The following is a 57671-nucleotide window of genomic DNA, read 5'->3' on the forward strand; positions in this document are numbered from 1 at the left end:
TGTAGAGGCGGAGTTTGACCGGATCTCCGCTAGCACTGCCGCCAGCGCTCGTGCTTGCTTCCGTCGAAGGAGCCGCGCTTGCGTTCTTGTTGCCCGAATCACCGTTGTTGTTGGAGTTTCCGCAGCCTGCGAGAACTCCTGTAAGCAGTAAACTAATCGCCAATCCTGATGCCCATCTCTTTTTCATTTCTAAATACCCCTCTCTGAAATGCAAGGTTATAGGATGTTGATAGTTTTCATTATAGTGAGCGGCAATCCGGTAAGGATGAAACTATCTTTACCTAAATTGCAACAAATTCGACTTTCTTGCTAACGCTTTCATGACGGTTACCCTTTTACGCCGCCTAATGCGATACCCTCGATAACGCTTTTTTGACCGATGATGAAGATGATAAGGAGCGGCAGGATCGCCGATACGGCAGCCGCCATGATTAGCGAGTAGAACTCGCCGCTGAGCGACGTGAACTTCTGCATAGCCAGCGGAATCGTGAACAACCGGTCCGTGCGAAGGAAGATCAGCGGGTTCTGGTAATCGTTCCAGGTCCAGATAAAACGAAGAATCGCGTAGGTCGCAACGGCCGGCTTCACAAGCGGGAAGGCGATGCTCCAGTAGATCCGGAAATGGTTGGCCCCGTCTATTTTAGCAGATTCGATAAACTCCTGGTGAATCCCCATAAAGAACTGACGCAGCATAAAAGTTCCCAATACGCTGAAGCTGCTAAGGATAATCAAGCCCCAATGGCTGTCGAACAAGCCGATTTGACGGTACAGGATAAATTGAGGAATCAGAATCGCCTGGCTTGGCACCATGTAAGTCGCAAGCACGATCAGGAATACGAAGTTGCTGCCCTTGAACTTGATCTTCGAGAAGCCGTAGGCGGCAAGCGATGAGAACAACGCCGAAATACAGGTCGTGATGACTGCGATTTTGATGGAATTCAAATAATATTTCCAGAAGGGATAGTCCCCTACCCATACTTCCTTATAGTTCTCGATGGCGTGCCAGTGGCGCGGAATCCATTCGATCGGATAAACAAAGACGTCCTTCTCGATCTTGAACGAGGTAACCAGCATCCAGATGAACGGAAGCAGGAACAAGATGCTGACGGCAAACATAAGGACGGTAAGAACGCCTTTGCGCCAGTTGAAAGCTGTGTTAGATGTCTCCATGAGGTTTGTCTCCTTCCGTTAGTAATTAACCCATTTTTTCTGCGCAAACCATTGTCCGAACGTAATAAGTAGGACGAAGATAAAGAGCATAACAGCGATCGATGAAGCATAACCGACTTTCAGATTCACGAAGGCCGTATCGTACAAATACCATACCATCAGCGATGTGGAGCCGATTGGTCCGCCTTGCGTCATAACCGCGATAATGTCGAATACTTTAAAGGTCGAGATGATGCCGGTTACAAGCAGGAAGAAGGAGGTTGGCGACAGCAGCGGGAACGTAATTCGCGCGAACTTGATCCAGCCGTTCGCCCCGTCGATATCGGCGGCTTCGTACAAATCCTTAGGAATCGACTGCAGACCCGCGATGTAAATAATCATGTTGAAGCCAATCGATGTCCATACGACAATCATCATGATGGAGGCTAGCGCGAAATGCGGATCCGCAATCCACTTCGGCGGGTTGCTGACTCCGAGCGTATGCAGAATCTGATTGATCGGGCCGTAAGATGGCTGGAACAAGACCTGCCACACGATCGCTACGGCAACGATGCTGGAAATGTAAGGCATGAAGTAAGCGACCTTGAAGTAGCTTTTCAAGTAAACATGGCGGTCAATGATAACGGCGAGCACCATGGAAATGAGCATATAGATTGGTACGGCTAGCAGGAAGACAAAGTTATTGCGAACCGAACGGATGAACTGATCGTCATGGAACAGCTTCTTGAAATTGCCGAAGCCCACCCAATCAATCCCTTTCCAGCCCTGAACAAAGTTCCAGTCGGCGAAGCTGAGCACGATTGTCGCAACAATCGGAAGAAGAACGAGAATACATACGCCAATGAGCATCGGGCTCACGAACAGCCATCCGGCCAGTGTCTCTCCGCTTTGCAGCGAGCGTACTTTTTTCGGCTTCTCCAGCTTACCCATCACTTGCGGTGAAGTCTCCATCTTAAGCACCTCGAATTTCTTAGTATAGTAGGAAGTAGTGAAGTTGTTTTTATTATAGAGAATGTAAAAGCGCGACCTATGCCGTTATTTTTACTTTTTTCTTGTTAGAATTGACTTCTTGGCTGGAGACTCGCTGAACGTTGCGTTTTCGGAGGCGGCCGGGGATCAGGGGGAGGCTTGGAGATTCTAACGAAACGTGGTAACGTTATTCGGTGGAAAACAGCGATTTTGCTGATCTAACGAAACTGCATATCGCTATTGATGCGTTTCGAGGCTAAACACAGGGCAAAGGCTGGGAATAACGATGCGTAGTTTCGTTAGAAATAGAAAGTCTCCTATACGGGACGAATAGCGATACGTAGTTTCGTTAGCAAAAGAGGCTGCCCCATGATGGGGCAGCCTCTGGCTGTTTTATAGGGGAAACTCTTAATATCCCGATAGATGATCTAGCTTCGGTCCTTCACAATCGGCATACTGCCTTTATAACCGCAAACGGGACAAGTAACGATATGTTCGTTGAGTACTCCCGTTTTTAAGGCAAACGCGAAATCCTTTTTGGATAACTTAAATGAACTACGGCATGCCGGGCAGACAAAATGCGTGGTTTTGGTAAGGAAATCGATGTACTTGTAGACTAACAAAAAGGTCAAAACCAGCGGGACAGCGATTTGAATCAGGATGATAACCGGATTATCTTGATTCATTCTATTTCCCTTCCTCTATTGAATATTAACTTCAGAATACCACAGGTTAGTCTGTCCCGCCTTTCTAAACAAAGAGGAGCTGTCCTTATGACAGCCCCTCCCTCTCTCCCGTTTCTATTACGGCAACTGCCCGAACCGGCGACCCGTCGCCGCCCGCAATCCGAAGCGGAAACCCGTAAAACATAAAGTCACTATCAACGGGAAGACGATCCAGTCCCTGCAGTCCCGTATAAGTTATGATATTAATCCCGAGCAATGCCCGCTCCAATTCTTCCGTCAATTCACCGCCAACAAACGGGGGCCGCAGAGAGGCAAGGCGTTCAAAACAATCCAATCCTGCCGGCTCACAGAAAAATAACCCTCGCTTTTCCGGCCACGCAGTATCATCAATCCGCACTAAACGCGAGGCTCCAAAAAAGCGTTCCAACGGCAGCTCATCCAAGGTGGCGCCACCAGCATGCATATGAGATGGAGCATCCACGTGTGTTCCGGAGTGGCTGCCCATGGAGAGATGCCGCAATTCCCAGGTGTGACTCTCATAAGTATGTGCAATCTTGACACGGACCTCCGGATCGCCGGGATATACGGGCATTCCATCTTCTATTGGGATAGATAAATCAATGACTTTCACCGTTGCTGATTGCTCCTTTTAGCTGATTTTAACGATCGGTATCCATAACTCTACATCTATTTCCTCGGTAAATACCTGTTTCTCCAAGCCCACCTCTATGTCTGGCCCTACCTGAATCATTGGCCCCTCAGCTTGCTCGTAGCCGGAGGAAGGAAACCATTCTCCGTAAATACGGTGCCACTTTTCCTTCTCCCAAGGAACCTTTACCTCAAAAATAACCCAAGTCATAGCCGGCACAATCAAATGAGACAAGTTCTCTGGGCATTGTTCAGTGGAAGCAACCGCCATGTAATAATCAAACTCACGTTGTATGCGTACCCCTTCCGAGAAACTCACATGCACGATCCCGAATGGTTCAACATTATTTAACGACCTAAGCCGGGTATACGTTCTCTCGCTTGTGGACTTCCATACCTGCTCTACGCCTGGGTGTTCTCCATGATCAATTGCCACAACCCGGTTACTTACTCCAATTAGCTGCAATGCTTCCTTTTGCTCGATTCGGTATCTCATTGGCTCACTGCCTCCTATCGATATTCGGAAGGTCATTGGAGGATATGAGGTTAATGAGCGGTTAGTCATTCTCGCTTCCGTTGGCGTGATGCCATGTAGATTGTGAAAGGCCCTCGTAAAAGAGTCCGGCGAATGGTAACCGTATTTTACAGCGATGTCGATTACTTTAACGGTTTTGTCCTGCAAATCCAGCGCCGCATGCGTCAGACGTCTGCGACGGATATATTCTTGAAGCGGTATACCTGCCAAATAAACAAACATTCGCTTAAAGTGATACACGGAACAAAAAGCACGCTTTGCGATCTCTTGCTCATCAATCTCGTTTTCAAGATTTTGTTCGATATAGTCCAACGCTCCGTTTAAATGCTCCAGCATATTTCGCTATGACCTCCCTTCCTCTTTAGAATAACAGGAGTATGTTGCTAGCATCCGACAGTTCCAGTTCAACTTCTGCAGGATGGGCTTCAGAAAAAAGACATGTACACATCCTTGCCTTGGATTAACGTAAATCCAAGTTGATTATATAAAGCACGAGCTGGTGCATTATCTTCATCTGTTTCGAGCTGCAGCCGTGCTGCATTTTTGGATGCGGCTAAATCAATAGCGTATTGTAAAAGTCTCTTGCCTACACCTTTTTTTCTATGCTTGGATGATGTATATAAAGCTTCAATACGCAATACTGGATAGCCTTTGCTGATTGAAAAACTCCATGAAAGGACGATGAAACCAAGGAATTCATGTTCTTGCGTTGCCACAAAACAAAAGGCAGAGTCGTCATGAAGAAGCCTGATCAGGATTTGATCACATTGTTCGAGCAATTCCGGTGAGGGTTCGATTTCATCTATCCCGTTAGAGGAGGAATTCAAGTAACCGGCTAATAAAAATTTCACATCTGGAATATGAGATCTATCCAATGATAAAACTTCTAATTTCAAATCAGACCTCCTCCAATCTCCATTAATTGATCCTTTATTTTAACAGCCAGTTAACAGCATCTAATAGATTTTCAGCCACATAGTCGGGGGCAGCCTCAAGCCATTCTCCAAAAAATTGGTTGGATTGAAATTTCGATAAATCCTTTTCACCGGAGCCTGTTGTCACTAATACTTTCACGCATCCTGCTCTATGGGCAGCAATCATGTCTGTCCACCTATCGCCGATTACAGCGCAATTCCCCAGCTCTAAACCGTATTCTCGCGCCGCCTTAATAATTAATCCGGGTGAAGGTTTTCGGCATGAACACCCTTCTACATGTTGATGCGGGCATATGTATACGTCATCAAAACCAAATGAATAAAGTTCGTTCCGAAAATCCGTAATCGAACCCTCTCCACGCGATATTCCAGGTTGATTCGTAAACGAGTATATTCGTACTCCGGCGTTTTTGAGCGTATCCAGAGACTCTTTTGTATAAGAGAATAATTGAAATGCACCTGGATAGGTTACTTCATCCGTACCTCCAATCGTCCCGTCTCTATCTATGAAAACAGCTTGTAATTTATTGAATAACGGCAAACTACTACCTCCTCATTCACTTGGTGTTCTATTACGTAGTATTCGGAAAGCGGAAAACTAATCCTGCCTTCCAGGTAAGAATAGCTGACGGATTTTCACTTTAACGAGTCAACAATCAAAATGTTTCCATATTCCTGCAACTAAAGTTACTCACTTTTCGTTAAGAGACTTGTAGCAAAATACCAATTATTTCTGTGTGCATATTCAGTTTCCCATAAAGGCAGAAGCCGGCCATCGGTTTCTTCTTTATGTTTATATATAGTAAATTTAACGGTTAGGGTTTATTTTTCCCTCTCCAATACCGTTAACAAAAGAGAGCAAGAAACATTTTCCAAGGAAAGGGAAGGGAATTAGTGAAGGAAAACATCAGAGGAATTCTGTCGTTCAAGCTGGTCCGCAGCTGGCTCGCAGCCGTACTTGCCATGACGCTTGTCATGACTAGTCTTGATGGAGTCGCGCAGGCGGCGACGACGGATACCGTGACAGGCATCGAGTGGAGCTACGCGGAGTCGGATTACAATCCAAGCACATCATCGCTGGAAATGTACGTCGAAGACGGCACTGTTGACCTTACCGTGCTTGCATCCATTTCGGGCGCAACATCCAAAAAAGACGTAACGACCGACGTAACTTGGAAATCATCCAACAGCTCTATAGTCAAAGTTGATAAAGGCGTGTTAAGCGGTATTGGAAAAGGTACAGCCACCATCACCGCTACCTATAAAGGGTTCTCCTTATCGATCAAAGCGACTTCGGATTACGTATACAACCAGGTTACCATTATGCAAAACGGACAAGCAGCTCCCGCTGCCTTAACCGATGTACTTCTTGGGCAATCGCTTGTCTTTACGCTTGACGGAGACGGCGAGAACGTTACCGACGATGCGACATGGACAACCTCCAGCTCCTCCGTGGCTACCGTCGATGACGGCCGCATCACGCTGGTTGGTGCCGGCACGGTTACGATCACGGCGAAATACAAAGGCAAGTCGGACTCTATTAAGCTGACGATCTCGTCGCCTTACAAATCCATCGCAATTACTCCGGAAGCGGCTAACGATCTGTTGGAGCTTGAAATTGGCGGCGATGATTACAAGCTGGAAGCAGACGCCGTACTGAAATCCGGTGAAGCCTCGGATGTAACAAGCGACGCCAAATGGACAAGCGCTAACACCAAGGTCCTTACGGTTAACAAAGGCGTCCTCACTGCCGTCAGCGCAGGCAAAACAACAGTCACGGTCTCTTATCTGGGAGTATCCGATACGCTGACGGTTGTCGTCCGTACGCCTTACCAGTCCATCAAGATTGCTCCGGAGAAGGAATTCCATATTCAATTGCAGGACGCTCCTCTCCAGATCAAAGCAGAGGTGCTCAGCAATTCGAACGTCACTTCGGACATTACAACGGTAGGCACATGGACGTCTTCCGATATTACTATCGCTACCGTGGATCAAGGCAAAGTCATCCCGAAAGCGGTTGGCACGACCAAGATTACCGTGGCCTACCGAGGCGTTAGCCGCAGTATCGATGTGACGGTATACCCGAGCATTACTAAGCTGAAAGCTGAAAAAACGTCAATCGACGGCTATAAAGGGATCGAAGGCGAGCTTCCGAAAGTAACGGCAACCACATTCGACGGCTCCAGCGTTGATGTCTCGAAGCTGGTGAAATGGACCGTTGCGGACGATGAAATTGCCGAGCTTAAGGATGGCGTCTGGACAGCCAAGCAGCTTGGCGAGACGACCTTCACGGGAACCGTGCAGGATCTGAAGGCCACGGTAAAGCTTGTTGTGCATTTGAAGCCTATCAAGCTCTTAGCCGAAGCTAAAGACATGAGTATTATTTTGGGCAAAGAAACGAATCTTCCAAACGTTAAGGTCGTTTACGAGGATGGTACGGAAGCCGATATTTCCGAAGCAATCGAATGGAATACGACATCCGACAATATCGTTTTGCTGGAAAAGACGTTAAAAGGTCTTGAAGCGTCAAACGTAACCTTAACAGGCAGTTATCTGAGCAAATCCGTCTCGGTTCGCATTAAGATCGAAGACGAAATCGTAAAGATGGTTGTGGAGCCAACGAAGCTTGAGCTGAATCCGGGACGATCCAAGGCTGTTAAAGTCACGGGATATTACAAGGACGGCAAAAAGGTTTCCATCGGTACCAAAATGAACTGGGTTACTGCGAACGAAAATGTTGCCACGGTAAACGGTTCATCCTCCGTTAAGGCGATTGATGTCGGTACAACCAAAGTAACGGGCAAATACCAAGGTAAAACGGTTGAAGTACCGGTCACGGTTACGCCAAAGCTGAAATCGCTGCAGCTCTCCAGTAAATCCGCGCAGATGTCGGCGGGCGACACTCTGACGATCAGCGTGCAAGCCATCTACTATACCGGAAACCCGGTGAACGCGACGAGCAGCGCAACATGGACTTCCTCCAACACGTCCATCGCAACCGTTAAGGACGGCAAAATTACAGCCGTACGCAAAGGCAGCGCAACAATCAAAGCTTCCTTCGGCGGTAAAACAGCCTCCATTCGCGTCTCCGTAAAGTAACCGCGTTTCTTTAAATCGAAAAAACCTGCTTACAGCTTTTGAAGCTGCTGAGCAGGTTTTTTTATAAGTGAATATGGGTTACCCTTTGGCATGCTGCGAGAAATAGTCGGCTAATACACTCAAGCTTTCCTCTCTTAATACGCCTCCAAGGACCTCGGGTTTATGATGCGAATGTTCAAAGACGATCTCCGAGCATTGACTTCCCTTCTCATTCAAAAGACCGCATAAATCCATATCGCTAGCCGCGTATACCAGACGCCCGAGCTGCGTCCATACCATAGCCCCGCTGCACATAAAACAAGGCTCGCAGCTGGAATACATGGTGTATTCCCGCAAATCGGTTATTTGCGTTTCTGCGCAAAATCTCCGCAGCAAGCCTGCTTCCGCATGGAACGTTGGATCCGCCGCCGAATAAATCTGGTTCTCGTTGGAATATACGATTTCTCCGTCTTTGACTAGTACCGCTCCAAAAGGTTCATTGCCATTCTCTACGGCTAGCTTGGAAAGCTTGATCGCTTCTCTCATAAAAATCTCGTCTTGGGTCATATTTATTTCTCCTTCTCCTTTATGTAAAAAACTATTGAATCTCAACAACGGTTACATAAGATACTTCTTGAATTAGTGGAAGCATTTTTTCGATTTCGAAGTTTGTCGGCAGCTTTACGGTAATGTCCAGTGCAAGCTCAGAAGAGTCTTCAAGCTTTTCCGTATGAAAATGTAAAATCGAGATATTTCTCTCTTTGAGAAACTCTAAAATATAGTTCAGAGCATCCGGCTCGTTGCGCAAACGGAGCGATAATTGCTCCGTCCTTGGCGCTGCCAGCCAATTAATCTTGCTATGCAGCAGCTTTTGCGCAGCAAGAATAAGAAGCGTTGTGCCGATTCCCACAATGTAAAGGTTTGCGCCAATCGCCATGCCTATGCCCGCAGTTAACCATATACCTGCAGCCGTAGTCAACCCTTTAATCGTTTGACGTTGCATAAAGATCATACCGGCTCCCAGAAAGCCCACTCCGCTGACCACTTGAGCCGCAATACGCGACGGATCCAGCGCAATATCGCCTTTTCCAATCATGTCTTGAAAACCGTATTTAGAGATTAACATCATCAGCGCCGCTCCGGCTGCTACTACGAAATGCGTTCGGATGCCTGCCTCCTTCATCCTGCTCTTTCGTTCATATCCGATAAGTGCCCCACACACGCCCGCCAAAACAATTCGCAATAAAAATCCGTATTCCATGATGTTTCCTCCTTTTCTAGCAGCATTACTGTTATTGAAACGAATTCAACCACCTTTAAGAAAAGTTCCTTAGTACCTGCAACTATAACAAAAAGCGACCGTGCGTGTCAGCACAGTCGCTTTTTTGCTCATTGAATTATCCGTTCAACAATCCTGCCGCTACCAGCAAACGCTTCAGAAGCGTTGCCGCTTCGGCGCGGGTTACGCTGCCTGCCGGTGCAAAGGAACCGTCCAGCATGCCTTTTAATAAACCTGCACCAGTCGCTTTGCCTACGGCATCGGATGCCCAATTGGAGATTTCTCCGGCATCCTTATAGTTCAAGTCTGCTGCAACAAGCTTGCTGCTTGTCGCCAGCTCCATGGCCTTGACGGCCATCATGGCCATTTCTTCGCGGGATACCATATTATTCGGACGGAAGGTTCCGTCCGAATAGCCATTAATGATGCCTGCACCCGATGCGAGCTTCACCGTCTCCTCATACCAGCTGCCAGACGGAACATCCTTGAAGGCACGTGCCTCACCAATCTGGCGAATGCCTAACGCGCGAACCAGCATTGCGGCGAACTCGGCGCGGGTTACCGCGCGTTCCGGTTCAAACCTGCCTGCGGATACGCCATTCAGAATGCCTTTTCCGGCTAGGAGAGCAATATCCGCTTTAGCCCAGTGACCGTCCGTATCCGTAAAGGTACGTTCAAGCTTTGCTGCGGTATAAACACTGTTGCCCATGCTTTTAATGGTCACAACGGTCTTGCCGTCCTTCACCGTGATAAGGGCAGGTACCGAACTAAACATACCCGTTGCCGGATCGTAGACCAATACGGTTAATTGGCCTGCTTCTTGCACGCCTTCTACCGTAATGGCTCTTTCCAAATAAACGCCGCCAAAGCTAGTAATAACAACCGTTTGCGCGCCGGTTTGAACCGTGATGCTGAAGTCGAGCGCAGAGCCAACCGTCATTACGCCTTGATCTGCCGCATCCTTATTCAGCTGGGCTGTCAGATCTGCCGCAGGCGATTGAATAGAGAACGTCCATATCGCGTTTGCTGTATCCGTAATACCGTTAGCCTTCAAAATCTGGGCTAGCTGCTTCATCGGGAACGTGTAGCTTCCCTGCTGTCTCTTCACAACCAAGACCGTATCCGGCTTGGAACCGGCCAGCTCCAGTAATGCTTTTACCGTAAAAGCCGCTTTGCCAGCTGCCGCTGAGGCACTAATATCGAACGTTACGACGGAATGTCCGTCGTTTACTTTGTTTTTCAAGGCAAGGTCATTGTCTTCCGGCTTCGACACTGCCGTAATGACATCCGTTCCGTTACTGCCTGCATGGCCAGTGTTACCCGGATTTGTACCTGTGCCGCTGTCTTCCTCGCCTGTCACTTGAAGCGTAAATACTCGCTTGGCGCCGTCATAAGTGACGGAGATTTGGGCATACCCTGGACGTGCCGCCACTAACTGCCCGTTTTCCAGGTAAGCAATATTGCCATTATTTGTCGTTATAATCGCTTCTCCTGTCACGTCTTCCCCGCTGCGGTTATAGACGTGAACCGCTTCCGAGGCCCTTTTCTCCATCTCGAATGGTCCGATGCGGTCATTTCCTACCGTGAACCGGAACGGCTTCATTAAGCTTGCGAAGCCCTCGTTCTGCTCCTCAAACGCAAAGCCCGGATTTGAATCGTTCAAAACGGAGATTCGTTCGCCGCGAACGATGATGTTATCCGCGATAACGGAGCCTTTTACGTTAGGAGTAACCTCTACCCCGTTTGTACCTGTACCGTCGATAACCGTATTTTCGATGGAGACGCCGCTCACGTTAAAATCGCCATGAACAAGGAGTCCGGCATACGTGCTGTCGAGCGCCGTGTTATTCCGGATATATACGGTACCATTCAGATCCTTCTCGCTTGCAAATACCCAGATCGCGCCAAGATTCACTCCGTAGCCGGTATCGAAGCTGCCCGTGCGGATCAGCGTATTGCGTTCAACCACCGTTGTACCGCTGAACGGCACAGGATTGAAACGTGTCGATACGGCTACGCCCGCACCGTTAGTAATGGTGTCTTTCGCGATATTGTCGGTCAGCTTGTTGTCTTTGCCGCCGAAAATAACCATATTATCCGCCAGCCAAGGAAGAGATACGGTGTTAAAGCGAGCCGTATTATTTACGCTGGCTACGCCTTCCGCAGACCACATCGCAATGCCGTCGTCACCCGGATAACGGATGTCGCTTTGCTCCAGCATGCTATTGCTCGTTCCAACGCAGAAGTTAATGCCGTCCGCCATCAGATTGCGCATTCGGAGACCAACCATATGCAAGCTGTCCGTGTAGCCGGCGCCTCCTTTCAGACGCGTCAGCCAGAGACCCGTCTTGGCATGCTCAATCCATACGTTCTGGATAACGGAGCCTGGGCCGAATTCGCCTTCGAAGCCATGCGTGCTTGCTTCGTCATCGCGCACATTCAAGTCGCCGTCAACGAGCAGATCATACACCTCGGTATGTCCGCCATCGCCGATAAATCTAGCTCCAAGAAGCGTGGTATACCACATGCCCGCACCGCGGATCGTCACGTCGCTGACATGCAGCAGGCTGCTGCGAAGCTCAAAGGTACCCGCCGGGAACCAGACGCCTTTGCCTGCGGCTTTGGCTGCTGCCATAGCATCGTTAAAGGCTGCCGTATCGTCCGCGCCATCATTGGCAGTAGCGCCGTAATCCGCAACTGACAGGAAGCCGTCCGGCATCGTCAAAGGATCCGCAACCTGCTCCATGTCGGCCAAATCGATCACGTAGTAATCCGCCGTGCTGTCCGCGTCTTTTTCCAACCGGATCGTTGCTCCCGCGGGAACATCCCCGATCAGCGCATGAATCTCGTCAAAGAAACGGTGAGCGCTGCCCTGCTTCGGATCATTGGACCACGGATAGCTGCCGTATTCCCAAGCATATTTCGAAGTCAGGTTCAGCTTTTGCTTAAATTCGCCGTTTACGTAAAGACCTAGCGTTTCCTGCAGGCCGCTTCCGTCAGCGCTGTCCGGAATCGCATAACGCAAGACAATCGAGTTGGCCGGCTGGGCTAGAGTAAACTCTACATAATCGCCGTTCTCGTTAAGCGAAACCGCCTGTCTGCCCGATGCTTCGGAGGCCATGTCGCGGTATACTCGGGATGGTCCAATCAGCGCGGCATTGGTAGCCGCATGCTCAGCTTCGTAAGTGACGTAAGGAACGGTCGCTCCGCGATAAGCCAGATTCACCGCATGATTAATGGAAAGCGAATCAATGGAATAGCCGCCGCTGCCTGATGCTCCCTGTACCGTAACCGTATTTACGCCTGCGCGAAGATCAAGCGACAACTCGGCGTTCTTCCAGCTCGAACCCGCAGGGAGGTTTACGTCAGCAGACGGAATACCGTTAACCGTTACTTTCAGGGTACCGGATTGACTTCCCAGGTAACGGATGGAAGCCTCGTAAGCACCTGCTTCTTCCGCGTTAACAACAAAGCGGATCAGGTCGTCTTTATTTCTCAAGCCCGCTATATAACCCGTGCCTGTATAGCCTTCCGATAAAGCTGCCGTGGAGATGCTTTGACTGTGGAAGGCGTTCTCCGCTTCGTAAACAACCTTGTCATGTACCGGAGTAAAGCTCCACACGGCAGGAGAAGCCGCTTCGCCGTACTTCAACCCGCTGCCTTCTACAAGCAAGGCTCCGTTCTTATCTTCCGCATTAATCAGGCCAAAATGCCCCAGGCGTTCTTCCAAAACCCACTGCTCGGCATCCGTTACGGCCGCACTGTCCTTGAGAGAAAGGTCCAGCGACAGCAGCTTGCCCGTTGCACGGTTCTTAACCAATTTGCGGCCGTTGTAGTCCTGCAGCAGCCATTCCGCGCTTGTATTACCAGCACCGGAGCTTGCCGTTACAACCGCTGTGCCGTTTGATTCCGCGAGATTTTTGCCGCCGGCCGTTATGGTGATGTAACGGGTATCGTTAAAAATCGGAGTGCCGGTTACTTCGTTCCGTTCATCGCCCATAACCGGCGTTGTATAGTCAACGGGCGCGTTGTCAAAGCTCCATTGCAGCGTCCCGTAGGATGCCGGGAACAAGCCGCGTTCCGCGTAGCCCGCACTATTTTGCACATTGATGTATTCATCGTCAAAGCTGCCGTATAAGCTGCGGATCAAATAGGTCGTGCCTTGCGGCTCGATGGACCAATCCGCCTTTGCCGCAGCTGCTTCCAATGCTCCGCTCGTGATGTACCGGTAATTATCGTCTACCGAGACGTAATGACCGGTTACGCGATTGCGGATGCGGTACGATCCGTTATCTTCTTCAAGCAGCCAATGCGAATAGCCGTTATCTGCCTCCACATTGCCGTACAATACGACACCGCCGTGATTCTCGTAAAGGAATTGGCCGGTTGCCGCATTTTTGATCCGGACGGGAACGGCTGGCAAAGGCGCTTCCGGCACTTCAACCGCTTCCGCCGCGAACTGCCCTTCATCATTGCCGGCAACAAGCTTGCTTACTTTCGCATATCCCGCATCGTCTCCGCTCGCCTCATAGACGAAGTGGCCGGCCCAAGCGCTTTTTATATTCACGTAGCCTTCATTAGCGCTCTCCTGCAGATACCACTTGGCGCTGCCCCATTGCGGGTAGATGCTTTCCGCTACCAGCTTAAAGCCCGGCGCGTCCTGCTCGACCGAACCGCCGACGCCTTCCATCGAAACGTAATGGCCGGTTGCGAGGTTTTTGAGCCTTACCGATCCAACCCCGTCGCCCGCATCTTCCGGGAACCAGATCGACGAGGTATCGGATTCAGGAACGTCGGCAAATTTCAATTTGCCTAGATCCGCGCCGGCTTCCGTCACTTCGTACAGATAACCGCCGGTCAGCTTGCTCTTGATCCGAAGATTGCTTGGTGCGGCTTCCGGCACATTGATAAAGCGCCAGCGCGGGCTGCCCCAGTTCGGATTAATAATGCCGTACTCGGCATATTTGGTCAGGTTCTGCAAGTTGATGTATTTTTGCGAGCCCTCTGCGTCGTTTGCGTCCAGAACGCTATGAATAAGCCTGGAGCCGCCGCCTTTATCCTCGATGACCCAAACGGCGCTTCTCCAGTCATCCTCCACGTCGGATACTTTGATATGGCCGTCCGTTACATTTTGCAGATTGATATAATGGTTGGTCGCTCGGTTCTTGATCCGCTTGCGGCCCTGGAACCGCTCAACAACCCATTGATCGCGCTGATCGTCCTCGCGAATATTGCCGTATTTCAAATTGCCCTGGGAATCTTCGTACAGATACATGGATTGCCATTCATTCATCATTCGCACAAACTGCGGAGACCCGTCCGTTGCCGCCGATGGATCGGCTAGCAGCCATTGCGCCGGATTCGTATCCGGATCCACCGTGCCTGCCTGGGCAGATCCCGTTGCATCCGCATTATGCAGATAGACACTAGCCCCGCTTGCGCTTTGAATCGTCTTATAATCGTCGTAGATTTTGGAGGAGGCAAGCGTCCACTCATAAGAAGCCTCGATAGCTTCCGGCTTATCCGCCGTCAGAGGATCCGTCGGCTGAGCCGACCCGCCTCGGATATAATGGCCGGTTGCCACGTTGCGGATAAGCGTCTTGCCGTCGAAGTCCTCCATAATCCATTGATAGAGGTAGCTGCCGGCATTCGAGCTGTCCAATGCTCCGTATTGCACAACGCCGTTGTTCTCGTACAAATAAGAAGCTCCCGCAGGATCGTCGGAATAGCTTGCTATCCGGACGGGCTGAACATCCGCCGCCATATCGATCCGCCATTGCGCGCTTCCCCATGCCGGCTGAGCCCAGTCATTGGCACGGACATTGGTATCATCCGGGAACTGGGTATTCAGCACGTAATTTAACGGAGTTTCTCCTTGTGCCGCAAATACGTTAGTAAAAGTAACGAAGCCAGCGCTTGATGCTGCCGCCATCGTCCATTCGCTTTTCGTGCCGTCTTGCGCGATTGCTTTAAGCTGCATCCAGCCTTCATCGCCTTGCGTAATGTAATGCCCGGTCGCGCGGTTCCTCAAGCGGATGACCGAGCTTCCGTCCTCTTTAGCTTCAACCGTTTCCATATACCAATGGGTTACGGGATCGGTAATACCGCCGGCAGCGCCAAATTTGACAAAGCCGTCTTTATCCTCGTACAAATATTGCCCGGCCTTGAACTGGTTAACGATTCGTACCGGAACGCCTGCCGGATCAACCGGCTCCAGCGCCCATTGCGGGCTTTCGAACGTGATATTGATATCGCCGCTCACTTCCGCGAATCCTAGCTGGTCCTCTTGGTGAATAACCAGGTTCGCGGACGGGTCGCCGGCATTCTTAATAATGACATAACCGGCCCGGCTGGAATCCGCGAGGATCCATTGATCAGCAGTTGTGCTCGTTGCAATGCTCCGGCTGTAGAGAGGATCACGCCGCTGATTCGTATCCTCCATCGTGATGTAATGGCCGGTCGCGCGGTTCTTGATCCGCTTCACCCCGCCGCTGTCTTCAATCAGCCAATGGGAGCTCTCGTTGTCCATCGCCGTAAAGCCGTAACGGACGACGCCGTCCGAGCCCTCATACAAATAATTGCTTTTCCATTTGTTCTTGATCCGCACATAGCTGTCTGACCCGCTGCCAACCGCGGCAGCCGCTTCGTTGCTGCCATTGTCCGCCGCATATACCGGAAACGCCGTCAACAGCAGCAGCAGCAGCGCCATCAATGCGGACAGCATCGCCTTGCTTCGTGCCATTCGTACTCCCCCTTAAGTCTCGTCAAGGATTAGTTGCATCTCCCATCTTAGAATGTAAGGGTTTACAGGACGAGGTGTATTATTGGGAATATTAGGTGTTATATTATGATGCTTGCCAGCCGATAGGCAGCTTATCTCCTCTTGCCGAACACGGCAAGGGTCAGAACGGAACCGCCGAGTAGCAATATCGCAATCAGGATAAAAGAAACCTGCATTCCGGATAGTAACGACTCGCTGCTGTTCAGCACCGCTCCAACCAAGGCAACGCCAAGAACCGATCCCAGTTGGCGGCTTGCGTTAATCGCCCCGGAAACCGCGCCGGTCTGTTCCCTCGCTACGGAGGCCATCACCGCCGCCATCAGCGAAGGAATGACAAGAGAAACTCCACAGCCTATTAACAGCAAGCCAATAAAAGTCCATGCATAGCTTGTGCCGGAATGGGTCCATGCCGGAATCAGCGTTCCTGCTGCTCCAAGGCCGAATCCTGCCGCCATAGGCTTCCGGGCTCCAATCCGGCTGACGATCCGCCCGGTCAGAATCGGATTAAAGGCCAGCGGCAGCATCATCGGGAGGAGGGACAGGCCGGCCGCATGAGCCGATAATCCTTTGCTTTGCTGGAAGTATAAAGGCCATGCAAACAGCACCCCGGACAATCCTACGTTAATGACCATTCCGGCAATCAGCCCCGTGGAAACGGTACTGTTCTTGAACAAGCTTAAAGGAAACAGCGGAGCCTGCCCTTTGGCTTCAATAACGACAAACAGGATGATACACAAGGCCGCCAAACCAACCGTTCCCAAAATGACGGGAGAGTCCCAGCCGTAGTCCTGTCCCTCCATTAAGCTGAAGGATAACGCGGCTATGGCTGCCAAAGCGGTTATCTGTCCGCCAGCGTCAAAGCTTTTTTGCGCGGATCGAGGAGTCTCTTCTGCCTGCATGCAAGTCAGAAGCAGACTTATTGCGGCAATCGGTACATTGAGCAGAAAAATGCTCCGCCAGCCAAAAGAATCCACGAGTATTCCTCCAACCACAGGCCCTGCCGCCATCGCGGCTCCCGTAACCGCCGTCCATATACCTAGTGCCTTGGCCCGTTCTCCAGGCACGGGGTAGGCATGGGACAATAAGGTTAACGAGGCCGGCAGCAGAGCCGCTCCTCCGATCCCAAGAACAGCCCGCAAAGCGATAAGCGCACTTGTAGTCGATACGATTGCCGATGCAGCCGAAGCGGCAAAGAACAGGATGAGACCGCCGATATAAACCCGTTTCGCCCCCAATCGGTCTGCGAATACTCCCATGGACAGCAAACACCCTGCAAATACGATCGTATAAGCATTCACGACCCATTGAAGATCAATGAGCCCTCCCCCAAGATCCTCGTGGATGGCCGGAAGAGCAACGCTTACGACGGTCATATCCAGCAGCACCATAAAATAGCCAAGCGATAGTCCGAGCAGCAGAAGCCGGCTTCTGCCTGATACTTGTTGCAAAGCTTTCTCCATTATCTTTTCCCCTACCTTACTCTTCATGTCGAATTCCCATAGAGTGTATAATGAATCCGATAAGAGATTAAGAGGAGAGCTTATCCTAGGAGTTTTTCTCCTATGATAGGATTTGAATAAGCAGTTCATAACGGGAAGAAGGAAGAAGGTTCCGAAGCATGGATGACTCGGTAAGATTAAAAGAGCTTGCGCAGTTTCTGAAGACGCGGAGAGCCCGCCTGTCTCCGGAGCAAGCCGGATTGCCGGCCAGCGGGCGAAGGCGGACACCCGGGCTAAGACGTGGGGAAGTAGCTATGCTGTCAGGCGTAAGCGTGGACTGGTATACATGGCTGGAGCAGGCCCGGCCGATACAGGTGTCCGCTCAAGTACTGGATTGCATCAGCCGCGCGCTCCAGCTGGATGCCGACGAACGGAAGCATTTGTTCCTGCTGGCGATTCAGCAGGTTCCGGCTGACCCGTCCTTGGACGAGAACGGGATCGGCGGCAATTTGCAAAGCTTCCTGGATAAGCAAGGCACAAGTCCGGCCTTTATAACCGATCAACGACTGATTATCCGAGCATGGAATAAAGCCGCAGATCTCCTATACGGCCCCTTCGAATCCATGTCGGAACGGGAACGCAACACCATATGGCGTTCTTTCCATTTGCCCGGCGTCCGGGAGCTCCTGAAGGAGAATTGGGAGAAGCATGCGCGGCACAGGCTTGCCCAATTCCGTGCCGGTTACGCCAAATTCCCGGGCGACGCCTGGTGGCTGGAGATGATTGACGAGCTGCAGCGAACAAGCGACGAATTCCGGGAATGGTGGCCGCAGCATGACGTGCTGAACGGACCGGAAGGAAAAAAAATCAATTATCATCCGAAAGCCGGAACTCTCGAGTTTAACCAGCTTTCCTTTATCGTATCGGACTCCCCCCACTTTACCGTCACCGTTAACCTCCCGGCTGATGAACAGACCGTCTCCAAGATGGAGCAGCTATTACTCGATTCCGATGCTAATGCCCCATCTTAAACAAGAATGCATCCGGCGAGGTTGGCTCCACGCTGCCGCCGGATGGTTCGATCGTAAGCGCAAGCTGGCTTGCGTTCACCAATGCTCCGGCTTTCACATAAAGATGCGCATGCTTCTTCTCCGACTGCTCGAGCAAACCCAGATTGACGCGGTTGCCGCCTTCCAGCGCCCATGCCTGGATGTCGTAATCGCGGCTCGACAACATGCCGTCCAGCAGCACCAGCATTTCGCCGGAGTCGCTGTTAAACCAGATATACCCTTCCCCAAGTTCGTTGTTAAACGGATGGACTTTATAGCCGGCCGTCTCGGGCGCATTTATAAAGTCCAATGCTTCCGGCTCGTGCGCGGCGACGTAATCATTGCGTTGATCAACCGGCTGCCGGATGCTTCCGTAGAGCGAGGCAGCACAGACGACTACGATGACACCGGAGACTAGCGCAGCCGTCCATTTGCTGCGGGACGTCCAGCCGGTCCGAAGCCGTTTCATTATACCGCGCCGACGAACATGCGATCTCAAGCTCCTGCGGATCCGGTCCGGCGGAAGCGCGTCTTCCGCGGCTTCGGAGACTCCTTCATGTGCGGCGGCAGGCGCAAGAATAGACTGCCATTCCGATGCTTTTTCCCGGCAGGCGGAGCATTGCTTCAAATGATCAGCCATCTCGGCGTAAAGCACGCCAGGCAGCTTCCCGAGCAGCCAGTCAATCCATTGTTCTTCGCTAAATCCGACTCTGCATTCTTCCGGCCTTCCGCTCATCTCCGTCCCTCCTCTACTCCGGTATTCCGGTCGCTATCCCTTCGCTCCAGATGCTTCCGCATATTGTTTAATCCGTATCTCACCCAGGACTTCACGGTGCCAAGCGGAACGTTCCAGGCATCTGACAACTCCTTCTGCGTATGCGGGCTGTAATAGCTGTATGCGACAGCATCCCTTTGATTGCGAGGCAGCTTCTTAAGCGCTTCGCTTAATTCCTCCAGCTCCAAATGCCGCAGGGCAATCTCCTCCGAGCTTCTGCTGCTAGCGGCGTCTTGCCCAAGCTGCTTTCCCTTCTCGGCGATCCGTTTGGCTCTGCGCAGACGGTCCAGACAGCGGCTCCTGGTCATCACCGCCAGCCACGCCTCTATCGATCCGCGCCCGGGATTATAATCCTTCCCCCGCCTCAGTACTTCAAGAAACACATCGTGGCAAACATCCTCCGCCTCCATCCGTTCTCCCAGCATACGCAGCGCAACTTGCATGACAAGCGGTGCATATCGGGCATAAAACCGGTCAAAGGCATCAACCTCGCCTTCGCACATACCGCGAAGAACCTCGCTCATATCCTCCAAGCGGCTCATCGCCATTCCTCCCCCGCTAACCGGATCAACCTCATCTACCTAACGTTGTACCAGAATTTTCGCCGGAGGGAAAATAAATTTTTTTTCAGGTTCGTAAATCCAATCTCCGTTCTCAATCGTACCGATTACGTACGCTTCAAGGCGATGAAGTCCAAATTTCCAAGCTACAGGAGGGGATCGCATGCTTCAAGCATGCCGCAAAAAAAGCGCTAAATATTTGCTTGCGCTAGGAATGACATTAGGGGCCGTCTCATTGGGAGCAGGCGCAATGCCGGTCTCGGCAGCAGCGGCGGTAGAGCTGTACACGCCGTATCTTCAATTGTCCGCACCGCCGGGGGATTCGATTGCTTATTCGGTGGATATTATCAACCACGGCTCGTCTACCCAGACGGTGGATCTTGGTTTCGACGAGAAGGGCAACAAGTGGGATTACGAGCTCACGGCAGGAGGGCGTACCGTCAGCAGGATCGCGGTTAAGCCCGGTGAATCCCAGACGGTAAACCTGCAGCTCGATGTTCCGCTCGAAATTAACAAAGGCGTATACCAGTTTCAAATGAATGCGGACGGAAGCGTACTTCCCCTTGCGGTTCAGGTCTCCGAGCAAGGTACCTTCCGGACCGAGCTAACGACGGATCAACCCAATATGCAGGGGCATTCGGATTCTACGTTTACCTTCAGCGCAACGCTTCGCAACCGCACGGCCGAAAAACAAACCTACGCGCTTGCCGCCCAAGCCGCTGCCGGCTGGGATGTGACGTTCAGCGACGGAAGCAACAGCGTAACCTCGGTCGAGGTTGACGCCAACGGCCAGAAGACGATTACGATTAGCGCAAAACCGCCTCAATCGGTTCAGGCCGGTACTTATGACATCCCTATATCGGCTTCCAACAACTCTACAAACGGCAGCACAACGGTAGAAGCCGTGGTAACCGGCACTTACGACCTGGCATTAAGCACTCCTAACGATCTATTAAGCACAAAGGTGACCGCCGGCTCCACGCGCAAGCTTGACCTTGTCGTCACGAACAAAGGATCGGCGGAGCTTAAGCAAGTGGCCATGACCGCGGAAAGCCCAACCGACTGGGAGGTCACCTTCGAGCCTTCGACCATTGCTTCCATCAAGCCGGGAGAAACCGCCCATGTTCAAGCCACCATAAAAGCGGATAAAAAAGCACTCGCAGGCGACTACGTGGTGAACGTGAATGCTGCTGCCCCGGAAAAATCCGCCGACGCGCAATTCCGCGTCGCGGTGAAATCCTCGGTCCTCTGGGGCTGGATCGGCATTGTCATTATTCTGGCTGTTATCGCGGCGATCTACGGCTTATTCCGTAAATTCGGGAGGCGGTAACGATGGAGTCATTCGCCCAGGCACCGATTATCGAAATGTCCCGGCTGACGAAAAAATACGGCGAGCAAACTGCCGTGAGCCAGCTGGATCTGACGATTCACAGAGGGGAAGTATACGGGCTTCTCGGCCCCAATGGCGCGGGCAAAACAACAACCATTCTGATGATGCTGGGGCTGACGGAGCCAAGCTCCGGCAAGGTCAGGGTATGCGGGCTTGATCCGGCAAGGCAGCCGCTTGAGGTAAAACGAAGAGTCGGCTACATGCCGGATGATGTAGGCTTTTATGAAGACCGCACGGCGCTTGACAATTTGCTTCTAACGGCGAGACTAAACGGCATTCCTATCCAGGATGCCAGGATTCAGGCACTGGAGCTGCTTGAGCGGGTTGGCCTTCAGCATACGCTGACCAAGAGGGTTGGCGCTTTCTCGAGAGGGATGCGGCAAAGGCTTGGCATTGCCGACGTGCTGATCAAGAAGCCGGAAATTATTATTCTCGACGAGCCAACGCTTGGCATTGACCCGGAAGGGGTACGCGAGCTGCTGGAGCTGATTGAACAATTAAGCCGGAACGAAGGACTCACCGTCCTGCTGTCCTCCCATCATCTTCATCAGGTTCAGCAAATATGCGACCGGGTAGGCTTGTTCGTTCAAGGCAAGCTGATTGCTTCGGGCAACATCGAATCCCTGGCAAAACAGCTGGACGATGACGGCAGCGTCACGGTCGAGCTGTCCGCAGCCCCGTGGTCCAAAGAACTGGATGAACGCCTCTCCGTGCTGGATGGTCTTCTTACCTACAAAGGTCCTGATGTTTCGGATCATGCTTATAGCAGCGTTCTGCCATTGGACGCCGTAATCACGGGCACGCGCGATCTAACCTCGGAGGCGGCCCGAACCGTGCTGGACTGCGGGGCATCCTTGTTCGGCATTCGCCGCAAGCAATACGGTCTCGATGATATTTATCACCGTTATTTCGAAGGAGGGGGACAGCTTGAACGCAGCAACGGCATTCAATAACGGCTTTTGGAAAAAGCTTACCAGCCGATTAATAAACAGCCGCCCGGATCAAACGCCTGAAAGCGGAAGCCGCAACTACTCTCCCTTCTGGGTGCTGGTCCAGAAGGAATTTGGCGATCATCTGCGGAGCTGGCGCTTTACCATTCTGATCGGCATTATTACGCTGGCTTGCATTGGCTCCATCTATGCCGCAGTGACCGCTATTCAAGCGGGCGTCAAATCGCAGCAGACCGATACCTCCTTTTTGTTCCTGCAAATGTTCACCGCTTCGGACGGCTCGCTGCCGACTTTCGTCACCTTTGTCTCGTTTCTGGGGCCGTTGATTGGTATCGCTCTCGGCTTTGATGCCGTCAATACGGAGCGCAGCAAAGGAACGCTAAGCAGGCTGCTCTCGCAGCCTTTATACCGGGATGATTTTATTCTGGCGAAATTCACGGCATCGCTGCTGTTGATCTCTGTGGTTCTGTTCTCTCTTGGGCTGCTTGTCATGGGACTTGGCCTGTTTGTTATCGGTTACCCGCCAACACCGGAGGAAGTGCTTCGCGTCCTTTGCTTCCTCGTCGTAGCCGTTGTGTATGTCGGGTTCTGGCTGAGCCTTTCGATTATCTTCTCGATCCGTTTCAGACAGACGGCTACATCCGCGTTATCGGGTATTGCGCTTTGGATCTTCTTCTCGGTGTTCTACAGCATGATTATCGGACTGATTGACAAAGCGACTGCGCCTGCCGATTCGGCCGGTATCGGAGAGCAGATTAGCCATTTTAACTGGATGCTTCTGCTTAACCGGATCTCGCCTTCGTATTTGTTCTCGGAGGCAACCAGCACGCTGCTAATGCCTGGCGTAAGGTCGCTTGGCCCGCTGACAACCGAGCAGGTTGTCGGGGCGATAGCAAGTCCTCTGCCCCTAACGCAAAGCATTCTGCTGTCCTGGCCGCAGCTTATTTGTATGATTGCCGAGACGGCAATCTGCTTTGCTATCTCTTATGTGCTGTTTATGCGCCAGGAAATCCGTTCGCGGGCATAACGAGACCGCATAAACATAAAAAAGCTTTCCTACGCTCTATTAATAGAAGCGTTGGGAAAGCTTTTTTTCCTTATTCGCTGGGATACTGCTCCAAAATCTCGCCCGTCTGTGAACGCGCAAGGATAACGGTATCCGGCCCCTCTTCTTGCTCCGATAAATAGAACCAGAACCTTTCGCCAGCCCCGTACTCGATGATTCGGCAAGGACCATCCAAACTTATGTTCCTTGGGCTCCGCTGAAGTAGAACCGCCAGTAAAATGCCAGCCGAATATAGTCTTCTTCAATCGCGCGATTCCGAAATACTGCGGATTGGTACCCCATTCATAAAATGCGATGGCGTTCTTCTTCCCCAGCTTTTCAATATGAGCAATCCTTGCCATCGGCTGGTCCAGGGAAAGCGCGGCTTTTTCCATCCCTTGTTCACCGCTTTAATTTATTCTAAACCTTCACCGATCTGGCTTGTTCCCTATAGTCAATGGGGGCAAAGCCCGTAACGTTTTTGAATACCCGGTTAAAATGGCGGATATTCCCGAAGCCCGTACTCTCGGCAATCATCGTTACCTTTTCGTTGGAGGAGACCAGTCGCCTTTTCGCTTCGGAAACTCTAAGCTCCGTCCAGTACTCGACTAACGAGCTCCCGGTCCGCTGCTTGAACAACGTCGACAGGTAGGCCGGGTTCAGATAAACCTTCTCCGCGACTTGCGTCAGCGATAAAGGCTCGTGATAATGCTGGTTCACGTACCGTATGACCTTTTCGATGGGATCTTGGTCGAAGTTTTTCTGCCCGTTCGAGATACATGCGGCCAGCTTCTCCAGATAAGCGCAGCAGCACTCGATCAGCTCCGTGCGGGAAGTGAGGGAACAAATCTCCAGCAGCACCGCCTGAATCGTGCGATCGCCCAGCCAGCTTTGCGTTAGCTCCAGCTTCTCCGCTTCCTCATACCCGTGAATCAGGAGCTTGCAAATCTGCTGGTGAATCACTTCCGGACTTCTCGCCTGCGAGCAGAGGGCCGTTACGAACGAAGCCGCGTATTGTCTTGTCCGCTCCGGCTTGCCTTCCTGAATCGACGACTCGAGAAGCTCAAGCGGAAGCTCAAGCAGCGAGCTCCAAGCCATCTCCTCTTCGCCTTCCTTCATCCTCGAATAGCTGATCACGCGGTCGCCGCCCACGATTAAACGGTGCAGCTGGGCAATCTTCGCCTCCTGGAACGATTGCGGAATTTCCTTGATTCCTCCCACGGTTCTGCCCAGTCCAATCGTTACGGTTAATCTCGACAGGGAGATCATGCGCTTGCGAATGGTTTCCGACAACGCAAGCAGCGGCTCTCCTGTCCCTGGCTGACCGGGCAGATTAACAAGCGCGACAACCTCAGTCTCGGATAGAATAAACGAGAAACCTTTGGCACGCTGGTCCAAAAGCTCTTGGACGATCTGTTGAATATACAGCTGGAACAAGCTTGGGTCCGCTTTCTCGTACCGCTCCTTGTCGAGCAGATCTTTATCCAGCTTGATAATCATGCAGGCAAAACACGGCTCCTGGAAAGTAACGCCGATTCTCGCCAGCAAGGCCAGATCCGTCTCGTTCACGTAGCCCTTCAGCAGCCCTGCCACCAGATGCTCGCTCACATGCTGGCGGATGATCCGCGCATCGGCCGGCTCCGACGTATACAGCTCGGTTACCTGCTGCCGGGACCTGGCAAGCTCCGTCTCCAGCTTCCCCAGCGTCCTGAACAGCTCCTCCCGCTCCACGGGCTTCATCAGATAATCCCTGACTCCATGGCGGAGCGATTGCTGCAAATACGTAAATTCGTCAAAGCCGCTAAGAACGATAACAAGCAGCTTCGGAAACCGCTCCTTCGCGATTTGAATCAGCTGCAGCCCGTCCATCCGGGGCATCCGGATATCCGTTAATAACACGTCGGGCTTGAGGCTCTCCACCATTTCCAGAGCTTCGTACCCGTCCTTCGCTTCGCCCGCAACCTCCCAGCTGCCGGAAGAGGACTCAATGATTTTACGAAGTCCCCTGCGGAATATCGCCTCATCGTCGACAATCAGAATGTTTGGCATGTGCCAGTCTCCTCCCTATCCCGTCATGGAAAAAGCGATTGGCATCGTTAAGATGACCTTTAACCCTTGGAACGGCATGCTCTCCAGCTGCAGGCCGTATTGCTCGCCGTAATGAAGACGAATTCTGCGGTGAACGTTCATGAGGCCATTGCCGGAGGTGCCTCCCAGGTCATGGATTTTATCCAATCGCTTGCGCATCGCGCTTAGCTGCTCGCTGGTCATGCCTATGCCGTCGTCTTCAATGACGATCGTCAGCAACCCCTGATCCTGATAGCAGGACAATTGAATCCTTCCTTCGCCAATCCCTTTATCGAGCCCGTGATTAATGGCATTTTCTACGATTGGCTGAATCATAAGCGGAATAACCGGACAGCCGTGCAACGATTCATCCACCTCAAGGCGAAAATCAATCCGGTCGTCGTAACGCATCTTCTGAATCGTCATATACCCTTTTACATGATCCAGCTCATCGCGCAGCGTTACGGTTTCCTTGCGCCCGCTTAACGAATACCGAAGCAGGCGGCTTAAATTATTCGTCATCGTAACCACTTCCCTATTGCCCTCCACCTCGGCGTACATGGAGATCGAACCAAGCGTGTTGTATAGAAAATGCGGATTAATCTTGCTCTGGAGCGCGGCGATCTCGGCATCCTTTTCCCTGATTTCCGTCTCGTACAGCCGGTATCCGAGCTCGCTTAGATGAGACACCATCATGTTAAAGGCATTGCCCAGCTGGCCAACCTCGTCCCATTGCCGGACGGGGAATGATACCTTCAGATCGCCTCTCTCCACCTTGCGCATAAGCGACCGAAGCATCCGGAGCGGACTCGTAATTCTGAACGCGATAAAAACTGACAGCAACACGGCAAGTCCGATACAAATGCCGCCGATCAATATAATCGAGTTGCGGACCACGAAACTGTCCTTCATCAGCACCGATACCGGTACGACGCCAACGGTGGTCCAGCCCGTTACCTCCGAGCTGACATGGGCGACAAGCAGGCTTTTTCCGTCCACCTTATGATGGGAGACGCCCTCGTCCGACAAGCCTTCGATAACCGGATAAATCGCCGTTTTCTCCTTGCGCAGCACCAGATCTCCGGCACTGTCCGTCATATACAGCGATTCCTTGCTCCCCAGACTGACCTGAGACAGCAGCTTGCGCACTTCCGCGGGATCGATGTCAATCACGATATAACCAAGCGTATCTCCGCTGTCGAAGCTCCTCAGCTCGCGGGCAATCGAGAACACCTGATAAGCCGTCCCGCTTGTCGACTTAACTTCATGGGTCGTTATAAAAGTCGGCTGGCCGAAGCGGCCCTTAGCCTTCTCCAGCCATTCGGTGTTGCCGCCAAGCTGATACGTCGTCATGTATTGGCTTTCCGGCAGCACGACATAAGAGGCGCCATGCTCGCCGAACAAGGAAATGCCCATAATATCGACGCGTCCGTTCAGAAATACTTTGGAGACAAAGTTGTTCAAATCGTCGATTTCCTGCAGGGACAAGGCTTCGCCGGGCTTCCTGGACGTTGCGAGAAAATCCAGAATCTCCTGATATTGATACGGCATCAGCGACAGCCGGTTCAGCTCATTCATATACGTATCGATATTCAGCGTCACCTGCTTCAGCATCTGAAGCTGATACTTACCGACCTGCTCCTCCATCTTGGAGGCAAAGATCGAGAAGGATAACGCACCGATCACTCCCAGCGGTACTACGATAAGAAGCACGTAAACGAGAATAAGCTTGCGGGCAAGCGCCAGATTTTTGAACCATTGCTGTATGCGCCCATAGATTATCATCATCGCTCACCCCGCTTACTTCGACAGCTCAAGATTGATTTGCTTTTCGGTTGCCTGGAGTGCCTGCTCCGGTGTCTGCTGACCGTAGATCATCCGTTCGAACTGCCGGATAATGACTTCGATAAAGCTATGCTGCTTCGTATGCTTCGGCCAGAAGGCGACGGAATTGGCGGCGGCCGCATAATCGCTGCGGTAATCCAGCGATAGGAACGCATCCGAATCCATCACCGCGCTGGCGCTTGGAACATGACCCGCTTCCGCCCATTTGGCGCCATGCTCGGCCAGCCATTTCATGAACAGCATCGCCGCATCCCGCTTTTCCTGCGACATATCATGCTGCGACGGAATCGCCAGCGTATGGGAATCCGCCCAGGCTGCGGGCTTATCATAGATCGTTGGCAGCGGCACAACGCCAAAGTTCAGGGCATCGTTTTTCTCAAGCGCGCCGGTTGCCCATACGCCCGTAATGAGAACTGCTGCTTTACCCTCATTAAATAGCTTGAAGGAATCCGGTATATTAGGGGGTATAAGCTTGCTCTTATACAGTTCCTCTACATAGTTCAGCGCCTTCAGGGCAGCCGGGTTGTTAAGCACGGCCTTTGTGCCTTGCGCGTTATAGAACTTCCCGCCGCCTTGAATCTGGTTATACAGACTCCACCACAACCATACGGCGTCGATCCGGGTGCTTGGCTGGGCAAGCGGAGCGACATCGTTTGGGATGGACTGCTTGATTTGCTGTAAGAAATGGTTAAAGCCGGCTTCCCCGCCTTGAAGCACCGGCTTGCCCTGCGCGTCAAGAACACCGGCTTGCTCCAGAAATGTCTTGTTGTAATACATGACAAGCATATGGGTATCCAGCGGTACGGCATAAGGCTTACCTTGGAAAGAGACCGCCTTCATCCCGGCTTTGTTATATACGTTCCAATCCAGACCCGCTTCTTGCGCCGGGCCGGATAAATCTTCAATGTAACCGTTCTGTACGAATTGAGGCAGGGAGCTTGCGTGAATAATGGCCACATCCGGCGCATTGCCGGATAATATGGCCGTCCGCAGCCGCGAATAATAGTCGTCCAGCCTGGAATTCATCTGGACGACTTGAATGTCTTCGTGCTCTTTATTAAACTGATCGACCATCTCGGTCATAAACAAGTTATCTCCCCCGCTAAAGGGAGTCCAATAATTAAGTTGGATAGCGGATGCTTTAGGCTCGGCGGATGCCGAGGCGTCGTTATGGTTTTGGCTGCAGCCAGTCAAGGTAAGGCTTGCCGCGATGATGATGCTTAAGCCTGCTGTAAGATAAGAACGAAAGGACAAGCCTCTCATGACCAGCGCCTCCTAAAAAGAATGGTGTGATGCAAGTTATGTTAGTAGAATTGCTGATCAATTCTTGCTTCGTAAGCGTAATCGCTATTGCACGGAACTTCTCAAGATGTCCATATAATCGATATGCACTTCTGCTGTCGCATTCTCAAGTATAATGGCGTTCTTGCCCGCCTTCAATTGCAAGATGACCGATTGAATCTGGTAATTGTTGCGTTTTCCGTTTGGAAAAACAACCCTTTTCGCTTTGCTGCCGCTGTCTACGCGAACTTGAAGCTCCGCGTTATCGCCGGAGGTGTTAGCGCCAGCTAGCCTAATCTCATAAGCTCCGCTTACCGGCACTTGAATGTTGGCAAAACGCAAACCCTCTCCTTCACCCGGCGTAATCACGGCTTTGCCTCCCGCTGACGAGAACAAATTCTCCTCCGCTTCGCCTTGCGCTCCCGCAGCTGCATACTCCGCTTCATATCTCGGGAGCTCAATGGCCTCAATCCTGCCTTGCCCTCCGGCAATCGAGATATGAACCTCATTCATGCCTGCCGCAAGCGAAACGTCGGCATAAGCGTAACCCGTCCCATCCGTTTCGGGAAGCACAACATCAACGGTTTGTTCACCATTAACGCTAACGCTTGCTTGAAGCTTTTCGCCCGTATCATTCCGATAATGAATAAGAAGAGGTGCCGTAGTATGAATAGTAGAAGGAATCAGGTCAAAGCTTACGTCCGCAGAGGCAGCCGCCGCCTTGAAGACCCCCATGCCCGCAGGAACCTCAATGGCTGTATCCAAACTTAACGGCTTTCCGATCTGCAAATTTCCCGCTTCATCCCATGCCAGCTTCTGCGCGCGAGCCTTCCGGTTGCCCCAGCCGTCCGTCGGAGCGGTTGTCGCGTGATAAACGATCCATTGCTCCGTACCGTCGGGTGAAGTTACGAAGGAATTATGTCCCGGACCGTAAACGCCGGCGTCCTCGTCCATCTTCAGGATCGGCTCCTGCGCTTTTGTCCAGTTCGAAGCCACCAGCGGATCCGCGCCCTCCTTCAGCGACAGCATGCCAAGCGCGTAAAACGGTGTCCAGCTGCCAGCCCCCGAATACACGATGTGAACCTGGCCATTATGATGGAGAATCGAATGTCCTTCATTAATATAAGGAGGGCCTCCGGCTTTCTCCCATTCCAGGTCGGGCTCGGATAAAAGGACGCGGGGGCCGCTGATGGTCAGCGGATCGCTCATCGGGGCGATGTACGTATTTTGCTGCAGGTTAATATCGCCTTCCCAGCCGGACCATACAAAATAAAGCTTGTCGTTCAGCTCCATCGCAAGTCCGTCGATCGCCCATTTATCGGTATCATCCTTCACCTGGCCTTTAAACGTATAGCTCCCCATCGGGTCATCGGTGTCCGCTTCCAGGACAAACATCCGGTGGTTCTCGTTCTGACCGTCGTCAGCGGCGAAATAGATGTACCATTTCCCCTGAATGAACTGGATTTCCGGTGCCCACAGCTCAGCCGAATAATTGGTTCCGATGTCCGGGTACCAGACCACCTTCCGCTCAGCCTGCTTGAAATCGATGGTGCGGGATTTCATGACCATGACATCCGCGCCGTTATGCGTAAACGTCATGTAATAGTAGCCATCCTTGTATACAACGGCGGGGTCGGGCGTATCGATCTCCGCCAGCGTATTTTTGAACGTGCCGCCATGGCCTTTGTAATCGGCTGCCATCCGGCCTGCATCGTTTGCATTATCTTTCATTGCCCACACTCCTATACCGGCCGCCGCAACCAGCAGCACCGCTGCCGTGAGGACAGCCCATCGTTTTGAATTCATTTCACACCTGCTTGCGTGATCGCTTTAACAAAGGAACGTTGACCGACAATAAAGATGATGAATACCGGCAGCGTCGCAATAACCGTCATCGACATCAGCTTGCCGTATGCCTGCGTATAGCTGCCTTGCGCCATCATCGCAATGCCGGCCGTAATCGTGCGCATCTCCGGCGAGGTTGTGGAATAAAGCGGCCATACGAAATCATTGTAAATGCCCATAAACGTAAAGATCGCGAGCGTAACCATAATGGATACCGAAGCAGGAAGCAGAATGCGGGAATAAATCTGCCATTTGTTTGCGCCGTCGATCCGCGCGGCCTCTTCGATCTCTTTCGGAAACGCCGTGAAGAACTGGAACAACAGGAATACGCCAAATGCGCCGGACGAATAAGGAAGGATAAGCGCCGCATACGTATTGATCCAGCCAAGCGCGTTAAATTCCATATACATCGGCAGGAACGTCAGGACGCCCGGAATCATCATGGAGCCGATAAACATGGGGAACATGAGCTTTTTAAACGGCAAATCCTGCAGACGGGCAAGCGCGTATGCCGCCATTGACGAGAAAAGCAGCACAATCGCCGTACCCGCGGCGCCAACGAACAAGGAGTTCGAAATCCAGCGCGTAATCGGAACGTTCATCAGATTGCCTTTTAACCCGTCCAGGTAATTCTCGAACGTTGGTTTCTTCGGAATCAGACTCATCTGACCGGCAAGAGCCTCAAAATCGTTCTTGAAGGAAGTCGACAACATCCAGATGAGCGGAAGCAGGAAAATAACCGCTATGATGACTGCAACGAGAACAAGTAATGTTTTTTTCATGCTTCTACTCCTTCCTTCCGTAAGCGATTTTGTACTGGACAGCCGACACGATAATAATGATAAGCGCCATCAGGATCGCCATCGCCGAAGCCGAACCAACCTGCTTGCCCTTAAACGCTTCGTCCAGCACGTTCATAAGCAGAACCTTGGTGCTGTCGCCGGGTCCGCCCCGCGTGAGGAGGAACGGCTGCGCATACACGTTAAACGAAGCAATCGTCGAAGTAATAATGATAAACAGCATAACCGGACGGATCGACGGCAGGGTGATGCTGACGAACCTTTTCCAGGCATTCGCGCCGTCAATCGAAGCCGCCTCGTAATAATCCTCCGGCACTTCATTCAGCGCATTGGTGAAAATAATCATATTAAAGCCAATCGTCCACCACAGCGTGGTCAATACGAGCGACACCCACACCCATGGCAGATCCGTCAGCCATGCAACCGGATCGATATGAAGCTTGGCCAGTAACCCGTTCAGGAAGCCCGCGTTCGTATCGAACATCATCAGCCAGATCACGGCCATTACCGAACCGGATATCGCGTATGGCATGAAGTAAAACGTACGGAACAGCCCGCGGATCCGCTTCGGCAGCTGATTCAGCAGCAAAGCGAGCGCAAGGCCAAGAACAACCAGCAGCGGAACCGAATACAGAACGAATTGCACCGTATTCCATAGACCGGTCGTAAATTGCTCGAACAAATAAGAGCCGGGCGTAAAGATTTTAACGTAGTTATCGAAGCCTACGAATTTATGCGTATCCGACAGCAGCTCGAAATTATGGAACGAGATGTAAATGCCGTATAAAATCGGGATCAGCAGAAAAGCGCAAAAGCTGAGCAGGTACGGCAGTACGAACAAGGTTGACGTTAAGCGGGATTGCAAAGAGCTCTTGACCATTACAGCTCCTCCATTCGGATTAAAGGTATAAACAGAGGGACGAAGAAGCTGGTTGTCAGCCTCTTCGTCCTGCCGTTGCTTATTTTTTCATCGCTTGTCTGGACTTCGTTACGGCATCGTCCATCGCTTTTTGAGCGTCCTTCTTGCCAAGCAGCGCGCTGCTCAGTTCGCCCCAGATCGGATCGGAGATCGTTCCCCAGTTCAGCACGTTTGGCGCGAATTGAACGTAATCGAACGATTTCGCCACGTTGCTTTGCATGTCGAGAGCTTTGAATTCCGCGCTTTCCAGCATTGGCTTGGAAGCCAGCGCTTGGCCGGAAGCCGCCCAATCCATCGAGTTGGTCGATACGTATTTCAGGAAGTCGCCGATGCCTTTCACGACGTTTGCGTCTGTTACGCCTTTAGGCAGTACGAAGTTATGGGAGCCTGCGTACACCGCTTGTTTTGCCTTGCCGATTTGCGGAACCGGAGCTACGCCGTAGTTGATGCCCGCTTCGTCGAATTGGCCTTTCATCCAAGGACCGTTAAATTGAATCGCGTTTTTGCCTTGCAGGAACAGCGTATTTTCTCCGTCCTGTTGAACGTTGCCCGGCGATACGCCTTTGTCTACGAGGCCGCGCATCCATTGCACCATTTCAACCGCTTCAGGCGAGTTGTAGGCTACATCCGTACCGTTCCACAGGTCGCCGCCATTTTGCCATACCAGCGTCGGGAAAATAAATTGCTGCGGCCAGAGCGTTGGAACCACATAGCCGTACACGCCCTTCGATTTGTCCGTCAGCTTCTCCACGTCGGCTTCGAATTCGGCACGGTTGGTTGGCGGAGCCGCAATCCCTGCTTTTTCGAACAAATCTTTATTGTAGTACATCACAAGCGGATGGATGTCGAGCGGAATGCCGTACCATTTGCCGTCGATTGTCTCGTAGTTCACCGGAGCTTCTACATAGTCCGCTTTATTAATCGAAGCTGCACCCGCCAGATCGTCCATCGGCTGAAGCTGGCCTTTGTTCACGTAAGTCGGAATTTGGTCAACGTGCATGATCGCCAGGTCCGGACGGTCTTTGCCCGCGCTCATTGCTACGTCAAGCAGCTTGTAGTATTCGCCGTTCGGCTGAATGACGAGCTTCACTTTGTACGTTTCTTGGGAAGAGTTGTATTTCTCTACAATCTTCTTCATGAACTCGCCGTCGGCACCGGAGAACGGTGTCCAGAACAGGATATCGGCTTTCTCCGCTTTCGCGTCTCCGCTATTTCCCGCAGCCGCGTTTGTGCCGCTGTTTGCCTGGTTGCTTGTTCCCGCGTCTTTGCCTCCGTTGTTGCTATTGCTGCTGTTGCTTCCGCAGCCTGCTGCCGCTACAAGGCTAAGTGCGATAAGCGAAGTACCCAAAAGCTTCATCGATTTCTTCATGTTCGCTTCCCCCTAGAATGTGTGTCGTTCTTTCTGATACTCATTCTAGCTGGCCGGGGATCACGCGCCCATGTCGCTTTTTTAGAAGGAATGGACATATTTTTAGATCGTTGCGAAAAAAATGTCCCCTCGCCTGAACGCAAAACCCCGGACAGCTGGGAGAATTTTCTCGTTCTGTCCGGGGTTTGTCAGTAAGCGGCGGATTCGCCGGTCTTTACGATGTGCGGCATCGTTAAGACCGCGAGCGCCCCGCTTTTGCGGGTCCTTTACGATGCGCCGCATCGTTAAGCCCGTTCTATAGTGGCTTTTTGGCCGGAAATCCGGCCTTTTCGCGGACCTTTACGATGTGCGTCATCGTTAAGCGTGCGAGCGCCTCGCTTTTGCGGGACCTTAACGATGCGCCGCATCGTTAAGCCCGCTCAATAGGGCCTTTTTGGCCGGAAATCCGGCCTTTTCGCGGACCTTAACGATGTGCGGCATCGTTAAGCGCGCGAACGCCCCGCTTTTATGGGACCTTAACGATGCGCCGCATCGTTAAGCCCGTTCAATAATGGCTTTTTGGCCGGAAATCCGGCCTTTTCGCGGACCTTAACGATGTGCGGCATCGTTAAGCACGCGAGCGCCTTGCTTTTGCGGGACCTTAACGATGCGCCGCATCGTTAAGCCAGCTCAATTGTGCCTTTTGGCCGGAATCTCGGCCATTTCGCGGACCTTAACGATGTACGGCATCGTTAAGCACGCGAGCACCTCGCTTTTGCGGGACCTTAACGATGCGCCGCATCGTTAAGCCCGTTCAATTGTGCCTTTTTGGCCAGAAATCCGGCCTTTTCGCAAATCTTTACGATGTGCGGCATCGTTAAGCACGCGAGCCCCTCGCTTTTGCGAGACCTTAACGATGCGCCGCATCGTTAAGCACGCTCAATAATGGCTTGTTGGCCGGAAATCCGGCCATTTCGCGGACCTTTACGATGTGCGGCATCGTTAAGCACGCGAGCACCTCGCTTTTGCGGGACCTTAACGATGTGCGGCATCGTTAAGCCCGTTCAATAATGGCTTGTTGGCCGGAAATCCGGCCATTTCGCGGACCTTAACGATGTGCGGCATCGTTAAGCACGCGAGCACCTCGCTTTTGCGAGACCTTAACGATGCGCCGCATCGTTAAGCCAGCTCAATTGTGCCTTTTGGCCGGAATCTCGGCCATTTCCTACGGAAACGGCCGATCACATCATCCAGCTGCCGCCGATGCCTGATTACTTGCCTTCGTTGATCGCTTTGATCAGCTCAAGCGGCACCTTCGGTTTGCGGTCGTACGTCAGCAGACCGTTAATCTCCTGCTCCACGTCCGTGAGCTGTGTATAGCAATAGCCTTGGACTACGCCGGAGAAGATAAGCGGCTGAATCACGTTGCGCAGGCGTTCAACAAAGTCCTCGTCGTTCGATGCGCCGGAGTAGCCCCAGCCTTCCCAATCGCTCTTCTTGTAGGCAATGCCGCCGAACTCGGTGACGATGATCGGTTGTCCGTCGTATTCGTAGCCCGCTACGCTAAGGCGGCGGTTAGCCGGCATAGCCGATACGGCTTTTTCCACGCTGCCGTAACGGTCTTCGAGCACTTCGCGTCTCCACTCGTAGTCATGGATGTTGTACAGGTCGGTTGCAACCATTTCCCAACCGTCATTGGAGATGACAAGGCGGGTCGGGTCAATCGACTTGGTCAGGTGGTACATCGCAAGCGCATGCTGCTGCTGACGAACGTCGACCTGAATGTTAGGCACACCCCAGCTTTCGTTCAGCGGTACCCATACCGCGATGCATGGATGGTTGAAGTCGCGGTCGATCGCTTCCTGCCATTCCTTCGTAATGCGGCGGACGTATTCTTCGGAATAGTCGCAAGCGTTCGCCATTTCGCCCCATACGATCAGCCCCAGCTTATCGCACCAGTACAGGAAGCGCGGGTCTTCGACCTTCTGATGCTTGCGCGCGCCGTTGAAGCCCATCTCCTTCATCAGCACCACATCCTGCTTGATCGCCTCATCCGATGGAGGCGTCAGGTTGCCGTCCGGGAAATAGCCTTGATCCAGAACAAGCTTGCTGTAGTAAGGACGGTTATTCAGATTAAACTTGCCGTTCTCGAGCGAGATTTTCCGCATGCCGAAGTAGCTTGTCACCCGGTCGACTTCCGTACCGTCAACGGACACCACGAATTCCGCGTCGTACAGATTTGGACGCTCCGGCCACCAGAACCGGTCCATGCCATGGTCGTTCAAGCCGCTTAGCTTAATCTTCCGGCTTTCTTCTCCCGCACGCACTTGATACGTATCTTCCGACACAACCTCTCCGGCAAAAGAAATCTTTACCGACAAGCTGACGTTCTTCGCGCCTTGCTCCAATCCGGCTACAAACGAACGAATCTGAATCTCATTGGTATCGATATCCGCCACGTATTTCACTTTGCGAAGATGAACCGGCGATACCGCCTCCATCCACACGGACTGCCAGATGCCCGTCGTACGGGTATACCAGATCGAACGGGATTTCTCTTCCCAGAACTGTTTGCCGCGCGGCAGGAATACATCCGTGCCGTGATCGACTGCTTTTACCACAAGCGTGTTGTCGCCGTCCGAACGCAAAGCATCCGTAACGTCAGCCTGGAAAGGCGTATGACCGCCTTCATGGGAAGCTACCAATTGGCCGTTCACCCATACATAGGCTTCGTAATCTACGGCGCCGAAATGAAGCACAACCCGTTTCCCTTGGAAGGACTTCGGAATCTCCAGCTTTCTGCGGTACCATACCACATCATGGAAATTCGGATCGCCAATGCCGCTTAATTCGCTCTCGAAGCTGAACGGCACCTGGATTCTTTTCGAAAAGCTCTTGCTGCCCGAATGCCAGCCCTCTTCCCCGCCTACGCGCGCATCGTCAAATTCAAATTCCCATTCCCCGTTCAGGCATTCCCATGCGTTACGGTTGAATTGAGGTCTAGGGTATTCGGCTCTTGGCAAGTTTGTCATCTGTTACGCCTCCATTAGTTAACCAGTTAGTTGTTATATTAACAAAACCATATGAATCTGTTGCCTATTTTATCGTCTGCCCTATTAACCGTCAACTAAAAAGTTGTTTTATTAACAATTAGGTTATATAATAGCCAAGACAACGGAAAGCGAGGAAACCGGCGTGCATATACAAGTCAGCACCAAATATATGACGATGCTCGAATGTTTTTCATCGGAGACGAGGGTGAAGATGATCGAGCTGCTTAATAACGGACCGATGAGTATCAAAGAGCTCGCGGAAACGTTAGGTTTGTCGTCGGCAATCGTAACGAAGCATATTCAGAAGATGGAGGAAGGCGGCCTGATCAAGACCGAAAGCCTGTCGGGAACCCGGGGGAGCCCCAAAATGTGCTCACTTGCTATCGACTCGCTTACCCTGCAGCTCCGCACTTCTTCTTCGGAAAAAGCATTGAATGAAGAAACCAAATATACGGTGGAAATCCCGATTGGCCAATATTCGGACTATGCGGTTAAGCCAACCTGCGGCCTTGCATCGGAGAGCAAGATTCTTGGGCTTGTGGATGATCCGAGGTACTTCTCCGATCCGGAACGAATGAATGCGTCGCATCTGTGGTTCGGCAGCGGTTATGTCGAATACCGGGTTCCGAATTACCTGCATGCCGGACAAGCGGCTTCCCAGCTGGACATCTCGCTTGAGCTCTGTTCGGAAGCCCCTTCGTACAACGAAAATTGGCCTTCCGATATCAGCTTTTACATCAATGACATTGAGGTTGGCGTATGGACTTGCCCAGGGGACTTCGGCAGCAAACGCGGGGCTCTGACGCCTTCCTGGTGGCAGCTTGGCACGCAAAACGGCCTGCTCAAAAGCTTGTCCGTTCAGGCGACCGGTACGTTCCTCGATGGCGTCAAGCTGTCCGAGGTCACTCTTGAGGATGTCGGGCTGAAGCTTGGCGAGGATTTCCGTTTCAAGCTCGCTTCTCTCGAGACGGCCCGCCATTGCGGCGGAATCAGCCTGTTCGGCAGACACTTCGGCAACTACAAGCAGGATATTATGGTCAATGTCTATTACAAGGATAAGATCAGAACTGAATAGTTGAAAAAAGCCGATCATAGGGAAATCCCGGTTAAACAGGGACTACCGATGATTGGCTTTTTTATGCTGATGATTTAAATAGACTAGCGCAGAAGAACCGGGAATTCCGCATTCCGCAGCCTTGCGCAGCCATAAGGAACCAGTTCAATTTCTTCGAGCGGTTCCTTGCTGGCAACCGGACTTACCGGGGGCGTTCCCGCGGAGTTCATCTCCATCGTCCACTGCGGAATTCTACGTGCGTGTACCCTCATGCGCAGCGGTGGATTGTCTGCGGCAAACGGCTGCCTCCGGATTTCCTCTTCCCGCACTCTTCCCTTATCGGCAAGTGTCAACCGGGTAAGCTCCACGCCATTTCAGCGGTTTCAACACCTTGTTCATCGTGAATCCCCCTAGGTCGTGATCTTTATCGCTTCGTCATTTCTCAAAGCTTTACCTCTGCAAAATCACGACATATGCTTCTATATTTTATATCTAATTAGATATAAGAGACTGCAAGATACGTTTGCTATACTACTTTTGAAAACGCTTACCAAAGCGTTGATCATAATAGGGTAAGGAGATGAATGAGGTTGAAAAAATGGAAAAACCTGCTTGTCGGAGCGGCCGCAGCCGTTATGCTGATGCCGCTTCACGTGAGCGCGTACAGCAATCCAATTACGATTTCAGATTCCTGGCATTGGGCGAACAACGATTTCTATGGCGAAGGCGACCCGTATATTTTGAAATTTAACGGCACCTATTATCTTTACGTCAGTACCGTCGACGATCAGAGCGGCGTTAAAGTATGGTCCTCGACGAATCTCGTAGACTGGAGCTATCGCGGCTTGTGCACGACGGAAGCAGTTACCAAAGCGGCGTACGCGCCTGAAGTCGTCTATTGGAACGGCATGTTCTATATGTACACCTCCCCCGGCGGAGGCGGTCATTACGTGCTGCAGAGTACGAGTCCAACAGGTCCGTTTACGGTTGCAACGGGCAATCTGGGCATGGGAATCGACGGCAACGTCTTTATTGACGATGACGGCAAATGGTATTTCTACTCGACCGGCTCCAATACGATTAACGCACGGCCGATGACAAGCCCTACGTCCTTTGGCGCCGCTGTCGGCACCGGCTTATCGATGGCAGGCTGGACCGAGGGCTCCACAACCTTCAAACGCAACGGAAAATATTATATGACCTACACGGGCAATCATGTGTGGAGCACCGGATACCGGGTCAATTACGCAACCAGCGCAAGCCCAACGACCGGCTTCGCGCCGGCGGATAACCAAAACCCGGTTCTGATTGACACGGAAGGCTCGAATGTCGGGCTTGGCCATAACAGCGTGATCAAAGGTCCTGACCTGGATTCGGATTTCATGGTCTACCACAGTCATGCATCGGATGGCAATCTGACCTACCCGGGCCGCAAAATGAATCTGGACCGCATCGCCTGGAACGGAGACAAGCTGCTGGTCCTTGGTCCAACAACGGCTTCCCAGCAAAATCCGGAGCTGGCGGATTTCGAAGACCGCTTTAACCGCACCTCCATCGGAACGGGCTGGACCAATATCGGGGGCGGCACTTGGGGGATCTACAATCAAGAGCTGATGTGGCAGGATACGATCGGGAACACGAATACTTACCGCCAGGTTACCAGCGCAGGCACTGCCGGCGATTATACGGCGGAATTCAACACTAAGCAGATGAAGCAGGGGACCAGCAGCAATCCGGTATACGGCACCGTCTTCTCCTACACCGATGAGAGCAACTATGGAACAGCCGTCTTGAACCGGAGCCTGAACCGGCTGGAAACGAACTTTGTGGTTGGCGGCGTCAGCCAGGGCTGGCAATATTCCGCACTGCCTTCCGGCTACGACTATACCAAGTGGCATCAGATCCGCGTCGAGAAAGCCGGCACCAGCTTCACCGTTTATGTGGACGGCATGAAAAAACAAACCCGGACCGTCAGCGGCATCGGCGGAGGCAAGATCGGCTATACCACAACGGATGCCCACGCGGACTTTGGCTATACCGGCTTCAGCAACAAAGTGAACGGCAGCAGCGCTTGGAATGCATACAAGCCTCTTCCGGGCAAAATCGAAGCCGTTCATTACATGAACGGAGCCGAAGGAACGGCTTATCATGATTTGACGGCCGACAATATCGGCGGCGCTTACCGAAGCGGTTCGGTCGATATCCGCAGCTCGGCAGCCGAAGGCAAAAATGTCGTGGGCTGGAATCAAACCGGGGAATGGCTGAAATACCGCGTGAATGTGGCGGAGACCGGCTATTACGATCTGGATGTGCGTCTTGCGACAACCTTTACCGACGCAAGCTACCGCGTATGGGACGGCGCTACCGACTTGACCGGCGTCGTTGGCGTGCCAAGCTCCGGCGACTGGGAAACGTGGACAACTTCAAGCAAAAAAGGGCTGTATCTGACAGCCGGTTATCATGAGCTGCGCTTTGAGTTCGTTAAAGGCGAATTCGACTTCTCTGGCATGACCTTCTCCCGAGGCGAAGCGGTCACTAGCCTGTCGGATGACTTTAATGACGGCAACGATAACGGCTGGACAAGATTCGAAGGCAGCTGGTCCGTCAATTCGGGCGAGCTGGACTCTGCCGGCGGAGGCGTATTCGGCAAAACAACGATCGGCAATGAGCGTTGGGCGGACTATACGGTTGAATCGGATATCAAGCTCGTCGACACGACCGGGGACGCCGGCGTCCTGGTAAGAGTAAATAATCCGTCCAACGGCACCGTGCTGGTTAACAACCCGGATTATCTTCAAGGCTACTATGCTTTTATCAAACCGGATGGCGTCTACTTGGGCAAAATGAATTACAACTATGCGGGCGTCGCCTCTTCCTCCGTATCGCTGGCGGCGGGAGCTTGGCATCATATGAAGGTTGTCGCTTCGGGAACAACGATAAAAGTCTACGTAAACGATATGGCAACTCCGAAAATCACCTATACCGATAACAGCGGCAATCCGTTTACTCACGGGAAGGTTGGCCTGCGCACGATGAATAATCATACGCGGTTCGATAATTTCAAAGTTAACCCGTGACGCAAAAAAGGCAGGCCATCATAGGTCTGCCTCCTCCTTATTTATGAGGGCAAAATCAGCTGAGTCGGTATAACGAACCTGCCTTGAAGCTGCTCTCCTCGAGTGATATGGCCCATCAGCAGCGAGACGGCTTTGGCGCCGATTGCGGCTTCATTTTGACGGATATAAGCAACCTCCGGAATCTCGGTATCGTCAAACGCAACCAATTGTTTATTTGCCGCCCCGTTTATCCTTTTCAAGGCATGATAAGCCATTCGGGCAAGCTCCACATCCGTAGCTACAAGGCCGGAGAAGCTGTCATGATGCATAATCATCCATTGATGGATCAGCTCCGCCCCATCTTTCCTTGAAACGTTAAACCTCTCGTAAGGAACGGTATACCGTAAAACGGAGGATGGCTTCAGCCCGCATTCCGTCACTGCGCTGTCGAAGCCGGCAAGCCTATCGGCCATTACGCTATGCTCGACGGGCGGCGTCAGCAGGGCAAGGCGATGGTGCCCCTCCCGGAACAGATACGATACGGCTTTTCGCGCGCCTGCCTTATTATCCGAGCAGACGCTGACGACCGGCATATCGTTGTAATAACGGTCGATCAAGACTACCGGACATTCGAGCTCCGCCGCTCTTATAACGGTCTGGCGTTCATGCCAAGCTCCTATGGAGAAAAGGATTAACCCCCCGATGCCAAGCGCGCCAAGATCCTCAAGCGATTGCAGCTCTTTGGCGGTGCTGCCCCTGGATACGCGGATCACCAGCGTATAGCCATAGCCGTTAACCGCATTCTCAATAGCGTCCAAAAGGCGCTGTTCCACCTTCGTACGCATGGAAGGAATAATCATCCCGATAAGCTTGCTGGAGGAGTGGCGGTTTGCCCTAAGCCCCGGCTCCGGCATCATCCCGCTTCCTTCACCTGCCGGAGAAAACAATTTGTACGGCGCTTGCCCGGCAACAAACGTGCCTTTCCCTTTGGAGCGAACGACAATCCCTTCCTCCGCGAGGCCGGCCAAAGCATTTTTCGTGGTCATCAGACTGACATGGAACTGCGCGGCCAAATCCGTCTCGGACGGTATCCGGTCACCGGGACGCAAATTGCCAAGCGAGATTTGGGTTTTGATAGCTTCCTGAATTTGTTTGTATAATGGAATATCCTTCAAGGGCGCTCACCACTTTTACTATACTGTGCCAGCCCCCCGCAAAACAACAAAAATCCCCTTCCGAACTTTTAGGAAAGGGATTTTTTCGCTTATTTATTTTTTCTTCAGCAGATCTTCGATGGCTTTGCGCGTGTCGGCGCTGAACTCCTTGAAAAATTTGATCAGCTCGGCATTGCACAAGCCTGCGTTATACAGCATTTGAATCGTAATAAACTCCGGCATTCCTTTATCGTTGACCGAAGTAATAATCCCCGCCTTCATGGCTGCCGAAGTCGAATTCTTCGTCCAGCTCGGCGGCGTTTGGTTACCCGAAATATTAACATGAGTCTCAAGCGCGGCAATCCGCTGCTGAAGCTCCTCCATTTGTTGTTTTTCCGCTTCTGTCATTGGTTTATCCTCCTCCGGTGCATAAGCTCTAAGCAAATCCTCTTCCGTCCCCGCATATTCATTCAGATCGACATTGCCGCTAATGCCCGATACCTTCCGGGTACCGCTAGGCAAGGTACCGCCCGAGCTTCCGTCGCTGTATTGCCAGAATGTCCATTTGGTCCAAGCCTTGGCATCATCCGGCGGCGTGGAAGCATTATATCTGGCAATCCATAACGGATAACCGCTAAGGGAGGTATCGAAATGATTCGCAAAGGCGTTACCGGTATAAAAAATCGGCTTTACGCCAAATAACCGCTCCGCCTCTTCCAAAAAAGCTTTCGCTACCGCGCTCATACTCGCATCGCTAAGGTTGCCCGAGTTCGTCTCGTAATCCATTACGGGAGGTAATAGCAGGTTGCTGGCTTGTGAAGCCGTTTGATAAAAATACTGCGCTTCCCGTTTCGCCGCAGCCGAGGAGGCTGCCCTCAGAAAATGGTAAGCCCCAACCAGAAGTCCGGCCGCTGCCGCTCCGTTGGCATTTTGCAGAAAAGTTGAATCCTTATAGTTCTCCCCTTCGGTTGCTTTGACAAAAGCAAACGTTATGCCGTCGCCCGCTACTTTTGCCCAATCAATCGTTCCCTGGTAATGGGATACGTCAATGCCTTGGGCATTTCCTTTTGTTCTTCCTTGCACGACATCCCCTCCTTCGGGTCATTCATGTATCTTCTTTCTATTAATAGATTCATGTGCTGGTAGATGGGACACGGCATTTTGGCACAAAGAAGGCCGCCCTGCGGATGGGCGGCCTTCTTGGAATTCATTTTTCTATTCGAGCATTATGGCGCAGCCGTCAGGTTGAAAGCTTCCCAGCCGCTGACGCTGTCGCGGTTGGCAATCAGCATGCCAAGGTTCAAATCCGCGCTGACATATTTATTGTTGGCAACCGACTTGAACGATACCGTACCGTCGGCATTGGTTGATTTGGTGAATTTCTCCCAAGCCGCAATACCTTGCGCCTGCGCGATCAGCCTGCCGTTGTTGTTAAGATCGGCACTGACGTATTTATTGTTGGCAAGCGACAGGAACGATACCGTGCCGTCCGCGTTCGTCACCACGATAAATTTCTCCCATGTGCCAACGGAAGTGCGGTTGGCGACAAGCGGCGAATCGCCGGTATTTTCGGCCGTAACGTACAGATTGTTGGCTTTTGCCTGCAGGCTGGAAGGCGCATTCAGCTTCGCGTAAGCTTTGAACATATTAATAAGGGTCGTATTTGGCGTAAAATTGTTGGTTGTGAATTTGGACAGCTTCGATTGCATCGTTGCAATGCTGTCGCTGCTTACGTTCGGGAAAGGGTTGGTATTGTTCTGGTACAAGCCCCAATTGCCGCCGCTCGTTACTTTATAAGACCAGTTCGTCCAGGATACGTCAAGCGCATCCAGGCCGGACAGCCATTTCTCCCATAAGTCATTATGCGTAAACAACGTGAACTCGCCGGAGTAGACCGGCACATTCCAGTTGTTCTGATGCCAGATCATATCCGAGAACCACTGGTTGATGCTGTTGTTCTGGCTATTCCAGTCCGTATCGTTCCAGTCATAGCTGTGCACCTCGTACACTACGTTCGTCCAGCCGTATGTCGATGGAGCCACGATATTGTTCCAGTAGCCGAAAGCTTCCACGTAAATCATATGATCCGGGTCAATCGCGCGGACGGCTTTGTACAGACGGTCATACATTTGGCTGATCGACAAGCTGCCGTTATTGCTTACCGGTTCATTCAGCAGATCGTAGCCGGCAATCGTTGGGTTGCCTTTATAGTGAGTGGCAATCCGCTGCCACAGCTGCACAACCCAGTTCTGGTACGTCGTATTGCTCCACAGCTCGTTTGCGCCTTCGCGACCGCCGCTTTGCCAGCCGTTCATATTGCCCGGTACCCCGTGCAGATCAAGCAGCACATAGAGACCGCGGGATTGCGCGTTAGATACAAGCCAGTCCAGGTTGCCGAACGATACGGCATCCGACTTCATCGTACCGTCGCGGTTCATCATGTTCTCCCAATAAATCGGCACCCGGATAAAGTTAAGACCCATACTTTTAATCGTGTCCAAGTCGCTGGCCTGAATCCACAAATCCTGATAGCTGTCCTTCAAGGAATCCACTGCGGAAGATCCAAAGCGGTTAATCAGCGTTCCCCGGACCGTCCACTCATCGGTGCCGCCAAGCGGGGACATCCAGTTCTCTTCCATCATCCAGCCGCCCAGGTTGGTGCCGTGCAGACTGACGACGCTGCCGTTGCCATTGTTGTTTTTAATCTGCTTTCCGTTTGTCTTCAAAAAATCGCTTGCTCCGATAGCCGCATCCGCATGCTGCACCTTGATGGAGCCCATCATCCCCACCGCAAGACAAGCCGTTACGGCCAAGGTCAGTACTTTTCTTAATTTCATTAACTAGCCTCCTTAAAAGAATTGTCGCCTTAGCCTATCCGGCCAATCGTGATGATTCTTGCTTCGTATGCACCTTTCCCTTTTATGAAATCGATTACAAACACTAATATAACGACCCGTCCGGCAAAAAGCATTGGCTATTTTTCAGATTCATTTGTACGGTTTTCAGGGTTTGAAAAATTAACGCGATTAACAAAAAAACCCTTCCGTCCTGGAAGGGATTGTTCCTAAGGGAGCAAGCGCCCGGCAATCAAATCAATTAGCTTTTGCGCGGCTTTGCTCAAATAATGCTGCTTCAGCCAAATAATTGCCGAGCTTGAAGTCACATCCGGCCCGTCTATCGGGATAACCCGGATACGATGATTGGCATACCGGTTAACCGATGTTCTAGGCAGAATGGATGCACCAAACCCGGAAGCTACAAGCTCCACGAGCATGCCGATATCCGAGCATTCTCCTATTATCGCTGGCGAAAGTCCGCGCGAATGGAATTGATCGAGGATCAGATGGTAAAGCCCTAATCCTTCGGTACTCGGAAGAACAAGCGGATGCTTGGCAATACAATCGTACGTAACCTTATCGAATTTCTCGTCTCCTGCTCCCTTCACGAAAAACAAAGGCTCGGCGCCAAGAATGACATGATCGAAATCCTCCAGGCTGACCGGAAGCCGGACGATCGCCAGATCCAAGGCTTTGTCCTTAATCAGTTTCGTCAGCGTATTGGTCTCATTCTGTTGAATCTTGAACGTAACCTTCGGATACAACTGGCGAAAGGCGCTAAGCACGACCGGAAGCCGTTCATCCGATAACGTATTGATTCCAATCGACAGCTTCCCCCGAAGCCCAAGACCCGATTCCTTCACTTCTTCCTTCGCTTCCTCCAGCAGCCTTGTGATGGTAAGAGCATGTTCATATAACGTTTTGCCCGGCGCGGTCAGCTCCAGATGGCGGCCGCTGCGGATAAATAACGACACGCCAAGCTCCTCCTCCATCAGCTTCAGCTGTTGGCTGAGCGGAGGCTGCGACATATGCAGGCGCTGCGCCGCCGATGTCACCTGAAGCTCTTCCGCAAGGGCTATAAAATATCGCAATTGTTTAATATCCATTTTTTGTTCCCACCCGTACGTCTGCTATATGATTTTCATATGCTTTCGCAATTTATTTAATATTTTTAATATAGTTATGCTCATGATACCATATACGAAGCATTCGGGAGAAAAACAAAGCTCGATTGAACGGAAATTTTGAAGAAAGCTGGGAATAGTAATGTTGAAATCAAAAGATAGCTTCACCGTACTGCTTGCCGGCATGCAGTGGCTGTTCTTTATATTTACCAATACGGTTATGGTGCCGCTCTCGATCGGCCATGCGCTTGGGCTTGCGCCGGAAGATATTGCGGCTTCGATGCAGCGCTCCTTTATTTTGACCGGACTGCTCTGCATCGTCCAAGCGGTATGGGGTCACCGTTACGCGCTAATGGATGGACCGGCCGGCGTCTGGTGGGGGCTTGTGCTCAGCATCTGTGCTTCCGCACCCGCGATGGGACTGGATATCGGCACGGTAGCGGCAAGCCTTAGCAGCGGCTTTATAATCTCAAGCAGCGTAGTCATTATACTTGCGTTATGCGGCTTCCTGAACGTATTGCGGCGCATCTTTACGCCGATGGTTATGGGCGTGTTCCTGCTGTTGCTTACCTTCCAGCTCGCCAACACGTTCTTCAAAGGGATGATCGGATACGATCAAGGCGGCAAATGGGATTTGAAGCTGGCTGGCTTATCCCTGTTTATTATTATCGTTGTTGCATTTATTCATTTGAAGGGCAAAGGAAAATGGGGACAATTCTCCCTGTTGGGCGGAATTATTATAGGCTGGATCGCTTACGCCGTCTTTTTCGGAAGTCAGAGCCGCATGGAATCGACAAGCGGCGGCACCGGCATCTGGCATTGGCTTCCGTGGGGAACCCCGGGCTTTGAGCCGGGCATTATTATGGTGGGCTTGCTTGCCGGGCTCGTCAATATGACCAATACGCTGACGAGCTTGACGGCGGCGGGAAGGCTTTTCAAACGGGAAGCGACCAACAAACAGTTCGTGCGCTCGATCCTGTTCACGAACGGCTTCTCGATTCTGGCGGGGTGTCTAGGCTTAATCCCATTCGGAACCTTCGCATCGTCGATCGGGTTTCTCGAAAATACGAAGGTACTGCGCCGTGCCGCGCTTATTGCCGGAGCAACGATGTTTATTATCGTCGGAATCTTCCCGGCCTTAGGGGGCTGGCTGGCTAAGCTGCCGTTGTCCGTCGGGAATGCGGTATTGTTCGTCGCTTACCTGCAGATGTTCGGCACCGCGATCCGTTCCTTCCAGGGAACAACGTTTAATGCCAAGACCATTTACCGGGTTGCGCTTCCGGTTCTGACCGGTATCAGCATCATGAACATTCCGGCCTCGGCCTTTGCGGAGTTCCCTCCGCTTCTGACGCCAATTCTCTCCAACGGACTTATCATCGGAGTTATCCTAGTCATCATTCTGGAGAATGCCATCCAATGGAATAAGCTTGAAGGTAAATCTTTCATTGCAGAAAAGGAAACTCCTACACAACAAATCGTTATACAGCGGCAATAATGAAATCAATAAGGACTGTCCATAAGTCGTAAAAATGACGATGGCACAGTCCTTTTTTATTTTCTGGTCATACAGCAATCTGCGTATTTTAATGTTCTTCCGATCGCCATTGCTCAGGGATTCCTTGAAATAAGTTGGTAAAGTTGGAATCCCTTCACAAACCCTAATGACCTTTCGGTCACCGCCAAGTATGAAAATGTTAAACTTCGTTTCAACCTCAATTTCCCTTCCAATACTGGTAATGGCAGGTCAAAGGTCGTTCGCTTTTTGGTGAAACTAAACCCGATTCACAAACCGACCTATTACAACGACGAGAATCGCCGAATGTTGCTTGAGCACGTGTATAAAAATACACCAATCTCCGTTGTATGACCTGTACAATCCAAGTTAATGAGGGATGAGAATGGATGCAGTACTTGAAAGATGTGCGGGGTTAGACGTACATCAGCAAACCGTTGTAGTTTGCGTGCTAAGCGGTCCGCTAGACAGAAAACCGAAAGAAGAGATCCGTACTTTTGGAACTACGACAAACGAACTTCTAGAGATGTCAGACTGGCTAACTGAAAAAGAATGCTCCCATGTTGCCATGGAAAGCACGGGTGTTCTTTGGAAAGCAGTTTGGAATATCCTTGAGGGTCAATTTACACTCGTGCTAGGAAATGCCAGGAAAATCAAAAACGTCCCTGGACGAAAAACCGATGTAAAAGATGCTGTATGGATCGCAAGTCTGTTACGATGCGGTCTGATCGAGCCTAGCTTTGTACCAACTACGGACATTCGGGATCTACGAGACCTTACTAGGTATCGTCGAAAACTACAAGGACAAATCACTTCAGAAAAAAACCGTATACACAAGACTTTGCAAGACGCGAACATAAAGCTAACCACTTATGTTTCCGACTTGTTTGGAAAGTCAGGATTAGCAATGCTCGATGCTATCGTCAACGGTGAAGTGCTCGATGAGGAATCCGTCAAAAGGATGGTTTTCACTAAGCTGAAGAAAAAAGTGCCCGAATTAATTGAAGCATTAAACGGTCGAGTACGTCTTCACCATCGTTTTATGATTCGACGACATTTAGAGCATATGCAACAGGTGGAAGAACACATTGAGATCCTAAACAAAGAAATTGATCGATTACTTGAACCATACAAGGAAGAAGTAGCCTTGTTGGTCACTATCCCGGGAATTCAAGAGGATGCCGCGGCGAGTATTCTTGCAGAGATAGGACCAGACATGTCGATATTTCCTACTGAAAACCATCTTGCTTCTTGGGGAGCCGTTTGTCCAGGAAGTAATGAGAGTGCCGGTAAAAGAAAGAGTTCAAAAACAAATAAAGGCAATAAAGGGCTAAAAGCAGTATTGTGCCAAGCGGCGTGGGCTGCTTCGAAAACCAAAAACACCCGTATTGCCGCATTTTACAGCCGTGTTGTGAAACGAAGAGGACCCAAGAAGGCTGCGATGGCCACAGCACATTTAATATTAAAGATTTGCTACTTCATGTTACGTGATAAAACTACCTATGAAGAGTTAGGCTGGGATTACCTACCAAAGAAAGAAAAAGGACTTGATTTCTGGATTAGAAAAATCAAGTCCATGGGATATGCCGTTCATTTACAGGATAACCAAATAGTCTAATTTTCAAAAAATTCGAAAGAATTTTCGGGGAGTGGTTTTTTGTCTCCAAAACGATATAAACCACCCAAAAACCTTCATTTTCGTATAAAAAGCGAACGCTAACGCTTCTCCAGAGTCATCAAAATACTCCGTTTGCCTATAACCTATCAATTGAACCTTATCTATATTATGAATTTCTCTTATTCTGTTAATACTAGAACGAAGAAAAGGAGATGATTCGTTTTGGTTCCTGAAACATTGCTAGTCTTAACGTTATTTGGAATTGGTTATTATGCTTTTCACCTCTATTCCCTTAAAGACAAACAGGATCAATTACATCAACATAAACTGAGCGAGTTTCTTAACTCAAAAGAAGATGTATATAATATTCTATTAGCCGGAATGTATCAAAGATTTAAAAAAGAAGAAGGGAAGTTAGTAGATACACCTTATGACTTCGAACGCTTTGTCGCAAAAACCTTAGAAGTTTTGTACAAAGGAAAATGTACCGTGACACCCTCCAGCAATGATGAAGGGGTAGACATATTGCATTACACGAATGACGGCTTAGAACTTATTCAAGTTAAGTGCTACGATCCCAATGCAAAGCTTAATTTTGAGCCTGTCGCTATTCTACATAGTCAAATGATTAAACAACAGGCACAAAAAGCAGCAATCATTTCGACATGCTCTTACAGTGATTTTGCCATTAGATATGCAGACGAGGTCAATGTGAGGTTAATTGATGGAAAGACATTTCTTGAACTGTGGATTCAAAGCATATCCAAATTGGAAGATGAACTGCTTTTGTGCTCCCCAGTGACACCAGACTATGCATGAGCCATAAAAAGGCTCTATCCCCTATTAAAACACCCATTCGGATTCGGCATTTTGTCCATAAACTATGAGATAAGCTGCCGCGGCGAGGGGATGCGAGTCTTGCATGTTTAACTGTATCGGTAAGGTCATTATCGTAAATAACAGCGGCATTATCCATTTTGGATTTGTCAAACAAATCGCTCCCGAATCCATTCAAGTCGGCAACGGCAACGGCTCAACGACATCCGAGGCGGATTTGGAGGAAACGGGGAGAGAAACCGAAAACCAAGCTAACGGGGAAGACAGCAATAGCAGCGACAGCAGTACTAATGGCAATAGCGGCAATAAAGGCAACAAAGGGAAAGTCACCAACGGAAGAAGCAAAGGTACTAGCAAAAGCAAAGGTTCAAACAAAAGTGCTAGCAAAAGCAAGCCAACCGGAAAAACGACTGCCGCGAAAAAAACATCAGCGCCAGCCATGAGTTCCTTGCCTAACCTGCCTTTCGGCAATATCGGCAAAAATCATCCGCTGCTCAAATTAATGAAAGGGTTCAAGTAAGCCGAATCGGCTAACTTGAACCCTTTCATTTTTACTCAAATATATGGGATAAACGGGATCCGTTATTGTTCCACAACCACTTACGGGATTTCGATTCGCTTTGCGCCGTGTCCTTCAGCTGTCCGCTGAGTTCCATGAACCAGGCTTGATCCTGCGCCTCAAGAGCGAGATCGATCAAGCTGCGGATATCCTCCTCGTCCGGAGCCCACTCCGCCTGCTGTCTCAAATGATGAACCTTAGCAAGCGCCATACGCCCGGCCGAATCCTCGTTATCCGATTTTACAACATGAACCTTTGCAACATTTTGTTCCACGTCGATATGCTCGACATAGCCGAAAACAAATTCACCGCTGATCGTTTGACCTTGCACCCAATCGCTGACTGCAATACTCATGGTCATCACCGCCTTAATTGAAGTAAGTAACTGTAACTTAAGTTGTTACTGTTATAATAATGTATACAGTTAATGATGTCAACAGGCTAATGGAAAGATTACTCATGCAGCAGTTTCCCGGATAAGAACTCCTTCACCTGACTGAGATACGGAGTCTCCAGAACAATGCCTTCCGCGTCCGCAATCACATACATCGGGAAGTTCTTGATGCCAATCGCCTTCGCCCATTTGACATTCCGCTCCTGTTCATGATCCCAGAACTGGACTTTAATCAGCGCATCGGTGATCCGATTGTCTGAATTCTGGAACCGGTTCAGTTCCGTCGTTTCACTGACTGGGAGGCTGTTCCCGTAAAACAAATGAAGGGCGTATTGTCCATTGTTGGCAGGTTTCAGCTCTTTTAATACATCCTGCAAGTATGTGATACCCATTATACGTAAGTGCAAGGGAGAAGTTTTACTCGAAATCTCCTAAAATCATTTCGTCCAAGGCTGTTCCGCCGAGAACCATCGGGTAAACGTTCTCGTCCATCGGAATAACGAACTCTACGAGCACAGGACCCGGCGTTTCCAGCGCTTCCTTCCAGGCGGCGTCCGCTTCCGCCTTATTCGAAGCGCGCAGCCCTTTTAACCCGTAAGCTTCCGCAAGCTTTACAAAATCCGGACTTCCCGCCAGATCAATCTGGCTCAGCCGGTTCTCGTACATAAGCTCCTGCTGCTGTCTAACCATGCCAAGCACCCGGTTATTCAGAACAACGATCTTCACCGGAATTTGCTGCACCGCGCAAATCGCCATTTCCTGAGCGCACATCTGCATTCCGCCATCGCCGTTGATCGAGATAACCAGCCGGTCGGGATTGCCGATCTGGGCACCTACCGCAGCCGGAAAACCAAAGCCCATCGTGCCAAGTCCTCCCGAGGACAGGAGGGAACGCGGCTGATTAAATTTGTAAAACTGCGCCGTCCACATTTGATGCTGGCCTACGTCCGTTGAAATAATCGCGTCGCCATGGGAAGTCTGATGAATCATCTCAAGGACATATTGCGGCTTCAGCTCGTTATCCGAATCGTTGTAGCGCAGCGGGTGCCGGGATTGATCCTGCTTGATTTGCTCCATCCAGCCTTCGGTGTTGGCAGGAGCGGCCACCGTACAGGCGTAAGCAAGAATCTCCTTCAAATCGCCTACGATGCTGATATCCGCTTTAATAATCTTATCGATCTCCGCCGGATCGATATCAATGTGGACAATCCTTCTGGCCTGCGGCGCGAAGCCCCCTACCTTCATCGTCAGCCGGTCATCAAACCGGGAGCCGAGAGAGATAATCAGATCGGCCTGTTGAATAGCCATATTCGCCGCGTAATTGCCGTGATGGCCCGCCATGCCCAGCGCATAAAAATGTCCGCTCGGAAATCCGCTAAGTCCGTGCAGGGTTGTTACAACCGGGATCCGCATCCGCTCAACAAACCGGATAAACTCTTCGGAAGCATTCGCATGAACGATTCCCCCCCCGGCAATGATAACCGGTCTTTTCGCTTCCGCCATCGCCTTCATCCATTCGTCTACACCCTCTGCATCAATGGCCGGTTCAGGCTCATACCCGCGGAGTTTAACCTTCGCCGTATACGGCTCATACTCCAGCTTGGCATTGGAAATATCTTTTGGAATGTCGATCAGAACCGGCCCTTTCCTCCCCGTGCTCGCCAGATAAAAGGCTTCATGCAAAATTCGCGGAATATCCGCCGCATCGCGTACGGAATAGCTGTGCTTCGTAATCGGCATCGTAATGCTGATAATGTCGGCCTCCTGGAAAGCATCCGTTCCAATCATGTACGTAGGGACATTTGCCGTAATGATAACCATTGGAATGGAATCCATGTGCGCCGTTGCAATGCCGGTTACCAGGTTCGTCGCTCCCGGTCCCGAAGTTGCGATGCATACGCCAACTTTGCCGGTGGAACGGGCGTAGCCGTCAGCAGCATGAACCGCACCTTGCTCATGGCGTGTAAGGATATGCTTGAACTCTTTATTTTGCGTCATCGCATCGTAAATATATAAAGCACTCCCGCCCGGGTAACCAAATACCGTATCCACGCCTTCATCCAATAATCCTTGCAGCAATGCTTCCGAGCCAGTCATCCAGGTTTTTGTCGATTGTTCCATAATGGGCAGCCTCCCGTAATTAAAAAATAACCCCTTTCTTCCCCGGCTAATCACAGCAATGCTGCAAGGCCATAAGGGACGAAAGGGGTTTAGTCTTCGCGGTACCACCCTGGTTCACCGGAATTCTCGCGAATCCGGTCTCAAGAGGCAGGAATGCTCCTGCCTGCTGCACGTTAACGTGTGCAATTCCGGTCGAGCCTACTTGGCTGAACTTCAGCTTTCGGTCGACAGCTCCGAGATGACCGCGTCCATCGCTTATGGCAAAGGTTCCACCAAGCCCTCTGCTCTCTGTGCATAAGCCGCATGCCGCTATTTCTCTTCCACGCTTCTTTATAAAAAACATAAAACCCCTTTCTTCCACAGGCGTCAGCATACTGCTGAACTTGCCTAGGGACGAAAGGGGTTATCTTCGCGGTACCACCCTGGTTCACCGGCTTTCTTGCAAATCCGGTCTCATGAGATAAGCTTCTGCTTACCTGCTGCACGATAACGTGTGCCAATCCGGTTGAGCCTACGCAGCTGAACTTCAGCCTTCAGTCAACAGCTCCGAGATGACCTCATGCAACGCTTAAGGCAAAGGTTTCAGCGTTTCCTCTGCTCTCTGGACATAAGCCGTCTGCATGTTATTCTCTTCTGCGCTTTTGCTTTTGCACATCATAGCATATCAAAATCGGCTTTTCAATCCGTATTTTTACCGATCTTGCTGTTCTTGCGGTTCAACGTTTTATGCAGAATCAGAAATAGTACGATAGCAATCAGTACTCCGGCAAGCGCCGACGTCATATCCTTCTGCGAATCAAACGGGTCGCCTTCAAGCCCGATATACTTGGCCGCCATCTTCTTGTTAAACAGATAAGCCGACCACATTTCGAGCAGCTCGTATAAACCGCTTGCCGTCATAATCATCGTAAATGTCACGGTATAGGCTGGCCATTTCCTGTGCAGCTTCAAAAAATATTGAACCGACTCCCGTACGGGAAAAGCGATAAGCAAGCCAAAGGCGAAATGGACAATCCGGTCGTAGAACCCTCTTTTGATATGAAACAGCTGCTTCAGCCATTCATCGATCGGCGTATCCTGATACGTGTAATGCGCGGCGTAAGCATGCATCGCCAGGAAGATTGCGATAAGCAAATACGATAAATTGCTAAGCGGAAACTTCCGGTACACCACAATCAGAACAATAACAAAGGCGACCAGAAGCGAATTTTCGACCGCCCATATTTTCCAGTCTGACGGACGGATCGCCATAATGATCCAGAATACGGCCAACACGGCTATCGTGATCTGCAAGAGCCTATTCTGTTTGAACGGAATCAGATGGCTTCGCAGCCATTTAGACTTGTCTGTCATGCGGGTGCAACCTCTTTTTCGTCATGATGAGGATTATCTTTCCCCAAATGGCACAAGTTATATAGCAGCAAAAAAGAGAGGGTCGCCCCTCTCCTCTTGCAAACCTTATTTCGCAGCCTTATGCACCCAGAACTCCACAATGCTGTTCCAGCCGTTTAATTCATTGCCGTACCCGACATACTTGATGTACTTTGCCTTTACGGGCTTAGGGAACGGGAAATTCTCAATCGCGTTAGGCGATGGTTTGTGACTTTTCTGATGATCGAGTATTTTCTCAAAGCGGACGCCGTCTTCCGATACTTCAATGTCGAAGGTGCTGTACCGCGTGTTGCCGTTGTAGAACAAAATGCTTACCTGGTCGATGTTCTGCGCCTTCGCAAGCTCGACCAGCAAATATTGACCGCTGCCGTCCGCCGACCATCTGGAATCAGGATCGCGGTCCATCGTATTGACCGGCAGATTGCCGTCATTGGCGCTAGCCGTCACTTGGCGGATATCCGCAAGCTTGCCTTCCGGCTCCGTCATTGGTTCCAGTACCGTAAACGTTCTGCTTCCCTTTACCGTTACGCCGTTCATTTTGCTTGTTGCGGTGATGGTGACCGTACCCGGCTGCTTTGCTTTGAATACATGGCCCTTCATGCTTCCGAGCTCCTTGTTATCAACCGAGTATTTCACCTTGACCCCTGCTTGAACGGGATCGATCGTTTCGCCGTTGTTAAGCGTAATCAGCGACTTTAATGTGCCTTCATGCCCGGCGCTGATCGCATCGCTGGTTGTCCTCCAGCCCGGCACGGAACGGTCGGGTGAAAGCGTGATGCTCTTCGGCAGAGCCGGATTTGCCGCGACCCGGAAGGTCACTGTATCATTCTGTGTCCGGCCGTTATTGGTGACATGAATCGTACCGCTGCCGTTCGGACCGGCTGGCTGTTCGATTTGAATGGATGCGCTGCCGGCTAGAGGCGTTGCCTCCAGGGTTGGCGTATTTTTTGTTCCGTAAGGCAGGACGACCGTATACGCGGTTTTCAGAAATTGCACGCCTTCAACCGGTTCCCCGTTCACCAGCACCGAAGCAAGTCCTGCCGTAAGCTGGCTGTTCCGGCGTTCGAATTGATCCTCATAGAGGCTTTGCGGCGATAACCGGTCGCCTTCGCCAATGCCTTCCGCCCAGTCAAACGGCTTCGTGTCGGCTTCCGGAATGGATCCGGTAATTTGTACGTTAACCCCGTTCACCGGACCTTTTGTTCCGATAACATAGCCGTTGCCGAACTGCTCCGATTCGACGATGATCCCATTTTTGCTGCTATGCGCTTTAAGCCCCGTCGTGTTCCAGAACACGCTCTCCGTTGTCACAACGCCATGCCTGTTCGTTGCCGACGAACCGTAATCCCGCGTAATGGCAGAGATGCCGTCGCCGTTTACCGTCATGTTGTCTATCAGATTCGCCATGCTCAAATACATATGAAAGTCCGTCATTAACGAAGAGTTCTCCGAGTATACGTTATGCATGACGTTGCCGTTCGCGGAGAAGTTCGCATACGTGAAGCTATGTCTGGCCCCAATCGCATTGCTGTCCGTAATCAGGTTGTCGTTGCCAATGAATTGATACAAATATCCGTTGCCATTGGCGCCTCGATATTGCGGATATTGCATCGTGACATAGTCGACCGTCATATTTTTGGTCCGGTCAAGAATGATGCCTTTGGATAAAATGTGATAGGTAGCGTTGCCCTCCGGCTTATACGTGCTGATGTTGCGGATCCAGCTGTTCGCGGCTGCTATGACATTGATGGCCTTCGCGTTATCCGTCTCGTAGCCGGCCGTTCCTTCCACCTTATAATCATCCTCGCCAAGACCGCTCTTGGAATTCTGGACGTTGGCAATCGAGAAGTCTTCCAGCCCAATCTCGGTGATTGGCTCTGCCGTCTTCGTAATCGTAATGTTATCTCTTATCTTCAGCGGATAACGGGTAGGAACATCTACCGTCAGCGTATTATGCGCTTCGTCTACCGCGACAATCTGCCGGTAAAAGATGGGCTCCACCTTGCCAAGGCGCGAAGCCCACTTGTTCTGCATCCCCAGCTCCGCCAGAAACTCCTGGGTTGTATCGAAGGTAATCAGAACATAATCGCCAACGGCAAATCCGGCCGCATGATCAACCGGCAGCAGAACGGTAGGCTTGGTGAGCGATTTGCTCAGCTTGGCGGACGTATCCGTCTTCACCCAGTCGCCGCCGCCAATCCGGATAATATCCTTCTGTTTCATATATTCGGAGGCATTGTACAGGAACGTCTTGCCAATTCCCGCTCCTTTGAGCACTACGTTGCTGGCGTTGATGCCAAGCGCATAGGCTTGTCCGGCAGGCGGATTGACCTTATAGGTGCCTTCCGGCAAATAGACAACGCCGCCGCCAGCGGCTGAAGCATCATTGATTGCCTGCTGGATAGCCGAAGTTGCATCGTTTTGCCCCGTGGAATCCGCAAGGTAAGGCGCTTTCGTCACATCGATACTTCCTGTCAGATCGACAGTTGGAAGCGGCGCTTCGCCCCTGTGGTAACCCGCATAGGAAAAGTCATGCAGGAACCTCCCTTCCCCGTCCTCAAACCCCGGATACCAATTGTCCGGGTAGAGCTGGCTTCGCCCGTCCGCTCCAAGCGGAATCGTCCCCGGTGGAACCGCCGTGTCGGCGGCGTAAGCGGCTTGACCCTGCGAACCCGTGATTACCGTGCTCATTAGCAGGCAAGCCGTCAACATGATTAGCAACCATTTTGTCTTCATCCATCAATTCCTCCTCTTCGCGATTCAAAATAGAATTCACATGATAGCGATTACAATAGCTCATCTGCCCTCCTTCCGCATTCAATCCAGCATCCAAATTATAGAATCACTGTGTTCGAAATGGGTATGGGCAAAAGCTGGATTGCGATTGATGATTTGTTCAGCTGATCGGCAAAACGAATTTTTTTATTGATCATTTCTGTAAAAACGGGCACAAAAAAAACGGCCTGCAATAGCAGGCCGTTCTTGTCTTTACCGTATGGCTTGCGGATTGGACGCTTCGGCAACAACTTCATCCCATAATTCCTCGGCGATTTGCTTCAGCAGCAAAGCCTCCTGCCAGCGGTCGGTTGTCTCGACCTCGCGGCCGTTCTCGACCACTCTCGTAATCGCGTAACCTGGAGGACCAAGCTCCGGGATAAAGGAGAGAATGTCGCCAGGCACGGCATTCGCATACCAATTCAACATCCCTTTGCGCCACCAGCGTTTGAAATGCTTAACCATCGGATGGTCGCCGTTAACCATATCCACTTGAACCTGCTCACCATTGGAGATACGGCCATGAATTCCGGCCGTCCGCTGAAGCAGCACGTCAAACTCGGCTTCCGAGCGGTTATGCGTGCCGTCCAGCTCACCGCCAACAACGTAATGGGACAAATCGATAATGAGCTTTAACTGCGGCAAGGCTCTAACGTAATCGGTCGTCCGAAGCAGATCCTGCGTGATTCTTCCCCGGTGGGTTTCGATAAATTGGGGAATGCCCGCTTCCGAAGACGCTTCCAGGAGTCCTTCCAGCAATTGTACGGCTTCCTCGCCAATAACAAAGGCA

46 protein-coding genes (2 of these 46 only partly in view) are annotated in these 57671 nt (G+C 51.3%); 11 read left to right on the top strand and 35 right to left on the bottom strand.

Going from position 1 to position 57671, the window contains the following annotated elements:
• The 8 genes from ACR9FF_RS19880 to ACR9FF_RS19915 form a co-directional block, all read right to left on the bottom strand.
• A protein-coding gene (locus ACR9FF_RS19880) for an ABC transporter substrate-binding protein (RefSeq protein WP_435164014.1) crosses the window boundary here: on the bottom strand, nucleotides 1-187 show its 5' end (the start). Its footprint begins 1229 nt before the window's first position; 187 of the gene's 1416 nt are visible here — the first part of the coding sequence; the start codon lies at nucleotides 185-187; its stop codon lies beyond the left edge, outside the window.
• A gap of 140 nt (nucleotides 188-327) precedes the next feature.
• On the bottom strand, nucleotides 328-1170 hold the full coding sequence (locus ACR9FF_RS19885) for a carbohydrate ABC transporter permease (RefSeq protein WP_127497143.1): 843 nt from the start codon (nucleotides 1168-1170) through the stop codon (nucleotides 328-330).
• Between the two features lie 18 nt (nucleotides 1171-1188).
• Nucleotides 1189-2121, bottom strand: coding sequence for a carbohydrate ABC transporter permease (locus ACR9FF_RS19890; protein ID WP_127497145.1), 933 nt, complete (start codon nucleotides 2119-2121; stop codon nucleotides 1189-1191).
• A 446-nt stretch (nucleotides 2122-2567) separates the two neighbouring features.
• Complete coding sequence (locus tag ACR9FF_RS19895) at nucleotides 2568-2825, bottom strand: hypothetical protein (RefSeq protein ID WP_435164019.1); 258 nt, start codon at nucleotides 2823-2825, stop codon at nucleotides 2568-2570.
• A gap of 85 nt (nucleotides 2826-2910) precedes the next feature.
• Nucleotides 2911-3456 (bottom strand): cyclase family protein, encoded by a 546-nt coding sequence (locus ACR9FF_RS19900; RefSeq protein ID WP_435164022.1) that lies wholly within the window; start codon nucleotides 3454-3456, stop codon nucleotides 2911-2913.
• 18 nt (nucleotides 3457-3474) lie between these two features.
• On the bottom strand, nucleotides 3475-4344 hold the full coding sequence (locus tag ACR9FF_RS19905) for an AraC family transcriptional regulator (RefSeq protein ID WP_435164025.1): 870 nt from the start codon (nucleotides 4342-4344) through the stop codon (nucleotides 3475-3477).
• 89 nt (nucleotides 4345-4433) lie between these two features.
• Nucleotides 4434-4904, bottom strand: a complete 471-nt coding sequence (locus tag ACR9FF_RS19910; RefSeq protein ID WP_127497154.1) for a GNAT family N-acetyltransferase — start codon at nucleotides 4902-4904, stop codon at nucleotides 4434-4436.
• 34 nt (nucleotides 4905-4938) lie between these two features.
• Complete coding sequence (locus tag ACR9FF_RS19915) at nucleotides 4939-5484, bottom strand: HAD-IIIA family hydrolase (protein WP_435164028.1); 546 nt, start codon at nucleotides 5482-5484, stop codon at nucleotides 4939-4941.
• Between the two features lie 353 nt (nucleotides 5485-5837).
• On the opposite strand from ACR9FF_RS19915, the gene ACR9FF_RS19920 reads away from it, so the two are divergent.
• A complete protein-coding gene (locus ACR9FF_RS19920) occupies nucleotides 5838-8042 on the top strand; it encodes an Ig-like domain-containing protein (protein ID WP_435164031.1) in 2205 nt (734 codons plus the stop codon).
• Between the two features lie 78 nt (nucleotides 8043-8120).
• On the opposite strand, the gene ACR9FF_RS19925 is transcribed toward ACR9FF_RS19920, so the two are convergent.
• The 4 genes from ACR9FF_RS19925 to ACR9FF_RS19940 form a co-directional block, all read right to left on the bottom strand.
• Nucleotides 8121-8588, bottom strand: coding sequence for a nucleoside deaminase (locus ACR9FF_RS19925; protein ID WP_435164034.1), 468 nt, complete (start codon nucleotides 8586-8588; stop codon nucleotides 8121-8123).
• A 31-nt stretch (nucleotides 8589-8619) separates the two neighbouring features.
• Entirely contained in the window at nucleotides 8620-9282 is a 663-nt protein-coding gene (locus tag ACR9FF_RS19930) for an MgtC/SapB family protein (RefSeq protein WP_435164037.1), read from the bottom strand.
• A gap of 136 nt (nucleotides 9283-9418) precedes the next feature.
• The gene (locus ACR9FF_RS19935) at nucleotides 9419-16042 is read right to left on the bottom strand and encodes an S-layer homology domain-containing protein (RefSeq protein ID WP_435164040.1); all 6624 of its coding nucleotides are present in this window, start codon (nucleotides 16040-16042) and stop codon (nucleotides 9419-9421) included.
• 131 nt (nucleotides 16043-16173) lie between these two features.
• Entirely contained in the window at nucleotides 16174-17541 is a 1368-nt protein-coding gene (locus tag ACR9FF_RS19940) for an MFS transporter (protein WP_435164043.1), read from the bottom strand.
• A gap of 158 nt (nucleotides 17542-17699) precedes the next feature.
• Between ACR9FF_RS19940 and ACR9FF_RS19945 the strand changes: the two genes are divergently transcribed.
• Nucleotides 17700-18551: a helix-turn-helix transcriptional regulator gene (locus ACR9FF_RS19945; protein WP_435164046.1), complete on the top strand. Its 852-nt coding sequence runs from the start codon at nucleotides 17700-17702 to the stop codon at nucleotides 18549-18551.
• Here the strand turns inward: ACR9FF_RS19945 and ACR9FF_RS19950 are convergent.
• Together ACR9FF_RS19950 and ACR9FF_RS19955 are read right to left on the bottom strand one after the other, a co-directional pair.
• The gene (locus ACR9FF_RS19950; RefSeq protein WP_435164049.1) at nucleotides 18535-19305 is read right to left on the bottom strand and encodes an anti-sigma factor domain-containing protein; all 771 of its coding nucleotides are present in this window, start codon (nucleotides 19303-19305) and stop codon (nucleotides 18535-18537) included. The two genes, ACR9FF_RS19945 and ACR9FF_RS19950, sit on opposite strands and share 17 nt — an antisense overlap.
• Nucleotides 19302-19886: a sigma-70 family RNA polymerase sigma factor gene (locus tag ACR9FF_RS19955; RefSeq protein WP_435164052.1), complete on the bottom strand. Its 585-nt coding sequence runs from the start codon at nucleotides 19884-19886 to the stop codon at nucleotides 19302-19304. Before ACR9FF_RS19955 ends, ACR9FF_RS19950 begins: the two co-directional genes overlap by 4 nt.
• Before the next feature lie 181 nt (nucleotides 19887-20067).
• On the opposite strand from ACR9FF_RS19955, the gene ACR9FF_RS19960 reads away from it, so the two are divergent.
• Genes ACR9FF_RS19960 through ACR9FF_RS19970 form a run of 3 tightly spaced genes read left to right on the top strand, consistent with a single transcriptional unit; the run spans nucleotide 20068 to nucleotide 23271 of the window.
• Nucleotides 20068-21234 carry a COG1470 family protein gene (locus tag ACR9FF_RS19960; RefSeq protein WP_435164055.1) on the top strand — a complete coding sequence of 389 codons (1167 nt, stop codon included), beginning with the start codon at nucleotides 20068-20070 and terminating at the stop codon, nucleotides 21232-21234.
• 2 nt (nucleotides 21235-21236) lie between these two features.
• Nucleotides 21237-22247 (top strand): ABC transporter ATP-binding protein, encoded by a 1011-nt coding sequence (locus ACR9FF_RS19965; RefSeq protein WP_435164058.1) that lies wholly within the window; start codon nucleotides 21237-21239, stop codon nucleotides 22245-22247.
• Nucleotides 22222-23271, top strand: a complete 1050-nt coding sequence (locus ACR9FF_RS19970) for an ABC transporter permease (protein ID WP_248762661.1) — start codon at nucleotides 22222-22224, stop codon at nucleotides 23269-23271. The genes ACR9FF_RS19965 and ACR9FF_RS19970 overlap by 26 nt, the downstream gene beginning before the upstream one ends.
• Before the next feature lie 29 nt (nucleotides 23272-23300).
• Here ACR9FF_RS19970 and ACR9FF_RS19975 read toward each other — a convergent pair whose 3' ends face one another.
• From ACR9FF_RS19975 to ACR9FF_RS20015, 9 genes are all read right to left on the bottom strand, one after another.
• Nucleotides 23301-23684: a hypothetical protein gene (locus ACR9FF_RS19975; protein ID WP_435164062.1), complete on the bottom strand. Its 384-nt coding sequence runs from the start codon at nucleotides 23682-23684 to the stop codon at nucleotides 23301-23303.
• Nucleotides 23685-23709: 25 nt separating this feature from the next.
• Nucleotides 23710-25338, bottom strand: a complete 1629-nt coding sequence (locus ACR9FF_RS19980) for a response regulator (protein ID WP_127497181.1) — start codon at nucleotides 25336-25338, stop codon at nucleotides 23710-23712.
• A 15-nt stretch (nucleotides 25339-25353) separates the two neighbouring features.
• Entirely contained in the window at nucleotides 25354-27144 is a 1791-nt protein-coding gene (locus ACR9FF_RS19985) for a cache domain-containing sensor histidine kinase (protein ID WP_244935734.1), read from the bottom strand.
• 12 nt (nucleotides 27145-27156) lie between these two features.
• Complete coding sequence (locus tag ACR9FF_RS19990) at nucleotides 27157-28464, bottom strand: ABC transporter substrate-binding protein (protein WP_127497183.1); 1308 nt, start codon at nucleotides 28462-28464, stop codon at nucleotides 27157-27159.
• Between the two features lie 84 nt (nucleotides 28465-28548).
• Nucleotides 28549-30288 carry a family 43 glycosylhydrolase gene (locus ACR9FF_RS19995; RefSeq protein WP_435164067.1) on the bottom strand — a complete coding sequence of 580 codons (1740 nt, stop codon included), beginning with the start codon at nucleotides 30286-30288 and terminating at the stop codon, nucleotides 28549-28551.
• Nucleotides 30285-31109, bottom strand: a complete 825-nt coding sequence (locus ACR9FF_RS20000) for a carbohydrate ABC transporter permease (protein WP_127497188.1) — start codon at nucleotides 31107-31109, stop codon at nucleotides 30285-30287. Before ACR9FF_RS20000 ends, ACR9FF_RS19995 begins: the two co-directional genes overlap by 4 nt.
• Nucleotides 31110-31113: 4 nt before the next feature.
• Nucleotides 31114-32007: a carbohydrate ABC transporter permease gene (locus tag ACR9FF_RS20005; RefSeq protein ID WP_127497190.1), complete on the bottom strand. Its 894-nt coding sequence runs from the start codon at nucleotides 32005-32007 to the stop codon at nucleotides 31114-31116.
• Between the two features lie 79 nt (nucleotides 32008-32086).
• Entirely contained in the window at nucleotides 32087-33415 is a 1329-nt protein-coding gene (locus ACR9FF_RS20010; protein WP_435164074.1) for an ABC transporter substrate-binding protein, read from the bottom strand.
• A 1250-nt stretch (nucleotides 33416-34665) separates the two neighbouring features.
• Nucleotides 34666-36426 (bottom strand): glycoside hydrolase family 2 protein, encoded by a 1761-nt coding sequence (locus ACR9FF_RS20015; protein ID WP_435164077.1) that lies wholly within the window; start codon nucleotides 36424-36426, stop codon nucleotides 34666-34668.
• Between the two features lie 163 nt (nucleotides 36427-36589).
• Here ACR9FF_RS20015 and ACR9FF_RS20020 point away from each other — a divergent pair, with 163 nt between their 5' ends.
• Complete coding sequence (locus ACR9FF_RS20020) at nucleotides 36590-37522, top strand: ArsR/SmtB family transcription factor (RefSeq protein ID WP_317980059.1); 933 nt, start codon at nucleotides 36590-36592, stop codon at nucleotides 37520-37522.
• A gap of 83 nt (nucleotides 37523-37605) precedes the next feature.
• Here the strand turns inward: ACR9FF_RS20020 and ACR9FF_RS20025 are convergent, their stop codons facing one another.
• Nucleotides 37606-37854 carry a hypothetical protein gene (locus tag ACR9FF_RS20025; RefSeq protein ID WP_435164081.1) on the bottom strand — a complete coding sequence of 83 codons (249 nt, stop codon included), beginning with the start codon at nucleotides 37852-37854 and terminating at the stop codon, nucleotides 37606-37608.
• Nucleotides 37855-38085: 231 nt separating this feature from the next.
• On the opposite strand from ACR9FF_RS20025, the gene ACR9FF_RS20030 reads away from it, so the two are divergent.
• Nucleotides 38086-40578: a family 43 glycosylhydrolase gene (locus ACR9FF_RS20030; protein ID WP_435164083.1), complete on the top strand. Its 2493-nt coding sequence runs from the start codon at nucleotides 38086-38088 to the stop codon at nucleotides 40576-40578.
• 41 nt (nucleotides 40579-40619) lie between these two features.
• Here ACR9FF_RS20030 and ACR9FF_RS20035 read toward each other — a convergent pair whose 3' ends face one another.
• The 4 genes from ACR9FF_RS20035 to ACR9FF_RS20050 all read right to left on the bottom strand — a co-directional run bounded on the left by ACR9FF_RS20035 (nucleotide 40620) and on the right by ACR9FF_RS20050 (nucleotide 45654).
• Nucleotides 40620-41732 (bottom strand): GntR family transcriptional regulator, encoded by a 1113-nt coding sequence (locus ACR9FF_RS20035; protein ID WP_435164086.1) that lies wholly within the window; start codon nucleotides 41730-41732, stop codon nucleotides 40620-40622.
• Between the two features lie 93 nt (nucleotides 41733-41825).
• Complete coding sequence (locus tag ACR9FF_RS20040) at nucleotides 41826-42794, bottom strand: glycoside hydrolase family 25 protein (RefSeq protein WP_435164089.1); 969 nt, start codon at nucleotides 42792-42794, stop codon at nucleotides 41826-41828.
• A 143-nt stretch (nucleotides 42795-42937) separates the two neighbouring features.
• Nucleotides 42938-44548 carry a cellulase family glycosylhydrolase gene (locus ACR9FF_RS20045; RefSeq protein WP_435164092.1) on the bottom strand — a complete coding sequence of 537 codons (1611 nt, stop codon included), beginning with the start codon at nucleotides 44546-44548 and terminating at the stop codon, nucleotides 42938-42940.
• Nucleotides 44549-44775: 227 nt separating this feature from the next.
• Nucleotides 44776-45654, bottom strand: coding sequence for a LysR family transcriptional regulator (locus ACR9FF_RS20050; protein ID WP_127490524.1), 879 nt, complete (start codon nucleotides 45652-45654; stop codon nucleotides 44776-44778).
• Between the two features lie 160 nt (nucleotides 45655-45814).
• Between ACR9FF_RS20050 and ACR9FF_RS20055 the strand changes: the two genes are divergently transcribed.
• From ACR9FF_RS20055 to ACR9FF_RS20070, 4 genes are all read left to right on the top strand, one after another.
• A complete protein-coding gene (locus ACR9FF_RS20055; protein WP_435164095.1) occupies nucleotides 45815-47167 on the top strand; it encodes a uracil/xanthine transporter in 1353 nt (450 codons plus the stop codon).
• 403 nt (nucleotides 47168-47570) lie between these two features.
• Nucleotides 47571-48803, top strand: a complete 1233-nt coding sequence (locus ACR9FF_RS20060) for an IS110 family transposase (RefSeq protein ID WP_435164098.1) — start codon at nucleotides 47571-47573, stop codon at nucleotides 48801-48803.
• A 222-nt stretch (nucleotides 48804-49025) separates the two neighbouring features.
• Nucleotides 49026-49622, top strand: coding sequence for a restriction endonuclease (locus ACR9FF_RS20065; protein ID WP_435164101.1), 597 nt, complete (start codon nucleotides 49026-49028; stop codon nucleotides 49620-49622).
• A 103-nt stretch (nucleotides 49623-49725) separates the two neighbouring features.
• Nucleotides 49726-50160 (top strand): hypothetical protein, encoded by a 435-nt coding sequence (locus ACR9FF_RS20070; protein WP_435164104.1) that lies wholly within the window; start codon nucleotides 49726-49728, stop codon nucleotides 50158-50160.
• A gap of 31 nt (nucleotides 50161-50191) precedes the next feature.
• Here the strand turns inward: ACR9FF_RS20070 and ACR9FF_RS20075 are convergent, their stop codons facing one another.
• The 7 genes from ACR9FF_RS20075 to ACR9FF_RS20105 all read right to left on the bottom strand — a co-directional run.
• Nucleotides 50192-50554: an IDEAL domain-containing protein gene (locus ACR9FF_RS20075; RefSeq protein WP_435164107.1), complete on the bottom strand. Its 363-nt coding sequence runs from the start codon at nucleotides 50552-50554 to the stop codon at nucleotides 50192-50194.
• 98 nt (nucleotides 50555-50652) lie between these two features.
• A complete protein-coding gene (locus tag ACR9FF_RS20080; RefSeq protein WP_435164110.1) occupies nucleotides 50653-50970 on the bottom strand; it encodes a hypothetical protein in 318 nt (105 codons plus the stop codon).
• 40 nt (nucleotides 50971-51010) lie between these two features.
• A complete protein-coding gene (gene ilvB / locus ACR9FF_RS20085; RefSeq protein ID WP_435164113.1) occupies nucleotides 51011-52714 on the bottom strand; it encodes a biosynthetic-type acetolactate synthase large subunit in 1704 nt (567 codons plus the stop codon).
• Nucleotides 52715-52760: 46 nt separating this feature from the next.
• Nucleotides 52761-53057, bottom strand: a complete 297-nt coding sequence (locus ACR9FF_RS20090) for a hypothetical protein (RefSeq protein WP_317980071.1) — start codon at nucleotides 53055-53057, stop codon at nucleotides 52761-52763.
• A 335-nt stretch (nucleotides 53058-53392) separates the two neighbouring features.
• Nucleotides 53393-54067 carry a DUF2238 domain-containing protein gene (locus ACR9FF_RS20095; protein WP_317980072.1) on the bottom strand — a complete coding sequence of 225 codons (675 nt, stop codon included), beginning with the start codon at nucleotides 54065-54067 and terminating at the stop codon, nucleotides 53393-53395.
• A 105-nt stretch (nucleotides 54068-54172) separates the two neighbouring features.
• Nucleotides 54173-56842, bottom strand: coding sequence for a discoidin domain-containing protein (locus ACR9FF_RS20100; protein ID WP_435164117.1), 2670 nt, complete (start codon nucleotides 56840-56842; stop codon nucleotides 54173-54175).
• 252 nt (nucleotides 56843-57094) lie between these two features.
• Nucleotides 57095-57671, bottom strand: partial view of a sugar phosphate isomerase/epimerase family protein gene (locus ACR9FF_RS20105; RefSeq protein WP_435164120.1) — the 3' portion only. The gene runs 332 nt beyond the window's last position; only the last 577 of its 909 coding nucleotides appear in the window; its start codon lies off the right edge, out of view; it ends in the stop codon at nucleotides 57095-57097.

This window comes from Paenibacillus glycanilyticus (assembly GCF_051200795.1).
GTDB lineage: Bacteria > Bacillota > Bacilli > Paenibacillales > Paenibacillaceae > Pristimantibacillus > Pristimantibacillus glycanilyticus.

Excerpts from the sequence above, each read along its gene's own strand:
- ACR9FF_RS19885 (WP_127497143.1), bottom strand. The coding sequence starts at position 1,170 with ATGGAGACATCTAACACAGCTTTCAACTGGCGCAAAGGCGTTCTTACC.
- ACR9FF_RS20070 (WP_435164104.1), top strand. The coding sequence starts at position 49,726 with ATGTTTAACTGTATCGGTAAGGTCATTATCGTAAATAACAGCGGCATT.
- ACR9FF_RS19895 (WP_435164019.1), bottom strand. The coding sequence starts at position 2,825 with ATGAATCAAGATAATCCGGTTATCATCCTGATTCAAATCGCTGTCCCG.
- ACR9FF_RS20050 (WP_127490524.1), bottom strand. The coding sequence starts at position 45,654 with ATGGATATTAAACAATTGCGATATTTTATAGCCCTTGCGGAAGAGCTT.
- ACR9FF_RS20075 (WP_435164107.1), bottom strand. The coding sequence starts at position 50,554 with ATGAGTATTGCAGTCAGCGATTGGGTGCAAGGTCAAACGATCAGCGGT.
- ilvB (WP_435164113.1), bottom strand. The coding sequence starts at position 52,714 with ATGGAACAATCGACAAAAACCTGGATGACTGGCTCGGAAGCATTGCTG.
- ACR9FF_RS19930 (WP_435164037.1), bottom strand. The coding sequence starts at position 9,282 with ATGGAATACGGATTTTTATTGCGAATTGTTTTGGCGGGCGTGTGTGGG.
- ACR9FF_RS20030 (WP_435164083.1), top strand. The coding sequence starts at position 38,086 with ATGAGGTTGAAAAAATGGAAAAACCTGCTTGTCGGAGCGGCCGCAGCC.
- ACR9FF_RS20045 (WP_435164092.1), bottom strand. The coding sequence starts at position 44,548 with ATGAAATTAAGAAAAGTACTGACCTTGGCCGTAACGGCTTGTCTTGCG.
- ACR9FF_RS19950 (WP_435164049.1), bottom strand. The coding sequence starts at position 19,305 with ATGAGCGGAAGGCCGGAAGAATGCAGAGTCGGATTTAGCGAAGAACAA.
- ACR9FF_RS20095 (WP_317980072.1), bottom strand. The coding sequence starts at position 54,067 with ATGACAGACAAGTCTAAATGGCTGCGAAGCCATCTGATTCCGTTCAAA.
- ACR9FF_RS19975 (WP_435164062.1), bottom strand. The coding sequence starts at position 23,684 with ATGGAAAAAGCCGCGCTTTCCCTGGACCAGCCGATGGCAAGGATTGCT.
- ACR9FF_RS20100 (WP_435164117.1), bottom strand. The coding sequence starts at position 56,842 with ATGAAGACAAAATGGTTGCTAATCATGTTGACGGCTTGCCTGCTAATG.
- ACR9FF_RS20090 (WP_317980071.1), bottom strand. The coding sequence starts at position 53,057 with ATGTTTTTTATAAAGAAGCGTGGAAGAGAAATAGCGGCATGCGGCTTA.
- ACR9FF_RS19995 (WP_435164067.1), bottom strand. The coding sequence starts at position 30,288 with ATGAATTCAAAACGATGGGCTGTCCTCACGGCAGCGGTGCTGCTGGTT.
- ACR9FF_RS20060 (WP_435164098.1), top strand. The coding sequence starts at position 47,571 with ATGGATGCAGTACTTGAAAGATGTGCGGGGTTAGACGTACATCAGCAA.
- ACR9FF_RS19990 (WP_127497183.1), bottom strand. The coding sequence starts at position 28,464 with ATGAGAGGCTTGTCCTTTCGTTCTTATCTTACAGCAGGCTTAAGCATC.
- ACR9FF_RS19980 (WP_127497181.1), bottom strand. The coding sequence starts at position 25,338 with ATGCCAAACATTCTGATTGTCGACGATGAGGCGATATTCCGCAGGGGA.
- ACR9FF_RS19955 (WP_435164052.1), bottom strand. The coding sequence starts at position 19,886 with ATGAGCCGCTTGGAGGATATGAGCGAGGTTCTTCGCGGTATGTGCGAA.
- ACR9FF_RS19965 (WP_435164058.1), top strand. The coding sequence starts at position 21,237 with ATGGAGTCATTCGCCCAGGCACCGATTATCGAAATGTCCCGGCTGACG.
- ACR9FF_RS19985 (WP_244935734.1), bottom strand. The coding sequence starts at position 27,144 with ATGATGATAATCTATGGGCGCATACAGCAATGGTTCAAAAATCTGGCG.
- ACR9FF_RS19945 (WP_435164046.1), top strand. The coding sequence starts at position 17,700 with ATGGATGACTCGGTAAGATTAAAAGAGCTTGCGCAGTTTCTGAAGACG.
- ACR9FF_RS19890 (WP_127497145.1), bottom strand. The coding sequence starts at position 2,121 with ATGGAGACTTCACCGCAAGTGATGGGTAAGCTGGAGAAGCCGAAAAAA.
- ACR9FF_RS20055 (WP_435164095.1), top strand. The coding sequence starts at position 45,815 with ATGTTGAAATCAAAAGATAGCTTCACCGTACTGCTTGCCGGCATGCAG.
- ACR9FF_RS20010 (WP_435164074.1), bottom strand. The coding sequence starts at position 33,415 with ATGAAGAAATCGATGAAGCTTTTGGGTACTTCGCTTATCGCACTTAGC.
- ACR9FF_RS19960 (WP_435164055.1), top strand. The coding sequence starts at position 20,068 with ATGCTTCAAGCATGCCGCAAAAAAAGCGCTAAATATTTGCTTGCGCTA.
- ACR9FF_RS20005 (WP_127497190.1), bottom strand. The coding sequence starts at position 32,007 with ATGGTCAAGAGCTCTTTGCAATCCCGCTTAACGTCAACCTTGTTCGTA.
- ACR9FF_RS19935 (WP_435164040.1), bottom strand. The coding sequence starts at position 16,042 with ATGGCACGAAGCAAGGCGATGCTGTCCGCATTGATGGCGCTGCTGCTG.
- ACR9FF_RS19940 (WP_435164043.1), bottom strand. The coding sequence starts at position 17,541 with ATGGAGAAAGCTTTGCAACAAGTATCAGGCAGAAGCCGGCTTCTGCTG.
- ACR9FF_RS19925 (WP_435164034.1), bottom strand. The coding sequence starts at position 8,588 with ATGACCCAAGACGAGATTTTTATGAGAGAAGCGATCAAGCTTTCCAAG.
- ACR9FF_RS20015 (WP_435164077.1), bottom strand. The coding sequence starts at position 36,426 with ATGACAAACTTGCCAAGAGCCGAATACCCTAGACCTCAATTCAACCGT.
- ACR9FF_RS20000 (WP_127497188.1), bottom strand. The coding sequence starts at position 31,109 with ATGAAAAAAACATTACTTGTTCTCGTTGCAGTCATCATAGCGGTTATT.
- ACR9FF_RS19905 (WP_435164025.1), bottom strand. The coding sequence starts at position 4,344 with ATGCTGGAGCATTTAAACGGAGCGTTGGACTATATCGAACAAAATCTT.